General features: G+C 59.9%; 52 protein-coding genes and 3 tRNA genes (1 of these 55 only partly in view). 41 read left to right on the forward strand and 14 right to left on the reverse strand.

Annotation, left to right across the window (positions count from 1 at the left end):
* Positions 1–125: 125 nt before the first annotated feature.
* Positions 126–1,415: a citrate synthase gene (gene gltA, locus ACO6VD_RS18030; protein ID WP_038613122.1), complete on the reverse strand. Its 1,290-nt coding sequence runs from the start codon at positions 1,413–1,415 to the stop codon at positions 126–128.
* Positions 1,416–1,765: 350 nt separating this feature from the next.
* Here gltA and sdhC point away from each other — a divergent pair, with 350 nt between their 5' ends.
* The 11 genes from sdhC to ACO6VD_RS18085 all read left to right on the forward strand — a co-directional run bounded on the left by sdhC (position 1,766) and on the right by ACO6VD_RS18085 (position 15,659).
* Positions 1,766–2,152, forward strand: a complete 387-nt coding sequence (sdhC, locus tag ACO6VD_RS18035; RefSeq protein WP_174446946.1) for a succinate dehydrogenase, cytochrome b556 subunit — start codon at positions 1,766–1,768, stop codon at positions 2,150–2,152.
* Positions 2,146–2,514: a succinate dehydrogenase, hydrophobic membrane anchor protein gene (gene sdhD / locus ACO6VD_RS18040; RefSeq protein WP_028945358.1), complete on the forward strand. Its 369-nt coding sequence runs from the start codon at positions 2,146–2,148 to the stop codon at positions 2,512–2,514. The genes sdhC and sdhD overlap by 7 nt, the downstream gene beginning before the upstream one ends.
* Positions 2,515–2,517: 3 nt before the next feature.
* Positions 2,518–4,290 carry a succinate dehydrogenase flavoprotein subunit gene (sdhA, locus tag ACO6VD_RS18045; protein ID WP_422421017.1) on the forward strand — a complete coding sequence of 591 codons (1,773 nt, stop codon included), beginning with the start codon at positions 2,518–2,520 and terminating at the stop codon, positions 4,288–4,290.
* A gap of 12 nt (positions 4,291–4,302) precedes the next feature.
* A complete protein-coding gene (locus ACO6VD_RS18050) occupies positions 4,303–5,007 on the forward strand; it encodes a succinate dehydrogenase iron-sulfur subunit (RefSeq protein ID WP_045188779.1) in 705 nt (234 codons plus the stop codon).
* Between the two features lie 246 nt (positions 5,008–5,253).
* Positions 5,254–8,085: a 2-oxoglutarate dehydrogenase E1 component gene (locus ACO6VD_RS18055; RefSeq protein WP_422421019.1), complete on the forward strand. Its 2,832-nt coding sequence runs from the start codon at positions 5,254–5,256 to the stop codon at positions 8,083–8,085.
* Between the two features lie 42 nt (positions 8,086–8,127).
* Positions 8,128–9,348, forward strand: coding sequence for a 2-oxoglutarate dehydrogenase complex dihydrolipoyllysine-residue succinyltransferase (odhB, locus tag ACO6VD_RS18060; protein WP_157193386.1), 1,221 nt, complete (start codon positions 8,128–8,130; stop codon positions 9,346–9,348).
* Positions 9,349–9,442: 94 nt separating this feature from the next.
* Positions 9,443–10,879, forward strand: coding sequence for a dihydrolipoyl dehydrogenase (lpdA, locus tag ACO6VD_RS18065; protein WP_400173516.1), 1,437 nt, complete (start codon positions 9,443–9,445; stop codon positions 10,877–10,879).
* A gap of 175 nt (positions 10,880–11,054) precedes the next feature.
* Complete coding sequence (gene sucC / locus ACO6VD_RS18070; RefSeq protein WP_038613110.1) at positions 11,055–12,221, forward strand: ADP-forming succinate--CoA ligase subunit beta; 1,167 nt, start codon at positions 11,055–11,057, stop codon at positions 12,219–12,221.
* Entirely contained in the window at positions 12,221–13,105 is an 885-nt protein-coding gene (gene sucD / locus ACO6VD_RS18075; RefSeq protein ID WP_038613108.1) for a succinate--CoA ligase subunit alpha, read from the forward strand. Before sucC ends, sucD begins: the two co-directional genes overlap by 1 nt.
* 307 nt (positions 13,106–13,412) lie before the next feature.
* Positions 13,413–14,726, forward strand: coding sequence for a branched-chain amino acid transport system II carrier protein (gene brnQ, locus ACO6VD_RS18080; RefSeq protein ID WP_422421022.1), 1,314 nt, complete (start codon positions 13,413–13,415; stop codon positions 14,724–14,726).
* 189 nt (positions 14,727–14,915) lie between these two features.
* Positions 14,916–15,659 carry a DUF599 domain-containing protein gene (locus ACO6VD_RS18085; protein WP_422421024.1) on the forward strand — a complete coding sequence of 248 codons (744 nt, stop codon included), beginning with the start codon at positions 14,916–14,918 and terminating at the stop codon, positions 15,657–15,659.
* A gap of 68 nt (positions 15,660–15,727) precedes the next feature.
* Here the strand turns inward: ACO6VD_RS18085 and ACO6VD_RS18090 are convergent, their stop codons facing one another.
* Entirely contained in the window at positions 15,728–16,003 is a 276-nt protein-coding gene (locus ACO6VD_RS18090; RefSeq protein WP_422421026.1) for a hypothetical protein, read from the reverse strand.
* Between the two features lie 155 nt (positions 16,004–16,158).
* Between ACO6VD_RS18090 and ACO6VD_RS18095 the strand changes: the two genes are divergently transcribed.
* From ACO6VD_RS18095 to ACO6VD_RS18110, 4 genes are all read left to right on the forward strand, one after another.
* Complete coding sequence (locus ACO6VD_RS18095; protein WP_422421027.1) at positions 16,159–16,635, forward strand: PaaI family thioesterase; 477 nt, start codon at positions 16,159–16,161, stop codon at positions 16,633–16,635.
* A complete protein-coding gene (locus tag ACO6VD_RS18100) occupies positions 16,632–17,093 on the forward strand; it encodes a PaaI family thioesterase (protein WP_422421028.1) in 462 nt (153 codons plus the stop codon). The genes ACO6VD_RS18095 and ACO6VD_RS18100 overlap by 4 nt, the downstream gene beginning before the upstream one ends.
* A 105-nt stretch (positions 17,094–17,198) precedes the next feature.
* A complete protein-coding gene (htpG, locus tag ACO6VD_RS18105) occupies positions 17,199–19,103 on the forward strand; it encodes a molecular chaperone HtpG (RefSeq protein WP_422421030.1) in 1,905 nt (634 codons plus the stop codon).
* A 56-nt stretch (positions 19,104–19,159) separates the two neighbouring features.
* Positions 19,160–19,885: a dienelactone hydrolase family protein gene (locus ACO6VD_RS18110; RefSeq protein WP_422421032.1), complete on the forward strand. Its 726-nt coding sequence runs from the start codon at positions 19,160–19,162 to the stop codon at positions 19,883–19,885.
* Between the two features lie 87 nt (positions 19,886–19,972).
* On the opposite strand, the gene ACO6VD_RS18115 is transcribed toward ACO6VD_RS18110, so the two are convergent.
* Positions 19,973–20,833 carry a pirin family protein gene (locus ACO6VD_RS18115; protein WP_422421034.1) on the reverse strand — a complete coding sequence of 287 codons (861 nt, stop codon included), beginning with the start codon at positions 20,831–20,833 and terminating at the stop codon, positions 19,973–19,975.
* A gap of 115 nt (positions 20,834–20,948) precedes the next feature.
* Between ACO6VD_RS18115 and ACO6VD_RS18120 the strand changes: the two genes are divergently transcribed.
* The 3 genes from ACO6VD_RS18120 (at position 20,949) to ACO6VD_RS18130 (ending at position 24,268) form a co-directional block, all read left to right on the forward strand.
* Positions 20,949–21,956 (forward strand): amidohydrolase family protein, encoded by a 1,008-nt coding sequence (locus ACO6VD_RS18120; RefSeq protein WP_422421035.1) that lies wholly within the window; start codon positions 20,949–20,951, stop codon positions 21,954–21,956.
* A gap of 82 nt (positions 21,957–22,038) precedes the next feature.
* On the forward strand, positions 22,039–22,503 hold the full coding sequence (locus ACO6VD_RS18125) for a DUF3859 domain-containing protein (protein ID WP_400173506.1): 465 nt from the start codon (positions 22,039–22,041) through the stop codon (positions 22,501–22,503).
* Between the two features lie 139 nt (positions 22,504–22,642).
* On the forward strand, positions 22,643–24,268 hold the full coding sequence (locus tag ACO6VD_RS18130; RefSeq protein ID WP_422421038.1) for a methyl-accepting chemotaxis protein: 1,626 nt from the start codon (positions 22,643–22,645) through the stop codon (positions 24,266–24,268).
* 70 nt (positions 24,269–24,338) lie between these two features.
* Here ACO6VD_RS18130 and fabB read toward each other — a convergent pair whose 3' ends face one another.
* The 5 genes from fabB to ACO6VD_RS18155 form a co-directional block, all read right to left on the reverse strand.
* The gene (fabB, locus tag ACO6VD_RS18135) at positions 24,339–25,559 is read right to left on the reverse strand and encodes a beta-ketoacyl-ACP synthase I (protein ID WP_038613087.1); all 1,221 of its coding nucleotides are present in this window, start codon (positions 25,557–25,559) and stop codon (positions 24,339–24,341) included.
* Between the two features lie 11 nt (positions 25,560–25,570).
* The gene (fabA, locus tag ACO6VD_RS18140; protein WP_045202185.1) at positions 25,571–26,086 is read right to left on the reverse strand and encodes a 3-hydroxyacyl-[acyl-carrier-protein] dehydratase FabA; all 516 of its coding nucleotides are present in this window, start codon (positions 26,084–26,086) and stop codon (positions 25,571–25,573) included.
* A 212-nt stretch (positions 26,087–26,298) separates the two neighbouring features.
* Positions 26,299–28,224 carry an ATP-binding protein gene (locus ACO6VD_RS18145; RefSeq protein ID WP_422421040.1) on the reverse strand — a complete coding sequence of 642 codons (1,926 nt, stop codon included), beginning with the start codon at positions 28,222–28,224 and terminating at the stop codon, positions 26,299–26,301.
* Positions 28,221–29,117: an ABC transporter substrate-binding protein gene (locus tag ACO6VD_RS18150; RefSeq protein WP_422421099.1), complete on the reverse strand. Its 897-nt coding sequence runs from the start codon at positions 29,115–29,117 to the stop codon at positions 28,221–28,223. The genes ACO6VD_RS18145 and ACO6VD_RS18150 overlap by 4 nt, the downstream gene beginning before the upstream one ends.
* On the reverse strand, positions 29,114–31,225 hold the full coding sequence (locus tag ACO6VD_RS18155; protein ID WP_422421042.1) for a TonB-dependent receptor plug domain-containing protein: 2,112 nt from the start codon (positions 31,223–31,225) through the stop codon (positions 29,114–29,116). Before ACO6VD_RS18155 ends, ACO6VD_RS18150 begins: the two co-directional genes overlap by 4 nt.
* A 170-nt stretch (positions 31,226–31,395) precedes the next feature.
* Between ACO6VD_RS18155 and ACO6VD_RS18160 the strand changes: the two genes are divergently transcribed.
* The 8 genes from ACO6VD_RS18160 to ACO6VD_RS18195 all read left to right on the forward strand — a co-directional run bounded on the left by ACO6VD_RS18160 (position 31,396) and on the right by ACO6VD_RS18195 (position 37,413).
* On the forward strand, positions 31,396–32,421 hold the full coding sequence (locus ACO6VD_RS18160; RefSeq protein ID WP_422421043.1) for an NAD(P)H-dependent glycerol-3-phosphate dehydrogenase: 1,026 nt from the start codon (positions 31,396–31,398) through the stop codon (positions 32,419–32,421).
* Between the two features lie 15 nt (positions 32,422–32,436).
* Entirely contained in the window at positions 32,437–32,784 is a 348-nt protein-coding gene (locus tag ACO6VD_RS18165; RefSeq protein WP_422421045.1) for a DUF4389 domain-containing protein, read from the forward strand.
* A complete protein-coding gene (gene sixA / locus ACO6VD_RS18170; RefSeq protein ID WP_422421047.1) occupies positions 32,781–33,233 on the forward strand; it encodes a phosphohistidine phosphatase SixA in 453 nt (150 codons plus the stop codon). Before ACO6VD_RS18165 ends, sixA begins: the two co-directional genes overlap by 4 nt.
* Positions 33,234–33,349: 116 nt before the next feature.
* Positions 33,350–33,697 carry a hypothetical protein gene (locus tag ACO6VD_RS18175; RefSeq protein ID WP_422421049.1) on the forward strand — a complete coding sequence of 116 codons (348 nt, stop codon included), beginning with the start codon at positions 33,350–33,352 and terminating at the stop codon, positions 33,695–33,697.
* Positions 33,698–33,789: 92 nt separating this feature from the next.
* Complete coding sequence (locus ACO6VD_RS18180) at positions 33,790–34,584, forward strand: alpha/beta fold hydrolase (RefSeq protein ID WP_422421051.1); 795 nt, start codon at positions 33,790–33,792, stop codon at positions 34,582–34,584.
* On the forward strand, positions 34,581–35,435 hold the full coding sequence (locus ACO6VD_RS18185) for an alpha/beta hydrolase (protein WP_422421053.1): 855 nt from the start codon (positions 34,581–34,583) through the stop codon (positions 35,433–35,435). The genes ACO6VD_RS18180 and ACO6VD_RS18185 overlap by 4 nt, the downstream gene beginning before the upstream one ends.
* Before the next feature lie 115 nt (positions 35,436–35,550).
* Positions 35,551–36,348, forward strand: a complete 798-nt coding sequence (locus tag ACO6VD_RS18190; protein ID WP_422421055.1) for a DUF4892 domain-containing protein — start codon at positions 35,551–35,553, stop codon at positions 36,346–36,348.
* A 12-nt stretch (positions 36,349–36,360) separates the two neighbouring features.
* The gene (locus ACO6VD_RS18195) at positions 36,361–37,413 is read left to right on the forward strand and encodes an AI-2E family transporter (RefSeq protein WP_422421057.1); all 1,053 of its coding nucleotides are present in this window, start codon (positions 36,361–36,363) and stop codon (positions 37,411–37,413) included.
* 14 nt (positions 37,414–37,427) lie between these two features.
* On the opposite strand, the gene ACO6VD_RS18200 is transcribed toward ACO6VD_RS18195, so the two are convergent.
* From ACO6VD_RS18200 to ACO6VD_RS18210, 3 genes are all read right to left on the reverse strand, one after another.
* The gene (locus tag ACO6VD_RS18200) at positions 37,428–37,922 is read right to left on the reverse strand and encodes an Lrp/AsnC family transcriptional regulator (protein ID WP_400171693.1); all 495 of its coding nucleotides are present in this window, start codon (positions 37,920–37,922) and stop codon (positions 37,428–37,430) included.
* 100 nt (positions 37,923–38,022) lie between these two features.
* Positions 38,023–39,069, reverse strand: coding sequence for an ornithine cyclodeaminase (locus tag ACO6VD_RS18205; protein ID WP_422421058.1), 1,047 nt, complete (start codon positions 39,067–39,069; stop codon positions 38,023–38,025).
* 186 nt (positions 39,070–39,255) lie between these two features.
* A complete protein-coding gene (locus ACO6VD_RS18210; RefSeq protein ID WP_422421059.1) occupies positions 39,256–41,049 on the reverse strand; it encodes a sigma-54-dependent Fis family transcriptional regulator in 1,794 nt (597 codons plus the stop codon).
* Positions 41,050–41,301: 252 nt separating this feature from the next.
* Between ACO6VD_RS18210 and ACO6VD_RS18215 the strand changes: the two genes are divergently transcribed.
* The 6 genes from ACO6VD_RS18215 to ACO6VD_RS18240 are packed head-to-tail and all read left to right on the forward strand — an operon-like array spanning position 41,302 to position 47,238.
* Complete coding sequence (locus ACO6VD_RS18215; RefSeq protein ID WP_422421060.1) at positions 41,302–42,396, forward strand: ABC transporter ATP-binding protein; 1,095 nt, start codon at positions 41,302–41,304, stop codon at positions 42,394–42,396.
* Positions 42,396–43,493, forward strand: a complete 1,098-nt coding sequence (locus tag ACO6VD_RS18220) for an ABC transporter ATP-binding protein (RefSeq protein WP_422421062.1) — start codon at positions 42,396–42,398, stop codon at positions 43,491–43,493. Before ACO6VD_RS18215 ends, ACO6VD_RS18220 begins: the two co-directional genes overlap by 1 nt.
* The gene (locus ACO6VD_RS18225; protein ID WP_400171688.1) at positions 43,490–44,353 is read left to right on the forward strand and encodes a carbohydrate ABC transporter permease; all 864 of its coding nucleotides are present in this window, start codon (positions 43,490–43,492) and stop codon (positions 44,351–44,353) included. The genes ACO6VD_RS18220 and ACO6VD_RS18225 overlap by 4 nt, the downstream gene beginning before the upstream one ends.
* 10 nt (positions 44,354–44,363) lie before the next feature.
* Entirely contained in the window at positions 44,364–45,164 is an 801-nt protein-coding gene (locus tag ACO6VD_RS18230; RefSeq protein WP_422421063.1) for a carbohydrate ABC transporter permease, read from the forward strand.
* 11 nt (positions 45,165–45,175) lie between these two features.
* Positions 45,176–45,448, forward strand: a complete 273-nt coding sequence (locus tag ACO6VD_RS18235; RefSeq protein ID WP_422421065.1) for a DUF2160 domain-containing protein — start codon at positions 45,176–45,178, stop codon at positions 45,446–45,448.
* Between the two features lie 50 nt (positions 45,449–45,498).
* Positions 45,499–47,238 carry a carbohydrate ABC transporter substrate-binding protein gene (locus ACO6VD_RS18240; protein WP_422421067.1) on the forward strand — a complete coding sequence of 580 codons (1,740 nt, stop codon included), beginning with the start codon at positions 45,499–45,501 and terminating at the stop codon, positions 47,236–47,238.
* A gap of 138 nt (positions 47,239–47,376) precedes the next feature.
* Here ACO6VD_RS18240 and folD read toward each other — a convergent pair whose 3' ends face one another.
* Positions 47,377–48,231 carry a bifunctional methylenetetrahydrofolate dehydrogenase/methenyltetrahydrofolate cyclohydrolase FolD gene (gene folD, locus ACO6VD_RS18245; protein ID WP_400171684.1) on the reverse strand — a complete coding sequence of 285 codons (855 nt, stop codon included), beginning with the start codon at positions 48,229–48,231 and terminating at the stop codon, positions 47,377–47,379.
* 284 nt (positions 48,232–48,515) lie between these two features.
* Between folD and ACO6VD_RS18250 the strand changes: the two genes are divergently transcribed.
* The 7 genes from ACO6VD_RS18250 to ACO6VD_RS18280 all read left to right on the forward strand — a co-directional run bounded on the left by ACO6VD_RS18250 (position 48,516) and on the right by ACO6VD_RS18280 (position 52,860).
* Positions 48,516–48,592 (forward strand) — tRNA-Arg (locus ACO6VD_RS18250).
* Between the two features lie 41 nt (positions 48,593–48,633).
* Positions 48,634–48,709 (forward strand) — tRNA-His (locus tag ACO6VD_RS18255).
* A 53-nt stretch (positions 48,710–48,762) separates the two neighbouring features.
* Positions 48,763–48,847: transfer RNA gene (locus ACO6VD_RS18260), tRNA-Leu, on the forward strand.
* Between the two features lie 276 nt (positions 48,848–49,123).
* Positions 49,124–50,758 carry a TonB-dependent receptor plug domain-containing protein gene (locus tag ACO6VD_RS18265; protein WP_422421069.1) on the forward strand — a complete coding sequence of 545 codons (1,635 nt, stop codon included), beginning with the start codon at positions 49,124–49,126 and terminating at the stop codon, positions 50,756–50,758.
* On the forward strand, positions 50,755–51,087 hold the full coding sequence (locus ACO6VD_RS18270; RefSeq protein WP_422421071.1) for an ABC transporter substrate-binding protein: 333 nt from the start codon (positions 50,755–50,757) through the stop codon (positions 51,085–51,087). The genes ACO6VD_RS18265 and ACO6VD_RS18270 overlap by 4 nt, the downstream gene beginning before the upstream one ends.
* Positions 51,084–52,094, forward strand: coding sequence for a FecCD family ABC transporter permease (locus ACO6VD_RS18275; protein ID WP_422421072.1), 1,011 nt, complete (start codon positions 51,084–51,086; stop codon positions 52,092–52,094). Before ACO6VD_RS18270 ends, ACO6VD_RS18275 begins: the two co-directional genes overlap by 4 nt.
* Before the next feature lies 1 nt (position 52,095).
* Complete coding sequence (locus ACO6VD_RS18280) at positions 52,096–52,860, forward strand: ATP-binding cassette domain-containing protein (RefSeq protein ID WP_422421074.1); 765 nt, start codon at positions 52,096–52,098, stop codon at positions 52,858–52,860.
* A gap of 5 nt (positions 52,861–52,865) precedes the next feature.
* Here the strand turns inward: ACO6VD_RS18280 and ACO6VD_RS18285 are convergent, their stop codons facing one another.
* Positions 52,866–53,828, reverse strand: a complete 963-nt coding sequence (locus ACO6VD_RS18285) for a FecR domain-containing protein (protein WP_422421076.1) — start codon at positions 53,826–53,828, stop codon at positions 52,866–52,868.
* Entirely contained in the window at positions 53,825–54,340 is a 516-nt protein-coding gene (locus ACO6VD_RS18290) for a sigma-70 family RNA polymerase sigma factor (RefSeq protein ID WP_422421077.1), read from the reverse strand. Before ACO6VD_RS18290 ends, ACO6VD_RS18285 begins: the two co-directional genes overlap by 4 nt.
* Before the next feature lie 186 nt (positions 54,341–54,526).
* Between ACO6VD_RS18290 and ACO6VD_RS18295 the strand changes: the two genes are divergently transcribed.
* Together ACO6VD_RS18295 and tig are read left to right on the forward strand one after the other, a co-directional pair.
* Positions 54,527–54,829, forward strand: coding sequence for a DUF6388 family protein (locus ACO6VD_RS18295; RefSeq protein WP_422421078.1), 303 nt, complete (start codon positions 54,527–54,529; stop codon positions 54,827–54,829).
* Between the two features lie 274 nt (positions 54,830–55,103).
* A protein-coding gene (tig, locus tag ACO6VD_RS18300; protein WP_400171674.1) for a trigger factor crosses the window boundary here: on the forward strand, positions 55,104–56,217 show its 5' portion. It continues 197 nt past the right edge of the window; the window shows 1,114 of its 1,311 coding nt (coding positions 1–1,114); the start codon lies at positions 55,104–55,106; its stop codon lies off the right edge, out of view.

Below are 56,217 nucleotides of genomic sequence, written 5' to 3' on the forward strand. Positions count from 1 at the left end.
TCGCCCCCCCCCTTTTCCGTTTCCCCCCCCCCCCCCACCCCCCCCCCCCCCCCCCCCCCCCCCCCCCAAGCCCACAATAAAAAAGGCTGCCCGAGGGCAGCCTTTTTTCGTGTTCAGCGCAGGGCTTACTTGCGGTCTTCCAGCTTGGTGATGTCGCGCGACTCGTAGCCGGTGTACAGCTGGCGCGGACGGCCAATCTTGTACGGGCTGGAGAGCATTTCTTTCCAGTGCGAGATCCAGCCGACGGTACGCGCCAGGGCGAAGATCACGGTGAACATGCTGGTCGGAATGCCGATCGCCTTGAGGATGATCCCCGAGTAGAAGTCGACGTTCGGGTACAGCGAGCGCTCGATGAAGTACGGATCGGTCAGGGCGATCTCTTCCAGGCGCATCGCCAGCTCCAGCTGCGGATCGTTCTTGATGCCCAGCTCGCGCAGGACTTCGTCGCAGGTCTGCTTCATTACGGTGGCGCGTGGGTCACGGTTCTTGTAGACGCGGTGACCAAAGCCCATCAGCTTGAACGGATCGTTCTTGTCCTTGGCCTTGGCGATGAATTTGTCGATGTTCGAGACATCGCCGATTTCATCGAGCATGGTCAGCACTGCTTCGTTGGCGCCGCCGTGAGCCGGGCCCCAGAGTGCAGCGATGCCGGCAGCGATACAGGCGAACGGGTTGGCGCCCGACGAACCGGCCAGACGGACGGTGGAGGTCGAGGCGTTCTGCTCGTGGTCGGCGTGGAGGATGAAAATCCGGTCCATTGCCTTGGCCAGTACCGGGCTGATCGGTTTGATCTCGCACGGGGTGTTGAACATCATGTGCAGGAAGTTTTCCGCGTACGACAGGTCGTTGCGCGGGTACATCATGGGTTGACCCATGGAGTACTTGTACACCATCGCTGCCAGGGTCGGCATCTTGGCGACCAGGCGGACCGCGGAGATTTCGCGGTGCTGCGGGTTATTGATGTCCAGCGAGTCGTGATAGAACGCCGACAGGGCGCCAACCACACCGCACATGACGGCCATCGGGTGGGCGTCGCGGCGGAAGCCGTTGAAGAAGGACTTCAACTGCTCGTGCACCATGGTGTGATTCTTCACGGTGCTGACGAACTGGGCCTTCTGCTCGGCATTCGGCAGTTCGCCGTTGAGCAGCAGGTAGCAAGTCTCGAGGTAATCGGATTTTTCAGCGAGCTGTTCGATCGGATAGCCGCGGTGCAGCAGGATACCCTTGTCGCCGTCGATATAAGTGATCTTCGACTCGCAGGATGCGGTCGCCATGAAACCAGGGTCGAAAGTGAAGTGACCCGTGGCCCCCAACCCTCTAACGTCGATAACATCGGGACCAACGGTGCCGGTTAAAATGGGCAGCTCGACGGGGGCTGCGCCCTCGATGACCAACTGCGCTTTTTTGTCAGCCATGTGGCCTCCTATTAATGCTTGAAATCATCAGACAGACCCCCCACGCAGGGCCCGCACCACTATAGTGAGATAAATTCGAATGTCAATTTGCCTAAAGCATGGTTGTAAAGGGCTTTGGGCGTGGTTTTTCCTCGAAATTGCCGCCCGTTTACGCCTTTTATCCGCTAAAGGCAATGCGCTATTTGGGCTAGGGCTCTGCGTTGTCATTAGTAGCCTAACTGTCTATAATCGGCCCCCGACCGCCAGGGGCTTGCAAGCCCGTGTTGCTGGGGTCGTCACTCCCTGGGTGGTGGGTACCTGACCAGTACACTTACCAACAACTTTGCCCTGCTTGCTAGGGGCTCTTCAGTGTGAAAAAAGCCGTGAAAAGCCAACGACCTGTAAACCTAGACCTAAGGACCATCAAACTCCCCATTACCGGCGTTACGTCATTTCTTCACCGTGTTTCCGGCATCATCCTCTTCCTGGGCCTTGGCATCATGCTTTATGCATTGGGCAAATCCCTGGGTTCGGAGGAAGGTTTCGCCGAGGTGAAGGCATGTTTGACCAGTCCGCTGGCCAAATTCGTGGCATGGGGCCTCCTGTCCGCCTTGCTGTATCACTTGGTAGCCGGTGTGCGCCACTTGATCATGGACATGGGCATCGGTGAAACGCTGGAAGGCGGAAGACTGGGCTCGAAAATTATCATCGCCGTCTCTGTGGTGGTGATCGTGCTGGCAGGAGTTTGGATATGGTAACCAACGTCACGAACCTCTCGCGTTCGGGCCTCTATGACTGGATGGCGCAGCGCGTTTCTGCGGTCGTTCTCGCGGCTTATTTCATTTTCCTGATCGGATACCTGGTCGCGCACCCGGGCATCGAGTTTGCCCAGTGGCACGCTCTGTTCTCCAACAACGCGATGCGTATTTTCAGTCTGCTGGCACTCGTTGCCCTGGGCGCTCACGCCTGGGTCGGCATGTGGACCATTGCTACCGACTACCTGACGCCGATGGCGCTGGGCAAGTCGGCGACTGCCGTACGTTTCCTGTTCCAGGCGGTATGTGGTGTCGCGATGTTCGCGTACTTCGTCTGGGGTGTGCAGATTCTCTGGGGTATCTGATTCATGGCTAACATTCCTACGATTTCATTCGACGCCATCATCGTTGGTGGTGGTGGTGCCGGTATGCGCGCTGCGCTGCAGCTGGCTCAGGGTGGTCACAAGACTGCCGTGATCACCAAGGTCTTCCCGACCCGTTCGCACACCGTATCCGCCCAGGGTGGCATCACCTGCGCCATCGCTTCGGCCGACCCGAACGATGACTGGCGCTGGCACATGTACGATACCGTCAAGGGCTCCGACTACATCGGTGACCAGGATGCTATCGAATATATGTGTCAAGAAGGCCCGGCTGCGGTCTTCGAACTGGATCACATGGGTCTGCCGTTCTCGCGTACCGAAACCGGCCGTATCTATCAGCGTCCGTTCGGCGGTCAGTCCAAGGACTTCGGTAAAGGTGGCCAGGCCGCCCGTACCTGTGCCGCTTCCGACCGTACCGGTCACGCGCTGCTGCACACCCTGTACCAGGGCAACCTGAAAGCAGGCACCACCTTCCTCAACGAGTACTACGCCGTTGATCTGGTGAAGAACAAGGAAGGTGCCTTCGTTGGTGTGATCGCAATCTGCATCGAAACCGGCGAAACCATGTACATCAAAGCCAAGGCCACTGTATTGGCTACTGGCGGTGCTGGCCGTATCTACTCGTCCACCACCAACGCCCTGATCAACACCGGTGACGGTATCGGCATGGCCCTGCGTGCAGGCGTTCCGGTCCAGGACATCGAAATGTGGCAGTTCCACCCGACCGGCATCGCCGGCGCCGGTGTACTGGTTACTGAAGGTTGCCGTGGTGAAGGTGGTTACCTGATCAACAAGCATGGCGAGCGTTTCATGGAGCGTTACGCGCCTAACGCCAAAGACCTCGCCGGTCGCGACGTTGTGGCCCGTTCCATGGTTAAAGAGATCATCGCCGGTAACGGCTGTGGCCCTAACGGCGACCACGTGATGCTCAAGCTTGACCACCTGGGTGAAGAAGTGCTGCACAGCCGCCTGCCAGGCATCTGTGAGCTGTCCAAGACCTTCGCTCACGTTGACCCGGTTGTTGCTCCGGTTCCTGTTGTTCCGACCTGCCACTACATGATGGGCGGCGTTGCCACCAACATTCACGGTCAGGCGATGACTCAAGACGCCGATGGCGTTGACCAGATCATCCCGGGTCTGTTCGCTGTAGGCGAAGTGGCCTGCGTATCGGTTCACGGTGCCAACCGCCTGGGCGGCAACTCGCTGCTCGACCTGGTTGTCTTCGGTCGTGCCGCTGGTCTGCACCTGGAAAAAGCGCTGAGCGACGGTATCGAATACCTCGACGCCAGCGACACCGACATCGATGTTGCCCTGAGCCGTTTGAACAAGCTCAACGAGCGCAACACCGGTGAAGACGTCGCTACCCTGCGCCGCGAGTTGCAAAGCTGCATGCAGAACTACTTCGGTGTATTCCGTACTGGCGAATACATGCAGAAGGGTATCGAGCTGCTGGCTCAACTGCGTGAGCGTATTGCCAACGTCAAGATCAACGACAAGTCCCAGGCCTTCAACACCGCGCGTATCGAAGCGCTGGAGCTGCAGAACCTGCTGGAAGTCGCTGAAGCCACTGCAATCGCTGCAGAAGTTCGCAAAGAGTCGCGCGGTGCTCACGCCCGTGAAGACTTCGAAGACCGTGACGACGAAAACTGGCTGTGCCACACCCTGTACTTCCCGGGCGAAAAACGGGTTGCCAAGCGCGCCGTCAACTTCGCGCCGAAAACCGTACCGGCGTTCGAGCCAAAAGTCCGGACTTACTAAGGGGTGGTCGCTATGTTGCAAGTCGAAGTCTATCGTTACAACCCCGATACCGACTCTGCGCCGAAGATGCAGACGTTCCAGGTCGATACCGGTGGCAAGGACCTGATGGTGCTGGATGTGTTGGCACTGATCAAAGAACAGGATGAAGGTTTCTCGTATCGTCGTTCGTGCCGCGAAGGTGTTTGCGGTTCCGACGGTATGAACATCAACGGCAAGAACGGCCTGGCCTGCATCACGCCGCTGTCGGCAGTGGTCAAGCGTAACAAGCTGATCATCCGTCCGTTGCCTGGGCTGCCGGTCATTCGTGACCTGGTCGTCGATATGAGCATCTTCTACAAGCAGTACGAGAAGGTGAAGCCATTCCTGCAGAACGACACGCCGGCTCCGGCCATCGAGCGTCTGCAGTCGCCGGAAGAGCGTGAGAAGCTGGACGGTCTGTACGAGTGCATCCTGTGCGCTTGCTGCTCGACTTCCTGCCCTTCGTTCTGGTGGAACCCTGACAAGTTCCTCGGTCCAGCTGCACTGCTGCAGGCCTATCGTTTCCTGGCCGACAGCCGTGACACCAAGACCCAGGAGCGTCTGGCTTCGCTGGATGACCCGTTCAGCGTATTCCGCTGCCGCGGGATCATGAACTGCGTAAACGTTTGCCCTAAAGGTCTGAACCCGACCAAGGCAATCGGTCACGTACGTAACATGTTGCTGCAAAGCGGTACCTGATTTTTAAAGTGTTGTACCCGTAGCACGCCGAGGTGCGGGCCCTTGCCCGCACCAAGGTGAAACCCGAGCGAGGGCTCAAAAAGCCCGAGCTTTTACCTATGAAGATATGAGACCAGCAGGGGCTTCCGGGCTGGTACCCGGAAAATCTGTGGGATCCTTGGTGGCTTGGTTCGGTCGCTGCATTGGGACTTTTCCAGGCTTGCTATGGCTCTCGCCGATCCGTCCCCTAACCGAGGGTGACCAAGCATGCAAGAAAGCGTGATGCAGCGCATGTGGGAAAGCGCCCACCTTTCAGGTGGTAACGCTGCATATGTGGAAGAGCTCTACGAGCTCTACCTGCACGACCCTAACGCTGTGCCAGAAGAGTGGCGCACTTACTTCCAGAAGTTGCCCGCCGAAGGCAGCACCGCTACCGATGTATCGCACTCTACAATCCGCGACCATTTCGTACTGCTGGCAAAGAACCAGCGCCGCGCCCAACCGGTTTCCGCCGGGAGCGTGAGCAGTGAACACGAGAAGAAGCAGGTTGAAGTTCTGCGACTGATCCAGGCCTACCGTATGCGCGGCCACCAAGCCGCTAAGCTCGACCCCCTGGGGTTGTGGCAGCGCCCTGCGCCAGTAGACCTGTCGATCAATCACTACGGCTTGACCAATGCCGATCTTGATACGACCTTCCGTGCCGGCGACCTGTTCATCGGCAAAGAGGAAGCGAGCCTACGCGAAATCTTCGACGCTTTGCAGCAGACATATTGCCGCACCATTGGCGCCGAATTTACCCACATCGTCGACTCCGAGCAGCGCAGCTGGTTCCAGCAGCGTCTGGAGAGCGTTCGTGGTCGCCCGGCTTTCTCGGCAGATGTCCAGAGCCACCTGCTCGAGCGCGTTACCGCAGCAGAAGGTCTGGAGAAGTACCTGGGTACCAAATACCCGGGCACCAAGCGTTTCGGTCTGGAAGGTGGCGAGAGCCTCATTCCGATGCTGGACGAGCTGATTCAACGTTCTGGTTCCTACGGCACCAAGGAAGTTGTGATCGGCATGGCCCACCGTGGCCGTCTGAACGTTCTGGTCAACACCTTCGGCAAGAACCCGCGCGACCTGTTCGACGAGTTCGAAGGCAAGAAGAAGGTCGAGCTGGGCTCCGGTGACGTTAAATACCACCAGGGCTTCTCGTCCAACGTGATGACCGCCGGTGGTGAAGTTCACCTGGCCATGGCGTTCAACCCTTCGCACCTGGAGATCGTCTCGCCAGTGGTTGAAGGTTCGGTACGTGCCCGTCAAGACCGTCGTAACGACAGTGTTGGCGACAAGGTGCTGCCGATTTCCATCCACGGTGACGCGGCATTCGCCGGTCAAGGCGTGGTCATGGAAACCTTCCAGATGTCGCAGACCCGCGGTTTCAAGACCGGCGGTACCGTGCACATCGTGATCAACAACCAGGTTGGTTTCACCATCAGCAACCCGCTGGACTCGCGTTCCACCGAGTACGCTACCGACGTCGCCAAGATGATTCAGGCGCCGATCCTGCACGTCAACGGTGATGACCCGGAAGCAGTGTTGTTCGTGACCCAGCTGGCCGTCGATTACCGCATGCAGTTCAAGCGTGACGTGGTCATCGACCTGGTCTGCTACCGTCGTCGCGGCCACAACGAGGCCGACGAGCCGAACGGCACCCAGCCGCTGATGTACCAGCAGATCGCCAAGCAGCGCACCACCCGCGAGCTGTACGCTGACGCCCTGACCCAATCGGGTCGTCTTGACGCCGAGCGCGTCCAGGCCAAGGTCGACGAGTACCGTAACGCGCTGGACAACGGCCTGCACGTAGTGAAGAGCCTGGTCAAAGAGCCGAACAAAGAGCTGTTCGTCGACTGGCGTCCGTATCTGGGCCACGCCTGGACCGCGCGTCACGACACCCGCTTCGATCTGAAGACCCTGCAGGAACTGTCGGCCAAGCTGCTGGAGCTGCCAGAAGGCTTCGTGGTTCAGCGTCAGGTTTCGAAGATCTACGAAGACCGCCAGAAGATGCAGGCCGGTGGCTTGCCGATCAACTGGGGCTACGCCGAAACCATGGCCTACGCCACGCTGGCGTTCGAAGGTCACCCGATTCGCATGACCGGTCAGGATATCGGCCGCGGCACCTTCTCTCACCGCCATGCGGTGTTGCACAACCAGAAGGACGCCAGCACCTATATCCCGCTGCAGAACCTCTACAAAGGCCAGCCACGTTTCGACCTGTACGATTCGTTCCTGTCCGAAGAAGCGGTCCTGGCATTCGAATACGGTTACTCGACCACCCAGCCAAACGCGCTGGTTATCTGGGAAGCCCAGTTCGGCGACTTCGCCAACGGTGCCCAGGTGGTTGTCGACCAGTTCATCACCAGTGGCGAGCACAAGTGGGGCCGTCTGTGCGGTCTGACCATGCTGCTGCCTCACGGTTATGAAGGGCAGGGGCCTGAGCACTCCTCGGCACGTCTGGAGCGTTACCTGCAGCTGTGCGCCGAGCACAACGTCCAGGTTTGCGTACCGACCACGCCGGCTCAGATCTACCACCTGCTGCGTCGTCAGGTCATCCGTCCGCTGCGCAAGCCGCTGATCGTACTGACTCCAAAGTCGCTGCTGCGCCACAAGCTGGCCATCTCGACCCTGGAAGATCTGGCCGAAGGCTCGTTCCAGACCGTGATCCCGGAAATCGATACCCTCGATCCGAAAAAGGTCACTCGCCTGGTCCTGTGCTCGGGCAAGGTCTACTACGATCTGCTGGAAAAACGCCGTGCCGAAGGCCGCGAAGACATCGCTATCGTGCGTATCGAGCAGCTGTATCCATTCCCTGAGGACGATCTGGTCGAGATCCTCGCGCCATACACCAGTCTCACGGACGTGGTGTGGTGCCAGGAAGAGCCGATGAACCAGGGCGCCTGGTACAGCAGCCAGCACCACATGCGTCGTATCCTGAGCCGCCACAATAAAGAGCTGGTTCTGGAGTACGCCGGTCGTGATGCTTCGGCAGCACCTGCTTGTGGTTACGCTTCGATGCACGCCGAGCAGCAGGAAAAACTGCTGCAAGATGCCTTCACCGTTTAATGCCATCGCGCACTAGAAACCGAATTTAAGGAACCACTGATAATGGCTATCGAGATCAAAGCCCCTACTTTCCCGGAATCGGTTGCCGATGGCACCGTTGCCACCTGGCACAAGCAACCGGGCGAAGCGGTCAAGCGTGACGAACTGATCGTCGACATCGAGACCGACAAGGTTGTCCTCGAAGTACTGGCTACCGCCGACGGCGTACTGGGCGCTATCGTCAAGGGCGAGGGCGAAACCGTCCTGTCCGACGAAGTCCTGGGCTCGATCGAAGAAGGTGGCGTTGCCGCCGCTGCTCCTGCCGCTGCCGCCGCTCCTGCTGCCGCTGCTGCACCTGCCGCTGCTGCTGGCGACGAAGACGCCATCGGCGCTCCGGCTGCACGCAAGCTGGCCGAAGAGAACGGTATCGCGCTGAACAGCATCAAGGGCACCGGTAAAGACGGTCGCATCACCAAGGAAGACGTTGTAGCTGCCATCGAAGCGAAGAAATCCGCACCGGCCGCCGCTCCAGCTGCCAAGCCTGCCGCTGCTGCTGCCGCACCGATCGTTGCTACTGGCGATCGTACCGAGAAGCGTGTACCGATGACTCGCGTACGTGCCACCGTTGCCAAGCGTCTGGTCGAAGCACAGTCGAACATGGCCATGCTGACCACCTTCAACGAAGTCGACATGACTGAAGTCATGGCTCTGCGTTCGAAGTACAAGGACCTGTTCGAGAAGACCCACAACGGCGTTCGCCTGGGCTTCATGTCGTTCTTCGTCAAGGCTGCTACCGAAGCGCTGAAACGCTTCCCGGCGGTCAACGCCTCGATCGACGGTTCCGACATCGTCTACCATGGCTATGCGGACATCGGCGTTGCCGTATCCAGCGACCGTGGCCTGGTGGTACCGGTTCTGCGTAACGCCGAGCTGATGAGCCTGGCCGAGATCGAAAACGGCATCGCTACCTTCGGCAAGAAGGCACGTGACGGCAAGCTGTCGATCGACGAAATGACCGGTGGTACTTTCACCATCACCAACGGTGGTACCTTCGGTTCGATGATGTCGACCCCGATCGTCAACCCGCCGCAGGCTGCTATCCTGGGCATGCACAACATCATCCAGCGTCCTATGGCCGTCAACGGTCAGGTCGTTATCCGTCCGATGATGTACCTGGCGCTGTCCTACGATCACCGCCTGATCGACGGTAAAGAAGCCGTGACCTTCCTGGTGACCATCAAGAACCTGCTGGAAGACCCGGCTCGTCTGCTGCTGGACATCTGATAAAACAGCTGCAAGCCGCAAACGTTACGTTTCTGGTAGAAACGTTTCGTTTTGCAGCTTGCAGCTTGTCGCTTGAAGCTAAAAGGAATCTTTTATGACCCAGAAATTCGACGTGGTAGTGATTGGCGCAGGTCCTGGCGGCTACGTAGCTGCTATCAAGGCCGCGCAACTCGGTCTGAGCACTGCCTGTATCGAGAAGTACACTGACGGCGAGGGCAAACTGGCCCTCGGCGGTACCTGCCTGAATGTGGGTTGCATTCCGTCCAAGGCGCTGCTGGACAGCTCCTGGAAGTACAAGGAAGCCAAAGAAAGCTTCAACGTTCACGGTATCTCCACCGGCGAAGTCAAAATGGACGTCGCTGCGATGGTTGGCCGCAAGGCTGGCATCGTCAAGAACCTGACCGGCGGTGTTGCCACCCTGTTCAAGGCCAACGGCGTTACTTCGATCCAGGGCCACGGCAAGCTGCTGGCTGGCAAAAAAGTCGAAGTCACCAAAGCTGACGGCACCACCGAAATCATCGAAGCCGAAAACGTGATCCTGGCTTCCGGTTCGCGTCCGATCGACATTCCACCGGCTCCGGTCGACCAGAATGTCATCGTCGACTCCACCGGCGCCCTGGAATTCCAGGCCGTACCTAAGCGCCTGGGCGTTATCGGTGCTGGCGTTATCGGTCTGGAACTGGGTTCGGTCTGGGCTCGCCTGGGCGCAGAAGTAACCGTCCTGGAAGCGCTGGACACCTTCCTGATGGCTGCCGATGCCGCCGTCTCCAAGGAAGCCCTGAAGACCCTGACCAAGCAAGGTCTGGACATCAAGCTGGGCGCTCGCGTGACCGGCTCCAAGGTCAACGGCGCTGAAGTCGAAGTGACCTACACCGATGCCAACGGCGAACAGAAAATCACCTTCGACAAGCTGATCGTTGCGGTCGGCCGTCGTCCAGTGACCACTGATCTGCTGGCTGCCGATAGCGGCGTGACCATCGACGAGCGTGGTTTCGTCTTCGTCGATGATCATTGCGCGACCAGCGTACCGGGCGTTTACGCCATCGGTGACGTGGTTCGTGGCATGATGCTGGCTCACAAAGCCTCGGAAGAGGGCATCATGGTTGTCGAGCGCATCAAGGGCCACAAAGCCCAGATGAACTACGACCTGATCCCATCGGTTATCTACACTCACCCGGAAATCGCGTGGGTCGGTAAAACCGAACAGACCTTGAAGGCTGAAGGCGTTGAGGTTAACGTGGGCACCTTCCCGTTCGCGGCCAGCGGCCGTGCGATGGCGGCCAACGACACCGGTGGTTTCGTCAAGGTCATCGCCGATGCCAAGACCGACCGCGTTCTGGGTGTACACGTGATTGGCCCATCGGCTGCCGAACTGGTGCAGCAGGGTGCAATCGCAATGGAATTCGGCACCAGCGCTGAAGACCTGGGCATGATGGTTTTCTCCCATCCGACCCTGTCCGAAGCGCTGCATGAAGCCGCGCTGGCTGTGAATGGCGGTGCCATTCACGTAGCCAACCGTAAGAAGCGTTAAACAATAAGAAACCACGGCGGGTGGCCCGTCGTGAGTCTTGCGTGCATGACTCACCGCGGAAAGTCCGCCGGACTCGAACTCCCGGAGCATGCCGGGGGCAAGTGGTCACAGGTGGCGCGGCACTCGACAAGAGCGCAGCGCCGAAGCGCAGTACCTAACGAAGACGGTAAAAAGCATGAATCTTCACGAGTATCAGGGTAAGCAGCTGTTCGCTGAATACGGCCTGCCAGTTTCCAAGGGTTTCGCAGTCGACACCCCTGAAGCTGCCGCAGAAGCCTGCGAAAAAATCGGTGGCACCGAGTGGGTTGTAAAAGCCCAGGTTCACGCCGGTGGTCGCGGTAAAGCGGGCGGCGTCAAGCTGGTTCGCAGCAAAGAAGACGCCAAAGCGTTTGCTGCGCAGTGGTTGGGCAAGCGTCTGGTGACTTACCAGACTGACGCCAACGGTCAGCCAGTGACCAAGATCCTGGTCGAATCCTGCACTGACATCGCCAAAGAGCTGTACCTGGGCGCTGTAGTCGACCGTTCGAGCCGTCGTATCGTGTTCATGGCCTCCACCGAAGGTGGCGTGGACATCGAGAAAGTCGCTCACGACACTCCTGAGAAGATCATCAAGGCTACTATCGATCCTCTGGTTGGCGCTCAGCCATTCCAAGGTCGTGAACTGGCATTCCAGCTGGGTCTGGAAGGCAAGCAAGTTGCACAGTTCGCCAAGATTTTCGTCGGCCTGGCCAAGCTGTTCAAAGAACACGACCTGGCCCTGCTGGAAGTAAACCCGCTGGTCATCAAGGCCGACGGCGACCTGCACTGCCTCGATGCGAAAATCAACATCGACGCTAACGCCATGTACCGTCAGCCTAAGCTGAAAACCTTCCACGACCCGTCGCAAGACGACCCTCGTGAAGCCCACGCTGCCAGCTTCGAGCTGAACTACGTGGCCCTGGAAGGCAACATCGGTTGCATGGTCAACGGTGCTGGCCTGGCCATGGGTACCATGGACATCGTCAACCTGCACGGCGGCAAGCCAGCCAACTTCCTCGACGTAGGTGGTGGTGCTACCAAAGAGCGCGTTACCGAAGCCTTCAAGATCATTCTGTCCGACAGCAATGTTGCGGCCGTTCTGGTCAACATCTTCGGCGGCATCGTTCGCTGCGACATGATTGCCGAAGGCATCATCGGCGCGGTGAAAGAAGTCGGCGTCAAGGTACCGGTTGTTGTTCGCCTGGAAGGTAACAACGCTGAACTGGGTGCTAAAGTACTGGCAGAAAGCGGTTTGAACATCATTGCTGCAACCAGCCTGACCGACGCTGCTCAACAAGTTGTAAAAGCTGCGGAGGGCAAGTAATGAGCGTCCTGATCAATAAAGACACCAAAGTCATCTGCCAGGGCTTCACCGGCTCGCAAGGTACTTTCCACTCCGAGCAAGCCATCGCCTACGGCACCAAGATGGTTGGCGGCGTGACTCCGGGCAAAGGCGGCACCACTCACCTGGGCCTGCCTGTGTTCAACACCGTTAAAGAAGCCGTTGCGGCTACCGGTGCTGACGCTTCGGTTATCTACGTTCCGGCTCCTTTCTGCAAAGACTCGATCCTGGAAGCGGCGTTCGGCGGCATCAAGCTGATCGTCTGCATCACCGAAGGCATTCCTACCCTGGACATGCTGGATGCCAAGGTCAAGTGCGACGAGCTGGGTGTTACCCTGATCGGCCCTAACTGCCCAGGCGTCATCACTCCGGGCGAGTGCAAGATCGGCATCATGCCAGGTCACATCCACTTGCCAGGCAAGGTCGGTATCGTTTCCCGTTCCGGCACCCTGACCTACGAAGCGGTCAAGCAGACCACTGACGCCGGTTTCGGTCAGTCCACCTGCGTTGGTATCGGCGGTGACCCGATCCCGGGCTCGAACTTCATCGACATCCTGAAGCTGTTCCAGGAAGACCCGAAGACCGAAGCGATCGTCATGATCGGTGAGATCGGCGGTTCGGCTGAAGAAGAAGCGGCTGCCTACATCAAGGCTAACGTGACCAAGCCTGTCGTTTCCTACATCGCTGGTGTTACCGCTCCTGCGGGCAAGCGTATGGGCCACGCTGGCGCAATCATCTCCGGCGGCAAAGGCACTGCAGACGAGAAATTCGCTGCTCTGCAAGACGCTGGTGTGAAAACCGTGCGTTCGCTGGCAGACATCGGCAAGGCCCTGGCCGAGCTGACTGGCTGGGAAGTGAAGAAGTAATCACTGCCCGCTGAACAAAAAGGCCACCTTCGGGTGGCCTTTTTGTTTCTACGGGATCAGGTATTACCAAGTGACACCCGGATTGCTGTCATCAAGGCGACAAACATGTGCGCTCATCGGACACCTCGTCTGGCAGCGGTGCGCGCTTGGTGCAACTTGGTTACACTGTGCGCACTTTCGTGTCGGTACCCCAAAAGGGTACGGGCATGCTTTAAAGGGCTTGTCTCATCCGGACGGGCTACATTTTCCCTCACCCAAGGGGAAATCCCTCTCTAAATCCCGATTTCAGAAGTGTGGTATTTCCTTAATGAAAGTGTTGAAAGGCCAGGACATCCTGGCGCTTGGTTTTATGACGTTCGCGTTGTTCGTCGGTGCGGGCAATATCATCTTCCCGCCTATCGTCGGCCTGCAGTCCGGTCCTCATGTCTGGATGGCGGCATTGGGCTTCCTGATCACTGCGGTAGGCCTACCGGTCATCACGGTTATCGCCCTGGCCAAGGTTGGCGGCGGCATGGACGCACTGAGCAGTCCTATCGGTAAAGTTGCCGGTGGCTTGCTTGCGGCGGTCTGCTACCTGTCGGTCGGCCCGCTGTTCGCTACCCCGCGCACCGCGACGGTGTCCTTCGAAGTGGGCGTGGCCCCGCTGACCGGCGAAAGCCCGATGGCACTGTTCATCTACAGCCTGGTGTACTTCCTGGTGGTGCTGGCGGTGTCCATGTATCCCGGCAAGTTGCTCGATACCGTGGGGCGCTTCCTGGCACCGCTGAAGATCATTGCCCTGGCGGCCCTGGGTATTGCTGCGTTCATGCTGCCGGCTGGTACCAGCGGTGACGCATTGCCGGCCTATGAAGCTTCGGCGTTCTCCCAAGGCTTCATCAATGGTTACCTGACCATGGATACCCTGGGTGCGCTGGTGTTCGGTATCGTTATCGTCAACGCCATTCGTTCCCGTGGCGTCGAGTCGCCGCGGCTGATCACCCGTTACGCCATCATTGCCGGCCTGATCGCCGGTGTCGGCCTGGCGCTGGTATACATCAGCCTGTTCCGCCTGGGTGCGAGCAGCCATGAAATTGCCACCGGTGCGACCAATGGCGCAGCAGTCCTGCACGCTTATGTGCAGCACACCTTCGGCTCCCTGGGCAGTGGCTTCCTGGCGGTACTGATTGCGCTGGCCTGTCTGGTGACTGCGGTGGGTCTGACCTGTGCCTGTGCCGAGTACTTCAGCCAGGTGTTGCCGTTGTCCTACCGCACCCTGGTGGTGATCCTCTGCGGCTTCTCGCTGCTGATCTCCAACCTGGGTCTGACCAAGCTGATCATGTTCTCGATCCCGGTGCTGACTGCGATCTATCCGCCGTGCATCGTGGTGGTCGGCCTGAGCTTCTGCAAAGAGCTGTGGAACTCCCAGGTACGCATCCTCGCACCCGTGATGCTGGTATCGCTGCTGTTCGGTATGGTTGATGCCATCAAGGGCACCAGCCTGGCTCACCTGCTGCCAGACGTCTTGGCACATCTGCCATTGAGCGAGCAGGGCCTGGCCTGGCTGGTCCCTTCGGTCGTCACCCTGGGTGTGGCCGTGGTCTGTGACCGCATGCTCGGCAAGCCGCGCGAAGCGCTGGCCTGAGAATAGGCCTCTAGCCTGACGTCGGCCACAAGCCATCGCGCGTCGGGCAGGGCAGATTCCAAGCCCCGCATCTGAAAAGATGCGGGGCTTTTTCGTTTCTTGGTCCAGGGCGTGTCTTTTTCTTCGGCTAAGCGTCGAACGTCGGTCAATGCGTTCTACTGTGCGCGAAACTTTTTACCGGGACCTCGCATGAGCTTCATTCAAAGCAATCTGAATCACCTGCTGGCGGCCTGCTGGTTTGTTGTCTGCTGGGGCGGCTATACCCGCTACGCGACCTGGAAAGGGCGTGATACCGCATGCCTAGCCAGCGTGCTGCATCTGTACCGTGAAGACTGGATGCGCCGCATGCTGATGCGCGACAACCGCATCGCCGATGCCAGTGTGATCGGCAACCTTGAGCGCAATGCGTCGTTTTTTGCTTCCAGTACGCTAATTATTCTCGCCGGTATCCTCACCGTGCTTGGTGCCTCTGACCGCGCTGTGTCACTGCTGGCAGATCTGCCGCTGGTCCAGCAAGCGACTCAAGGCATGTCGGAAATCAAACTGCTGTGCCTGGCCACGGTGTTTGTCTATGCCTTTTTCACTTTCAGCTGGTGCATGCGCCAGTACAACTTCGCTGCTGTGCTGGTGGGCTCGGCGCCAATGATCGGCGAGCGCCATGTCAGTGAAATGGAGCGCAAGGCGTTTGCCCAGCGTGCCGCTCGGGTGATTTCCCTGGCCGCCAACCAGTTCAACTTCGGCTTGCGTTCTTATTATTTCGGCATGGCCATGCTCAGTTGGTTCATCAGTCCCTGGCTGTTCATGCTGATGAGTGCGGGCGTGGTAGTAGTGCTGTATCGGCGCGAGTTTCACTCCGATGTACTGGATGTGATGGTCTATACCCCCACCGAAGCGCCTGCGGCGGAAGGGAATAAAGAGACTGCGGTTAACTGAAGGGTTAACTAAAACGCAGGCATAAAAAAACCCGACAATTGTCGGGTTTTTTATTCCAGCGGGCTTGCTTACTTGGCAGGCTCGGCAGGAGTGACCGGAGCAGCAGGAGCGGCTTCTTTAGCGGCTTCTTCAGCAGCTTTCTGTTGCGCTTCAGCACTGTCTTTGGCGGCTTCAGCGTTTTCTTTTGCGGCCTCGTTCACTTTATCCTGAGCTTCGTCCATCTTTTGCTGGGCGTTCTCGGTGTGTTGCGCAGCATCCTGAGCTTTGTCTTCGCTGGCTTTATCGCAAGCAGCGAGACCCAGGGCGGCGGCCAGCATTACGGCGAAAGCAAAAGGTTTACGCATGGGGTGTTTCTCCTTGTGGAATAAGTTACTTGTTCCTTTGAGCTCAAGTAACTGGAATAAGTTCCACATACATTACAGATATATAACTCTCGGATCTATATAGACTTTTTTTCAGGCATGTGCATAGCTTCAATAACCACAAGGGTCTTAGTGACATGAGCGACACTCCATTGATGGCCATGGCTGAGCGATTTCTTTCTGCGCTGCCTCATTGCCAGGTGTTAAAGATGCGTGTGCAGCATGCAGATACTCAGGGAATGACCCTGTTGTTGCCGTATTCGACGAAAATTGTCGGTAATCCCCAGACCGGCGCTATTCACGGTGGTGCCCTGACTACATTGATGGATACCACCTGTGGCATGGCTACGTTGTGTGCGCTGGCCGAGTTTGAGGTCTGCCCGACCCTCGACCTGCGCATCGACTATATGCATCCGGCCAAGGCCGGGCTGGATATCTACGGTTATGCCCATTGTTACCGGGTCACTCGGGATGTGATTTTCACCCGTGGCATGGCCTACCAGGATGATCCCGAGCAACCGATAGCCCAGGTGGTCGGTACCTTCATGCGCTTGGGCAAAGGTGTGAAGGGTGGTCTGAACTTTGGTAATGCGTTGAAGGAGCCTACGCAATGATTCCTCCAGAGATACACGCGCAACTGCGTCAGGCCCATGCTGAAGGCAACTACCAGCCGCTATTGCAACTAATTCCGTATGCGGGCTTGATCGGCATCCAGTGCAGTCGCCAGGGCGATGACCTGCTGTTCTGCTTGCCAGCCAATCGGGACAACATCGGCAATCCACTGCTGCCGGCTATTCATGGTGGCGTGATCGCCGGTTTCATGGAGTTGTCGGCGGCACTGTACCTGCTGATTTTCACCGAGAGTGCGACGATTCCGAAGATCATCGATTTCTCTATCGACTACCTGCGTGCCGGGCATTTTCGCGATACCTATGCTCGCTGCCAGCTGTGGCGTCAGGGGCGACGGGTGACCAATGTGGCGATCACCGCCTGGCAAGGCAGTCAGGACGAGCCCATTGCTACCGCACGCGCGCATTTCAAGATCGAAGAAATCAATCAGCCCTTGAAATAGTCTCTCGCGCCCCCATCTGTTGCTCATCCCGCCGTGAAAGCAGGCCAGGGCCGATGTGCCCGCCTGCCGAACGACAACTGCCATCAGATTGGAGTGTTGAAGACCATGAGTGTGGAAACTCAAAAAGAAACCCTGGGCTTCCAGACCGAGGTAAAGCAACTGCTGCACCTCATGATCCATTCCCTGTATTCGAACAAGGAAATCTTCCTTCGCGAACTGATTTCCAACGCTTCTGACGCGGTCGACAAACTGCGTTTCGAAGCCCTGGCCAAGCCTGAGCTGTTAGAAGGCGGCGCTGAGCTGAAAATTCGTGTCAGCTTCGATAAAGACGCCAATACCGTCACCCTCGAAGACAACGGCATCGGCATGAGCCGCGAGGACGTGATCACCCACCTGGGTACCATTGCCAAGTCCGGCACTGCCGACTTCATGAAGCACCTTAGTGGTGACCAGAAGAAAGACTCGCACCTGATCGGCCAGTTCGGTGTGGGCTTCTACTCGGCCTTCATCGTCGCCGACAAAGTTGACGTGTTCAGCCGTCGTGCCGGCGCACCGGCTGCCGAAGGCGTGCATTGGTCCTCCAGGGGCGAAGGCGATTTTGATGTCGCCACTGTGGACAAAGCCGATCGCGGCACGCGTATTGTTCTGCACCTGAAAAAAGGTGAAGAAGAGTTCGCCGATGGCTGGCGCCTGCGCAATATCATCAAGAAATACTCCGACCACATTGCCCTGCCGATCGAGCTGCCTAAAGAAGTCGAAGCGGCTGAGGGTGAAGAGAAACCGGCCGTGGAATGGGAAACCGTCAACCGCGCCAGCGCCCTGTGGACCCGTCCGCGTACCGAGATCAAGGACGAGGAATACCAGGAGTTCTACAAGCACATCGGCCACGATTTCGAGAACCCGCTGGCCTGGAGTCACAACAAGGTCGAGGGCAAGCTTGAGTACAACTCGCTGCTGTACGTGCCGGCACGTGCGCCGTTTGACCTGTACCAGCGCGAAGCGCCGCGCGGTCTGAAGCTGTACGTCCAGCGTGTGTTCGTCATGGACCAGGCCGAGTCGTTCCTGCCGCTGTACCTGCGCTTCATCAAAGGCGTGGTCGATTCCAACGACCTGTCGCTGAACGTCTCGCGGGAAATCCTGCAGAAAGACCCGATCATCGACTCGATGAAGTCGGCGCTGACCAAGCGCGTGCTGGACATGCTCGAGAAGCTGGCGAAGAACGAGCCTGAGCAGTACAAGGGCTTCTGGAAGAACTTCGGTCAGGTGATGAAGGAAGGTCCGGCCGAAGACTTCGCCAACAAAGAGAAGATCGCCGGCCTGCTGCGCTTTGCGTCCACCAGCGACGACAGCGGCGAGCAGAGCGTGTCCCTGGCCGACTACCTGGCTCGCGCCAAGGAAGGTCAGGACAAGATTTACTTCCTCACCGGCGAGTCCTACGCGCAGGTCAAGAACAGCCCGCACCTGGAAGTCTTCCGCAAGAAAGGCATCGAAGTGCTGCTGCTGACCGACCGTATCGACGAGTGGCTGATGAGCTACCTGAGCGAGTTCGACGGCAAGAGCTTCGTCGACGTTGCCCGTGGTGACCTGGATCTGGGCAAGCTGGACTCCGACGAGGACAAGAAAGCCCAGGAAGAAGTCGCCAAGGAAAAAGAAGGCCTGGTCGAGCGTCTGAAGGCCGCCTTGGGTGAAAGCGTCAGCGAAGTGCGGGTATCGCACCGTCTGACCGATTCGCCAGCGATTCTGGCTATTGGTGAACAGGACCTGGGTCTGCAGATGCGCCAGATCCTTGAAGCCAGCGGGCAGAAGGTGCCGGACTCCAAGCCGATCTTTGAATTCAACCCAGGCCATCCGCTGATCGAGAAGCTGGATAACGAGCAGAGCGAAGACCGTTTCGCTGACTTCTCGCACATCCTCTTCGATCAGGCCGCGCTGGCGGCAGGTGACAGCCTGAAGGACCCGGCGGCTTACGTTCGTCGCCTGAACAAGCTGCTGGTCGAGTTATCGGCTTAAGTAGTTGCAGGAAAGCCCGCTTCGGCGGGCTTTTTTCATGGTGCAAGGAGGAGTGCATGAGCAAGGTTACCGTTGATTCGCTGGTCTATCATGTTGCCGGCAAAGCCTATGAGAGTCGCTTGTTCTATACCCAGGGTGCCACGGCGCAACCTGGTTTGCTGATGGCGCCAAACTGGATGGGGGTTGGCGAAGGGGCTGAACGGATTGCCCGGGATGTTGCCGCCCAGGGCTACGTGGTGTTGCTCGCCGATATCTACGGGCAGACCCTGCGACCCTCGAACATGGACGAAGCGGGTGCGGCAATGACGCCGTTGAAGGATGATCGGGTTGAGCTGCGCAAGCGCCTGAAGGCAGCGCTGGATCAGTTGTTGGGGCAATCGAAGGCGGTGTTGGAACCGGGCAAACTGGCTACCTTCGGCTTTTGTTTTGGCGGATGTTGTGCGCTGGAACTGGCCCGCGAGGATGCCCGCCTGCAGGCTGCGGTGTCATTCCATGGCACCCTCGACACGCCGTTGCCGGCGCAAGAAGGCAAGGTCAAGGCTTCGATGCTGGTATTGCACGGTGCGGCTGACCCGTTTGTACCCAAGGAGCAATTGCCGGCCTTCGAGGCAGAGATGGACGCGGCCAAGGTTGACTGGCAACTGGTCAGCTATGGCGGCGCAGTGCACTCGTTCACTGATACCGCAGCAAACATCCCTGGCAAGATGAAGTACGACGCGCGTACCTCCAAGCGGGCGTTCCGGGCGATGTACAACTTGCTGGATGAAGTCTTCAAAGTCTGACAGTTTCGCGGGGCAAGCCCGCTCCCACCGAGTTTTCACTCTCCCGGTGGGGGCGGGCTTGCCGGCGGGCTTGCCCCGCGATCAATTTCAAGGCAACTCGATTCGCTCGCTTTCCCCCGGCACCGTCGGCCAATCCCCGGCCGCCCAGCGCGCCCGGGCCTGCTCGATCAACGCCGGATCACTGGCAACGAAGTTCCAGTTCATCCGCCGTGGCCCATCCAGCGGCGCGCCACCGAACAGCACCAGTTTGCTTTCACTCTCGGCGTACAGGCTCATTTCTTCACCTTCGGGCAGCACCACCAGGCTGTGGGGCTCGACGGCTTCGTCATTCAAGAATACTTCGCCTTCGAGCACATAGAGCGCGCGCTCGACGTGCTCGGTCGGGACACTCAAGGTGGTGGCGGACTGCATTTGCACCAAGGCGTAGAGGGTCGGTGAAAGCACCGGCACCGGTGATTGCAGGCAGAAACCGCTGCCGGCAATCAGGCGAATGTTCACCCCCAGGCTGTCGCTGCCTGGTAGGGTCGCGGCCGGGTGATGGCTGTAATGTCCGGGTCCTTGTTCCTTGTCTTTGGGGGAGGCCAACCAGATTTGCAGGCCATGCAGGCGTGAGCCGCTGGCTAACAGATCAGCCGGGGTGCGCTCGACATGGGCAATAGCGCTACCTGCCGTCATCCAGCTGACGTCCCCGGCCTTGACCCGTTGATCCGAGCCTAGGCTGTCCTTGTGCAGGAGCTCGCCTTCGAACAGGTAGGTCAGGGTAGAAAGACCAATATGTGGGTGCTGCCGAATATTCACGCCATGGCCGGACGCATAGTCGGTCTCGAGCATGTGGTCGAAGAACACGAACGGTCCGACACTGCGGCACTGTGCCGAAGGTAGTGGGCGCAGGATCGGTTGGCCCTCGACGGATTCGGCGCGAGGGTGGATGACCAGAGGGTTGCTCACGGTGGGCTCCAGGCCGGGAATGATGAGCTTGAGCATAACCTGTTACACGCGTCGCCTGAACTGCGCGGCGACCAGGCCGGTCTACCCTGTCTGAATCGCCAGGAAGGAGCGTGCAATGTTTGCCAGGCATCTGGGCTGGATGGTATTGATGGGAATGACCCTGCAAAGCGTACAGGCGCGGGAGTATCGCTACAGCGATGCACACTTGCACTACGTGGACTTCTTCCAGGAAAGCGAGGGCATGCAGGCGCTGCTCAAGGCGATGGATGCGGCGCGTATCGATCAATCGATGATCTCGGGTGTCGCGGTAGCGAAAAAATGGCATGAGGACGAACCCAAGCGCCCGCGCTACTACGCCGGTGACGATGCCGATGCCTATTGGTATAGCGCCACCGATATTTACGTGGCGGCAGCGCTGGAAAAACTCGAACCTGAACAACGCCAGCGCTTTCACCCGTTTCTGACCGGCTTCAACCCGGTGGACAAGAATGCTGTGGCGCATATCGAGCGGATGCTCGTACTGTATCCGGGGCTCTGGCAGGGCATTGGCGAGGTCTTCACCCGGCATGATGACCTGACGGCGCTGACCAGTGGCGATACGCCTCGTGCCAACAACGAAGCCATGACCCGTATCTACCACCTGGCGGCCGAGCAGGATCTGCCGGTGCTGATCCATTCAAATATCACTTCCAAGCGCGAGCGCAATCCGTTGTACCTGGCTGAAATTGAAGAGCCGTTGCGCAACCATCCACACACCCGGTTCATCTGGGCCCATGCCGGCACCAGCATGGAGATCCACCGCCATCAAACGCAGTTGGATTTTCTATTGCCAACGCTGTCGCGCATGCTCGAAAGCTATCCCAATCTCTATGTGGACCTGTCCTGGAGCGTGCTGCAGCCTTACTTGCTGGACGAGCAGGGCAAACCCAGGGGGGAGTGGGTAGCGCTGGTCAAGCGCTTCCCCGAGCGCTTCATGCTCGGTTCTGATGTGGTTGGCCGGTTTGATAGCCTGGGAGAACAACTACATAGTTTCGATCCTTTTCTCGATGCCTTGCCCGCCGAGGTGGCGCAAAAGGTCGCGCAGGAGAACTTTCTCGCGGTTTTGCCACGCAAGCGAGAATGATGTGCCTGTCAGTTTTTCAGTTGTCATCAGGCTGTCATGCCAGCGTCATAGCCTGCCGCCATCAATCCTGATGGAGTGCATCATGTTTTCCAGTCGTTTCAGTGCTGTGTGCGGGCTTTTGCTGGTCAGTGGCCTGGCCAGTGCCGAGGTCCGGGTAGAAGGGCCGGTCGAGTATGGCCTGTTCGAAACCCGTCACCAGAACTTCCAGCCGGGCGAGCGGGTACTGACCCAGAGCAATCAGACGATCCAGCACACTGACGAGATTCCGGCGCGGCTGGGCAGCAAGTTCGGCATGCGCTACCGCCTGGAAGGCAAGGTCGCGGAAGACACACCGCTGACCTTGCTGTACCTCACGCCAGGGGTGCGTACCCCCGATGGCAAGCGCCACGACAAATTCGAAGTGGTACAGAAACTGGTGCCTGGTGCCGCACAGGATGTCATGGCCTACGAGTTCACCGAAACTCATGAAGTGGTGCCGGGGCAGTGGCATTTCATGGTTTTCCAGGGTGATCGCCTGCTCGCCGAACAGCGGTTTACCGTGCGCTGAAGCGGACCGCGCCTGTCGTCGAGATGAGCGGGCGTTTTGATATCATGTTTTCGTCTAACGCAAATCTTCCAAGGGCCGATATCTTCTAGAAGAAGGGACAGCTGCATCGCTTTGCAGCGCTTTTGGAAGGAGCCGGAAGATGAACTTGAGAAGCATGAATATCGCGCCCAGGGCCGGTTTGGGATTCGGTCTGGTGGCACTGTTGGTGGTTGCTCTCGGTGCTTTTGCGCTGATGCAGATGGGCAGCATGCGCCAACAGTCGCAGCAGGTCGACAGCAACTGGCTGCCCAGCGTCATCGCGGTAGGCAAGATGTCCCAGGACACTTTGCGTATTCGTGCCCTGAACTTGCGCTTACTGATCAATCGCGACCCGCAGTCGCTGCAGCAGAACAAGACGCGCATCGAGGAAATCAAGGCCGGCCTGAGCAAGGCGCAGCAGCAGTACCAGGCGCTGATTGTCCTGCCTGAAGAGCAGACGCTGTTTGATCGCTACCTGAAACTTGAACAACAGTACCTGGGCTTGCAAGCCCAGGTAACCGAGCTGTCGGTGCAAGGGCAGGTCGATGCCGCCATTGCCCTGGTCAATGGCGAGATGAACCAGATGGCCGATCAGCTTACCGCCACGCTCAACGAGCTGATCGCGCTGAATAACCATCATGCCAACACCGCTACCGACCTGGCCGAGGCGGTGTACAAGAATGCCCAGGTCTGGGTCGTTGCGCTGTTGCTGGCCGCGCTGGTGATTACCATCGTTCTGGCGCTGACCTTGACCCGCAGTATCGTCCGTCCCTTGGCGCAATCACTGCAGGTGGCCGAGGTGGTAGCCACCGGCGACCTGACTCCGCAGATTGCGGTACACGGCAATGACGAGCCGGCGCGGCTGTTGACGGCGCTCAAGCAGATGCAGCACAGCTTGCGCGATACGATTTCGCGCATCTCCGACTCATCCAGCCAGTTGGCTTCGGCGTCAGAAGAGTTGAGTGCAGTGACTGAAGATGCCACGCGCGGCCTGATGCAGCAGAGCCAGGAAATCGAGCAGGCGGCGACGGCGGTCAATCAGATGACGACGGCAGTGGAGGAGGTCGCCAGCAACGCGGTGGCCACTTCAGAAGCGTCTCGCGAGTCGAACCGGATCGCCCACCAGGGCCGTGAGCAAGTGCGTCTGACGGTGGCCTCGATCGAGTCGCTGGCGGCAGGTGTGACGTCCAACGCCGAAGAGGTGGGTCAGCTGGCGCAGCAGGTGCATGGCATTACCAAGGTACTGGATGTGATTGGGGCCATTGCCGAGCAGACCAACCTGCTGGCCCTCAATGCTGCAATCGAAGCAGCCCGGGCCGGGGATGCAGGGCGCGGTTTTGCGGTAGTGGCCGATGAGGTACGGGCCCTGGCGCATCGCACCCAGCAGTCGACTCAGGAAATCGAACAGATGATTCATGGTATTCAGCAGGGTACTGATCGCGCGGTCTCGGGCATGCAGCAGAGCAACGACCGTGCCCGCAGCACGCTGGAAGGGGCTCATGCGGCAGGGGCTGCGCTGGAGGAGATTGCCGCCGCTATCAGCCTGATCAACGAGCGCAACCTGGTGATTGCTAGCGCCTCTGAGCAGCAGGCGCAGGTGGCGCGGGAGGTGGATCGCAACCTGACCAACATTCGCGATCTGGCGATGCAGACGTCGGCGGGGGCCAATCAGACCAATGCGGCGAGTCAGGCGTTGTCGCAGTTGGCGATTGATCTGAATGGGTTGGTAGGGCGGTTTTCGGTTTAGGTGGGAATGCCAGGCACAAACAAAAACGCCCCGAACCAGTCGGGGCGTTTTCAGTGCAAGAGACTAGCCCTTACTTGCCTTCCCAGCGCTTGAGCACCAGGGTGGCGTTGGTGCCGCCGAAGCCGAAGCTGTTGCTCATCACAGTATCGATCTTGGCGTTTTCGCGGGTTTCACGCAGAACCGGGAGGTCAGCCACTTCTGGATCCAGCTCGTCGATGTTGGCGGAACCGGCAATGAAGTTGCCTTCCATCATCAGCATGCAGTAGATCGCTTCATGAACGCCGGCGGCGCCCAGGGAGTGACCGGACAGGCTCTTGGTCGAGCTGATGGCCGGTGCCTTGTCGCCGAACACTTCACGCACACCTTTCATCTCGGCAACGTCGCCAACCGGGGTCGAGGTGCCGTGGGTGTTCAGGTAGTCGATCGGGGTGTCGACGGTGGACAGCGCCTGCTGCATGCAGCGAATTGCGCCTTCGCCACTCGGGGCGACCATGTCGTAGCCATCGGAAGTGGCACCGTAGCCGACGATTTCGGCATAGATTTTCGCGCCACGGGCCAGAGCGTGCTCCAGCTCCTCGACCACGACCATACCGCCGCCACCGGCGATAACGAAGCCGTCACGGTCGGCGTCGTAGGCACGGGAGGCTTTTTCCGGGGTGTCGTTGCGCTTGCTGGACAGGGCGCCCATGGCGTCGAACAGGAACGACTGGCTCCAGTGCTCTTCTTCACCGCCACCGGCGAAGACGATGTCCTGCTTGCCCATCTGGATCTGCTCCATCGCGGTGCCGATGCAGTGCGCACTGGTGGCGCAAGCAGAGGCGATGGAGTAGTTCAGGCCCTTGATCTTGAACGGGGTGGCCAGGCACGCCGAGACGGTGCTGCTCATGGTCCGGGTGACGCGGTACGGGCCAACGCGCTTGACGCCTTTTTCGCGCAGGATGTCCAGCGCTTCCATCTGGTTCAGGGTCGACGCGCCGCCGCTGCCGGCGATCAGGCCGGTACGCGGGTTGGACACCTGTTCTTCGGTCAGGCCCGAATCTTTGATCGCGTCGGCCATCGCCAGGTAGGCGTAGGCAGCAGCGTGACCGACGAAACGGAAGATCTTGCGGTCGATCAGTTCTTCGAGGTTGAGGTCAATGGAGCCGGAAACCTGGCTACGCAGACCCATTTCGGCATATTCCGGGTTGAATCGGATGCCAGGGCGGCTTGCACGCAGGTTGGCGGAGACGGTCTCTTTGTCATTGCCCAGGCACGAAACAATGCCCAGACCAGTGATAACGACGCGGCGCATGCGGATAACCCTTAGAAGTTGTCAGTGGAGGTGAATACGCCGACCCGAAGGCCTTCGGCGGTGTAGATCTCGCGACCGTCGACACTGACCGAGCCATCAGCGATGGCCATGTTCAGCTTGCCCTTCAGGACGCGCTTGATGTGAATGTTGTACGTGACTTTTTTTGCCGTTGGCAGCACCTGGCCGAAGAATTTGACTTCACCGGAACCCAGGGCGCGACCGCGACCTGGCAGGCCTTGCCAGCCGAGGTAGAAGCCGACCAGCTGCCACATGGCATCAAGGCCCAGGCAGCCTGGCATGACCGGATCACCTTCGAAGTGGCAAGCGAAGAACCACAGATCCGGGGTGATATCCAGCTCGGCGACCAATTCACCTTTGCCGTACTTGCCACCCTCGGCGCTGATATGGGTGATGCGATCCACCATCAGCATGTTCGGGGCGGGCAGTTGCGCGTTACCTGGGCCGAACAGCTCACCGCGACTGCAGCGCAGCAGGTCTTCCCGAGTAAAGGCGTTTTGTTTGGTCATGCGAGCTCCTCAATAGTCCCCGTGCGGCAGGGGGGCAAATCTTCCCGGCCGACCCAAAACGCTTGTGCTTGGGGCGGCAGCCTACACATAGACTATTGCGTTGTAGTGAAAGTCACAGCGCACGGGGCAAAGAAGTACACTTGTGCACTGAAATTTTATTTTCAGGCCTTTTCAGTGGCCTGTCCAGTTCCTAAGACTGCCGCAATTTCACATTAATCGCCAGTCGCAGCTGACTGACCGGGTAACCAACGCTGCAGAATTTGCTGTAAATCAGTTCGTTTGAACGGCTTGGCCAGGTAATCATTCATTCCTGCACTCAGGCAGCGCTCGCGATCACCCTGCAAGGCGTTTGCGGTCAAGGCGATGATCGGCATGGAGGCAGCCTGGGGGAGCTGGCGGATGCGCCGGGTTGCTTCATAGCCGTCGATGATTGGCAGCCGGCAGTCCATCAGCGTCGCGGCAAAGCGCTGGCGAGCAACTTGCGCCACGGCCTGGGCGCCGTCCACAGCAATGTACACCTCAAACCCCAGGCTGCGCAGCATGGCTTCGATCACCGTCTGGTTCACCGGGTTGTCTTCGACCAGCAGGATGCGCTGACCCTGGCCTTCCTCTTCGGCACCGATATGCTGGCTTGGCAGACATGGCGTCTGTTGCACCGCCAGTGCCAGGGGCATCTCCAGGGTAAAGGTCGAGCCATGGCCTTCACGGCTTTCGCCGCGCAAGGTGCCACCCATGCGTTCAGCCAGGGTGCGGGCGATCGACAGGCCCAGGCCGGTGCCGCCATAGCGCCGGGAAATCGAGCTGTCGGCTTGCTGGAAGGCAACGAACATCATCTCCAGGCGCTGGTTGTCGATACCGATACCCGTGTCATGCACGGCGCAGTTGAACCAGATCAGCTGGCGGTCCAGCACTTGCCAGCGGGGCTCGATGCGCACGCTGCCCTGTTCGGTGAATTTCAGCGCATTGCCCACCAGATTGAGCAGAATCTGACGGATCCGTGTGGGGTCCCCGACGACGTGCAGTTGCTCCATCCCCGGCGGCAGATGTAGTTGCAGGCTCAGGCCCCGCTGGTTGGCCAGGTGCTGGAACGATTGCACGCAACTGCCGATCAGTTCGCCAAGGTTGAAGTCGATATGTTCCAGTTCCAGGCTGGTGCGCTCGATTCGCGAGAAGTCGAGAATGTCGTTGATCACCTTGAGCAAATGGCCGGTCGACTCACTGGCCACGGCGGTGTATTCCACCTGCTCCTCACTCAGCGCCGTGGTTTCCAGTAGCTGCAGCATGCCCAAAACACCGTTCATGGGCGTGCGCAGTTCATGGCTCATCATGGCCAGAAAGTCGGATTTGGCCCGGTTTGCCTGTTCGGCTTCCTCGCGCGCCTGAATCAGTTGCGACATGGCCTGCTGCTGTTCATGACTGGCCTGAGCCAGGGCGCGGGCCAGATTGTTGATATGCCGGGCCAGGTGGCCGAGTTCACTGTCATCGACCACCGGCAAGGGTGCATTGAAGTCGCCTTGCTGGATGGCTTTGACCGCATGGCCCATATCGCTGATCGGTTTGGCCAGGCTCAGCGCCAGGCGGCGGGCCAATAGAAAGGTGAAGAGCAGGGCGAACAGGGCGAGGATCCCTGCCTTGATCACGATTTCCTTCTGGCGCTCGCTGAAGGCGTCATTGGACATGCCGACAATGACCCTGCCCAGGTAGTCATCACCGACGTTCTTCAGGGGTTGCCGGCCGCTGTGCAGGAAGTCGTTATCCAGGCGGATCTGCTGCAGGCGGATAGGGGCCTGGAACACTTCTACCTGCTGCGCGCGATTGTCGTGTTCATCGGGCTGCTCGACATACACCAGGATGTGGTTGCTGCTGTCCTGGACCTCGAGAAAACGCACATGAGGAATGCTCAAGGTGGCCCGCATCAGGCTTTCGAGTACTTCGTCGTTGCCGGCGATGACACCGTACTCCGACGCCGGCGCCAACTGGTTGGCGATCAGCTGGCCGGTGTGATTGAGTTCCTGGCGCAGGTCCTGGATCCGTACGAAGGTGAAGAAGCTGATCAGCAACAGTGTCAGCAGCAGCGCCGGCCCCAAGCTGATGATCTGCGTGCGGGTATGAATGTCCCAGCTCAGACGACGCCTCATGGTCTGCGTTCTCCTTCGGCCAGCACCAGGGCGGCGCCTTCGAGGTCGATGGTTTCGATTCCCAGGGCGCGGGCGACCTGCTGATTGCCGACGACACTGAAATGATCGGGGTAAAGCGCTCGCGGCCACCGGCCTGGCGGTTGATCGAGTAGCCGGTCGACGACCGCCAGCCAATCGTCCTGATTACTCAGGGTGCTGGCCAGGGCGCCGGCGCGAACAAACCCCGCGTTCGGGCCGATTACCGGCATCTGCCGGGCGTAACTGCTCAATAGCAAGTTCTTCGCCGTCTTGGAGTTGTACAGCTGAGGATCGTCGATGCCCAGCAGAACATCGCTGTTTTGCAGCAGGGTTTGCAAGGGGCGGCTGTCACGCAAGTCCGGCCAGGCTTGAGCAACGATCTCAAGGCCCATGGGTTTCGCTGCGCGGCGCAGTTCTTCCAGCAGAAAGTGGCTGTGCTGGGCGTAGAGTACGCCGACACGCTGGGCCTCGGGCAGCAGGTAGCGGGTCAAGCGCAACTGACGGTCCAGGGGCGGATCGCTCCATAGCAAACTCAGGTAAGCCGGGCGCAAGTTGCCCAGACGCTGCTCTGCCTGGACCCGGCTGACACGCAGGGCCAGCGCCGGTGGACCCGCGGTCTCACTCAATCGCCATTCCAGGCTGGCGCTGTCGAGCAGGATCAGGCGGATCGCAGCATTGAGCCGGGAAGGTCGGGCAAGTTCGGTCACCGGTACGAAGTGCACCGTGTCGGCAGGGCGACGTTCACGCAGGGCCTGGACGAATTGTTCGACGCCGGGGCTGTCCTGGATGCCGGTGAGCAGGATTTCACTGGCCGATAACCCGCCCAGTGGCCACAGGCAGATCAATAGCAGCCAATGCCGCAACACGCGCATCAGAATTCCAGCTCCGCACTGAAATACACAACATGGCGGCTGTCAAAGCGGTTATCAGCAAAGGTGGTGGGTTCATCATCCAGGCGCTGCTGCACAGTGCCCGCCAATTCAAGCTGTGTGCGCTCCCAGCGCAGGCGCTTGGCCACGCGCAGATCGACGCGCTCGAAGCGGTACTGGTTCAGCTCGTCGTCACCATAATAGAAGAGGGCGCTGGACCAGCCTTGCCCCCAGTCGCGCAGCCAGCCGGCCGAGCCACTGTTATGCGCGCTCAGGCGCCGATCATCGGGGTTGCTGGCCCAGGCATCGACATAGGCGTAGGTCAGGCGCAGTCGGTCAGCCGGACTCAGACGCCAGTCCAGTTGGGTCTCGGTACCGCTGAATCGAGCCTTGTTGCTATTGCTGGCGATGTACTGGTTGTTGCGCAGCGGCTCGCTGATCATGCCGGTGATTTCGTCGTAGAACAGCTTGAGGTCAACGCTCAGGTCGGCGTCGGCGAAGTAACCGTTATAGCCCAGTTCCCGCGAACGCATGCGTTCCTGTTCGAGGTCGCCTGGTCCACGGGTCTTGACGAAATACCGGGCGCTGCGTTGACCGAAGGCACCAGGTCTCAGGTTGTTGACGCGATAGCTCCAGTTGACATTGTTTTCGAACATGTCCGGTGAGCGCACGGCCTCAGAGTACACCGCCCGCAGACCGTGGCGTGGGGTGATCAGGTAGTTTACGGCCAGGCGCGGGGTGAGTGAGCTGCCGGAGAGCTTGGTATCTTCGAACATCGCCCCGCCCTGGACGATCCAGTGCTCGTCAGCGCGCCATTCCAGGTGGCCGAACAGGCGCCAGGTGGTGTCGTTGAGGCTGCCATTGAAGAAGGTCTGCGAGTCGGCGCGGTCATAGCGGTAGTTGGCGCCGCTGACCAGGCGCAGGCTGTCGGACAGGCTCAGGGTGTCCTGCAGTTCCAGGTCGTAGCGGGTTTCACGGGTGCTCTGGTCGATGTCGCCGCACACCTGGCTGGAGCCGCCGTTGCGCCATTGTTGCTGCACTTGACGGCCCAAGGCTTGCTCTGTCGCACCGCCAGCGGGCAATGGCGAACGAATATTGCGTGCCACTTGCTCGGCGTAGTTCGGATTGAGCTGCCACAAACGGGTCAGTTCCGGGCTGAACGACAGGGCCGCATCACAGGCGCGCCACACTTGCTGGCGGTCCCAGTGCTGGGCCGTGCCTTGCAGGTAAAGGCTGTGCTCGGGGTTGAAGTCGATGTTCCAGCGTACAGAGCCGGCATAGTCCTTGGCCTTGGTGTCGGAGCCGTCGCCGTTGGCGGTGACGCCATAGAACACTGGCTTGTAGGTGTAGGGCCGTTGGTTGCTGCCTTCCTTGGCGGCGAACTGCCAATCCAGGCTCTGGTTATTGGTAAGGGCGTGGCTGACACTCAGGTTCAGGCGGTCGAGGCGGCGACTGTCGTGGTAATCCTGGCCGTTGCGGGTTTCATCGAAGCCATCATCCTGTTTGCCCGAGAGCGACAGGCGCAGGTCGCCGCCGTCCCAACCGCTGCCCTGACTGGCATACCAGTCATTGATGCCGCGCTGGCCACGGGTAACCTTCAAGCGCGTGCCGTGGCTGTCGGCCGGTTTGCGCGTGAGGATGTTGACTACCGCCATCAGTGCGTTGGCGCCATAGCTGACAGTATTGGGGCCGCGAAACACCTCGATGCGCTCGATATCCTCCATGGCCAGCGGAATGTCGCTCCAGTCCACCGTTGCCAGCCCAGGGCGGTATACCGAACGGCCATCGATCAACACCTGCATGCGCCGGGCGTCGTTGACGTTGCTGCCGTGGTAGTTGACCGTGGGCTGATTGCCGGCGCCGTAGCCGATCATCATCCCGGGTACCAGTCGCAGCAATTCGGGAATATCCCGGGCGCCGCTGGCGCTGATCAAGGCACTGTCGAGCACGGTCATGCTGCCAGGCACCGCTGCGGGCGACTGTTTGAGCCGGGTAGCGGTGAGTACCTGAGGTAGCGCCTGGCTGTCGACGAACAGGTCGTCCGCTGCCGTGGGGCCAGCCAATACGGCAGTCAACAACAAGAGGGGGCGCGAAGCTGGGGGGCCAAATGACACGGTGCGGCCTTGGTATCGAATTCAAACCGGGCATGTTAACCGAGTGGCCAGCATTTTTCAGTGACGTAGGGCGCGATTTCGTGGTCAATTCACACAACTGGCGCTGGCTCTGGCTCGGGCGCTCCGTATAATGCGGGAGTTGCCACTTAATTGGTTTTAACGGATTGGATATGACTGAACAGCAGCCTGTTGCAGTTCTGGGAGGCGGGAGTTTCGGTACCGCCGTGGCGAATCTGCTGGCGGAAAACGGCATCGGCGTACGGCAATGGATGCGTGATCCGGAGCAGGCCGAGGCAATGCGCACAAATCGGGAAAATCCACGTTACCTCAAGGGCGTGAAGATCCACCCGGGCGTTGATCCGGTCAACGACCTGCTGGCGACCCTAGAGGCGTGCGAGCTGATCTTCGTCGCCCTGCCATCCAGCGCGCTGCGCAGTGTGCTGGCGCCACATGCGCAACTGCTGCGTGGCAAGATGCTGGTCAGTCTGACCAAGGGGATCGAGGCGCAAAGCTTCAAGTTGATGAGCCAGATCCTTGAAGAGATCGCCCCCGAGGCCCGCATCGGTGTGCTTTCAGGGCCGAACCTGGCCCGTGAAGTCGCTGAGCATGCGCTGACCGCCACCGTGGTCGCCAGTGAAGACGAAGCGCTCTGCCAGCGTGTGCAGGCAGTGCTGCACGGGCGTACCTTCCGTGTCTATGCCAGTAGCGACCGTTTCGGTGTCGAGCTGGGTGGGGCGCTAAAGAACGTTTATGCCATTATCGCCGGTATGGCGGTGGCCCTGGGCATGGGCGAGAACACCAAAAGCATGCTGATTACCCGGGCCCTGGCGGAAATGACGCGCTTTGCCGTGAGCCAGGGTGCCAACCCGATGACCTTTCTCGGCCTGGCCGGGGTCGGCGACCTGATCGTTACCTGTTCTTCGCCCAAGAGCCGCAATTACCAGGTGGGTCACGCCCTGGGGCAAGGGTTGAGCCTGGAAGAGGCGGTCAGCCGCCTGGGTGAGGTTGCCGAAGGGGTAAATACGCTCAAGGTGCTCAAGGTCAAAGCCCAGGAAGTTCAAGTGTATATGCCGCTGGTTGCAGGCCTGCATGCGATTCTTTTCGAAGGGCGGACCTTGAACCAGGTGATCGAGTTGCTGATGCGCGCCGAACCGAAAACCGATGTCGACTTTATTTCCACCAGCGGTTTCAACTGAGTACAGGAGCAAGGCATGAACGAATCCCCGAACCAGGCCCCGCGTGAGTCCATCATTCTGCGCGTGCTGTGGATGCTGGTATTCCTGGTGGTGTGGCAGCTGGCCGAACTGTTACTTGGCGGCCTGGTGCTGGTGCAACTGATCTATCGCCTGATCTACGGCGCGCCGAGTGCGAGCATGATGAACTTCGGCGACAGCCTCAGCCAGTTTCTGGCCCAGATCGGTCGCTTCGGCAGCTTTCATAGCGACCAGAAGCCCTGGCCGTTTGCCGATTGGCCAGCGCCGCGCGCCCCGGAAGGTGAAGCCGCGCATAGTGTACCGCCAGCGCCGCATCCAGTCCGTGACGAGGAGCCCAAGCTGTGAAGCTCTGGGTGTTGCGTCACGGTGAGGCCGAACCTCGGGCCAATAGCGACTCGGAACGTCGGCTGACCGCTCATGGTCGCGAGCAGGTATTGCGCAGCGCTGCACACCTGCTCGGCCAGGATCTGCAAGTCATCCTCGCCAGCCCCTACGTACGCGCTCAACAGACTGCAGCGTTGGTTCACCAAGCCCTTGGTTTCATCAAGCCGGTGCAGACAGTCACCTGGCTAACGCCGGATACCGATCCCCAGAAGGTTATCGCCGAGCTGGACAAGCTCGGCCTGGAAAACGTGCTGCTGGTCAGCCATCAGCCGCTGGTGAGTTGTCTGGTAGGGATGCTGGAGCAAGGCCACCAGCAGGGACCCTCAATGTCCACCGCGAGCCTGGCCGAGCTCGAAGGTGACTGGCCGCTGGCCGGATTGATGACCTTGCGCGGTCTTTCCCACCCCTGAGCCTTGGGCGCGCCGTAGGCCACTGATCGACCTGACATATTTATCAGTTGTCGATCAGTGGTCGGCTTGTTAGCGTTCGCCAAAGACACGGGCAGGGTAGCCCAGGGGATCAGGTAATGAGCAGTAGATATCCACATCTGGTCTATTCGGCAGACCTGAGACCAACGCTGGATAAAGTGCAAGATGATCAGGTGCTGGGTTTTGCCGAGTACCGCCTGTTGCAGGACAGTGCCGACGCCAAACTCGATAATCTGCTGCGCAAATTCGAAGGTCAGTACGAACTCGGACAATTGCGCCAGGCCAGCATTCGTATGGCCCACCTGCTGCAATCCAGTTGCCTGGCCTTGGGCAAACTCGATCTCGATCCCGAAGACAAACGCCGCGCCCGTGAGGCCCTGGAGTTGCAACTGGCGTCTATGCAGGCGTGCCTGCGCCGCTCGATGGCCAGTTTTGGCGAGTATTGACCTGATTGCCCTTGGCGATGGCTTTTCCAGACATTGCTGATTGCCAGGCACTTGCAGACAATGGCCCATCACTCTCCCAGGGACAGGCGGCCATGTCGCAGCAGATCTTCTTCGCCCATGCCAACGGCTTCCCTTCGGCGACCTACGGTAAGCTCTTCGCTGCGCTTGCACCCGACTATCAGGTGTTTCACTTGCCGCAACATGCTCATGACCCGCGTTTCCCGGTCGATGAAAACTGGCAGAACCTGGTTGACGAGCTGATTCATCACCTGGAACAGCAGCCGGGCCCGGTCTGGGGTGTCGGGCATTCGCTCGGCGGAGTGTTGCACTTGCATGCGGCATTGCGTTGTCCGCAGTTTTATCGCGGCGTGGTCATGCTCGATTCGCCGGTGCTGACCCGCATTGATCAGTGGGTGCTACAGGCGGCCAAACGCATGGGTTTCATTGATCGCATCACCCCGGCTGGGCGCACCTTGGGCCGGCGTGAGGCGTTTACCGACCGTGAAAGTGCCCGGGCTTATTTCGCCGGTAAATCACTGTTCCGCCATTTCGACCCGGACTGTCTCGACGCTTACCTGGAACACGGCCTGCAAACGTCCGACGAAGGCTTGCGCCTGCGCTTCGATCCGGCTACCGAAATCAGCATATACCGCAATATTCCGCACACCCGACCGGCACCGGCCAAGCGCCTGGAGCTGCCGCTGGCCATGGTGCGCGGCAGCAGCAGCCGGATTGTCCGGCATCATCATGCTTTGGCTGTGCGCAGCCTGCCGCGGGGCGAATACCACAGCTTGCCAGGGGGGCACATGTTTCCGCTGGAGCGGCCCACGGACACCGCGAGCCTGATAAAAGGTCTGTTTGATCGCTGGCAGCAGGAGCCTGTATGAGCACGAATATGCAAGAGATTCGCCTGAACCTCGGGCATATTGAACTGGCCGGGCACCTGTTTGGCCCGGCCGACGGCGTGCCGGTGATTGCCCTGCATGGCTGGCTGGACAATGCCAACAGCTTTGCCCGGTTGGCGCCGAAACTTCACGGGCTGCGCATCCTGGCCCTGGACCTGGCCGGCCATGGTCACTCCGAGCATCGTCCGGCGGGTGCGGGCTATGCCCTGTGGGACTATGCCCATGATGTGTTGCGGGTTGCCGAACAGATGGGCTGGGAACGATTTGCCCTGATCGGCCACTCACTGGGCGCGATCATCTCGGTGGTGCTGGCTGGATCGCTGCCTGAGCGCGTTACCCGTCTGGCCCTGATCGACGGGGTGATCCCGCCCACCAGTGGCCCTCAAGATGCCGCCGAGCGCATGGGCATGGCCTTACAGGCGCAACTGCGCCTGGACAGCAAGCGCAAGGCCGTGCACCCAAGCCTTGATCAAGCGATCCAGGCGCGTATGAAGGGCCTGGTCGCGGTCAGTCGTGAGGCCGCCGAACTGCTTGCTCAGCGTGGGCTGATGCCGGTACCGGGTGGTTACAGCTGGCGCAGCGACAGCCGCCTGACCCTGCCATCGCCCACGCGTCTGAGTGAAGCGCAGGCCTTGAGCTTCGTTCAGCGCGTCGCCTGTCCGGCTACGCTGGTAGTGGCTGCCGACGGTATGCTCGCCCGCCACAACGAGCTGCTCGAGCAGCTACCCTTTGCCCGGACAGTGTTGCCGGGCGGCCATCATTTGCACGTGAATGACGAAGATGGCGCAACCCTTGTTGCAGACTGTTTCAATCGCTTCTTTGGCATTTCTTGACTTGCGGCGGTCAACTGTCGAGGCTTGGCGGGTTGAACAGGGAGACAACCATGAACGAGCAAGACAATGTCACATCCTGTGGCCACCTTGACGCCCCGTGCTGCGTGGCGTGCCTATGAGTCTCACGTATTGCATCCGTGCTGCGATTGCCGGGTTGGGCCTGCTTGCCAGTGCGCCATTGTTGGCCGAAGGGCTGCCGGTACCGGTCGATGCCAAAGTCGTCGATCAGCGCCCGGCACTGGTGCAGGAGCGTATCTATCCCTTGGGTGGTCTGCGCAAGATCAGTAATCAGCTGCGCGTCGAAGGCAAGATTGAAAGCCGTGGTGAGGTCAGCTCGGTAACCTATGAGTTACCGCGTGAGCGCAGCGCCAACGAAGCCTTCACGGCCGCGCGTGAAGCCTTGCAGAAAGACGGTGGGTACCCGCTGTTCTGGTGCCAGGCACGTGACTGTGGTGAAAACAGCCTGTGGGCCAATGAGGTGTTCAAGAGTCGGCAGTTGTCTGGCTCGGACGAACAGCAGGCGTTCATTCTGTTGCGCCGTTCCGCCGAGCAGAGCAACACCTTGATCGCGCTGTACAGCATTACGCGTGGCAATAAACGCGCTTACTTGCATGTCGAGCAGTTTGTCGCCGAGGCGCCTCTGGGTGAGCTGCTGCCAACACCGGCCACGGTCATGCGCGAACTGCTCGACACCGGCAAGCTCGACTACCCTGATCTGAGCGGCGAGCCGCCGCAAACTTGGGTAACCTTGATCGGGCGCAGCTTGAACAACAACAGCACGTTGCGTGTGAGCCTCAGTGGCAGCCAGGCCGAAGCCTGGCGTGAGCAACTGATCAAGGCCGGCGTGCTTGCGGCCCGGCTGGAAGTGGGCGACGCCAAAACCGACGGTTTTCACGTCGAACTGATACGTTGATCGAGATACGTGATGCCCAATAATGACCGTCTGCTGGTGCAGATTATCCTCCTGGGCCTGCTCGGTGCAGGCCTGTGGGTGATGGCCCCGTTCATGTCGGCGCTGCTCTGGGGGGCCATTCTGGCGTTTGCCAGCTGGCCGCTGATGCGCCTGTTGACCCGCCTGCTGGGTGGGCGCGAAACCCTCGCTGCAGGTTTGTTGACCACGCTGTGGATCTTGCTGGTGGCGTTGCCGCTGGTCTGGCTGGGTTTCAATCTGGCGGATCATATTCGTGATGCCACCGCGTTCGTGCGGGATGTCCAGGTCGATGGTTTGCCGGATGCGCCGGACTGGCTCGCGGGTGTGCCCCTGGTAGGGGAGCGCCTGGTGCGCATGTGGAACACCCTCGATCAGCAGGGTGCGGCATTGCTGACGACGATCAAGCCCTACCTGGGGCAGGTCGGAAACTGGTTGCTGGCACGCAGTGCGCAGATTGGCAGCGGGATGCTCGAGCTGACCTTGAGCCTGGTGTTCGTGTTCTTTTTCTATCGTGATGGCCCGCGTTTGGCGGCATTCGTCCTGCGCTTGCTGGATCGGCTGATTGGCGAGCGCGCCGAGTACTACCTGGAACTGGTTGCCGGTACGGTGCAGCGGGTGGTCAACGGTGTGATCGGTACCGCGGCGGCCCAGGCCGTGCTGGCGGTGATCGGTTTCCTGATCGCCGGCGTACCGGGTGCGTTGGTACTGGGTATCGTCACTTTCATGCTCAGCCTGATCCCCATGGGCCCGCCACTCGCCTGGGTGCCGGCCACGGCGTGGCTGGCCTGGCAGGGTGAATACGGCATGGCGGTATTTCTCGGGATCTGGGGCACGTTCATCATCAGTGGCGTCGACAACGTGCTCAAGCCTTACCTGATCAGTCGCGGTGGCAACCTGCCGTTGGTGATTGTGTTGCTGGGGGTGTTTGGCGGCTTGCTGGCCTTCGGCTTCATCGGCCTGTTCATCGGTCCTACTCTACTGGCCGTCGCCTACAGTCTGCTGCTCGACTGGTCGCGCAGCACGCCAGTGGCGCCGCCGCGCACCTGATTGGCAGCCTTGGGTCAGTGTTGCGGGGCGGAATGCTTGACCACCGCAAGCTCCGGGTGGGCGACAAGTTTGTCGATGTGCAACTCGTCGTTGTTCATCCAGGTTTCGGTCAGCACCCGGTAGTGCTCCATGTCGCGGCAACGCATGCGCAGGCTGTAGTCGAAATGGCCGCTGATCAACTGACAATCGAAGACCTGCGGGCAGGCGCGTACACAAGCTTCGAAGGCCTTTTGCGCTGAACGCCCGCTTTGATTGGACAGGGCCACCAGCACCAGCAATGACAGTCCGGGCGACACCCGTTGCTCGTCGATGATTGCGCTGTAGCCGCGAATCACCCCGCGGCGTTCCAGCTTGCGTACCCGTTCAAGGCAGGGGCGGGGAGTAAGGTGCACCAGCGAGGACAGTTTCTCGTAGGTGATGCGCCCATCATGGCGCAACACGTCGATGATCGCTTCGTCGATCCGGTCCAGCGCAGGTGTGGCGTGTGGGCTGTTAACCTTGGTATCCATACAGGTTCGGCTTCACTTCAAACGGTGGGTGACCATGAATATGGTACGACCTTCCTTGGTCGGCGTCTGTATCACATTGAGCGGCCGAACCTGACAGGGGTCAGGCCGTTTTCTTCGCGGCGTTGGCCAGCGGCTGGCGCAGCAGGGCGAACAGGTTCTTGGGATCGGCAAGCTCCGGTACCAGGGCAATGTCGTGGCCAATGTCCAGTGCTTTGGCGGTATCGAGCACATAGCGCAGGGCCGAATAGTCTTCCAGGGCAAAGCCGACCGAGTCGAACAGGGTCACCTGATCGGCGCTTTCGCGGCCGGGCGCCTGGCCGTTGACCACTTGCCAGAACTCTGTGGCCGGCGAGTCGGCAGGCATCTGCTGGATCTCACCTTCGATACGACTTTGCGGCTCATATTCGACGATCACCCGGGCGCGCTCGACGATGTCCCGGTGCAATTCGGTCTTGCCTGGGCAGTCGCCGCCCACGGCATTGAGGTGCATGCCTGGCTCGATCATCTCCGGGGTGAGGATGGTGGCGAAGGCTTTGTCGGCCGTCACGGTGGTGACGATATCGGCGCCGCGTACTGCTTCGGCGACAGAGCCGGCGATGCTTACCCGCAACTGCGGGAAGGCGCTGAGGTTGGCGACCAGTTTGGCGCTGGCCTTGGGGTCCAGGTCGTACAGGCGGATTTCTTCGATGCCCAGCAAGGCATGGAAGGCCAGGGCCTGGAACTCACTTTGCGAGCCGTTGCCGATCAGTGCCATACGCCGGCTGTTTGGGCGTGCCAGGTAGCGGGCTGCCAGGGCCGAGGTGGCGGCGGTGCGAATGGCAGTGGTCAGGGTCATTTCGCTGAGCAGTACCGGGGCGCCGCTATCGACATCGCCCAACGCGCCGAAAGCCATGACCGTGAGCATGCCGCGCTGGGTGTTTTTTGGGTGGCCGTTGACGTACTTGAAGGCATACAGGTTGGCATCGGACACTGGCATCAACTCGATCACGCCATCGGGCGAATGGTTGGCCAGGCGTGGGCATTTCTCAAAGTCGTGCCAGCGCAGGTAGTCCTCACGGATGTACTCGGCCATTTCGCTGATGCAGGTACTCAGGCCTTTGCGGGCAACCAGATGGCTGAGGTCGGTCACATCGATATAGCGGGTCATGATGAACTCCTTTGTTATTGGCACCGAGGCACGCAGCTTGGGGCGATACGGCTATTGTCGATGCGCCAAGGGAAACATCTCGGCTGAAGCAAGGCGGACACTCAGCAGGTTCAGCTGAAATGTGCGGTTTAACAGCGGAATCGGCTGTTGAGCGTCAAGCCTGTACTTGAGGCATTCAGGCGCGGATCAGTCGTCGGCCTGGCCCTGGGCATGCAAGCGTTTATAGAGAGTGGTGCGGCTGATGCCCAGATCACGAGCCAGGGCTGAGACGTTGCCCTTGAGTGCTTGCAGTCTCAGGTTCAGGTTACGCTCATCCGCGGCAAAGGGCGGGGTGGGTTCGGCTCTTCTGGCTGCAGGCAGTTCGCTGAAAAAGCTGTCCGGCAAGTGTTCCAGAGCGATGGGCTGCTGGCCTGCCAGTGCCAGGGCAACCTGCAGGGTACTGGCCAGCTGGCGCACATTACCTGGCCACGGATGCTGCAACAGATACTCCAGTACTTTGCTGTCCAGCTGTCGCGGTGCATCGATGTCACGGTAGTGCTGGTGGAGCTGCTCGATCAGCGCCAGGCGATCGCTGCGTTCGCGCAATGGTGGCAGGCTCAGGCTAAGCCCGGCGATCCGGTAGTACAGGTCCTGGCGAAAGAGCCCCTGGCGTACCCGTTCGACCAGATCCTGGTGGGTGGCCGAGATCACCCGAATGTCCACCGGCACCGGCTCGCCGCTGCCCAGGGGCTGGATACAGCGGGTCTGCAGGAAGCGCAGCAAGCGCGCCTGGGTGGGCAGCGGCATGTCGCCGATCTCGTCGAGAAATACGATGCCATGTTCGGCTTTGCGGATCAGGCCCGGGTTACCTTTGTGGTGAGCGCCAGTGAATGCACCTTTCTCATAACCGAACAGTTCCGATTCCACCAGCTCGGCCGGGATCGCGGCGCAGTTCACCGCAATCAACGGTTGCTTGCGACGGCTGCTGGCTTCGTGCAGAGCCTGGACGAAGACCTCCTTGCCCACCCCGGTTTCACCCTGGATCAATACTGGAATGTCTTTTTCCAGCAGCAGCCCGGCCTGACGCAGGGCCTTGCTGATACGGGGGTCGCAATCGACCGGCGGTTGACGGCTGGCAGGTGTCGAGGGCTTTGCCAAGGGCGCATGTAACAGGCAATGAAAGCGATTGCGTCCGGCTACCTGTACGGCAAAGGGCTGGCCTTCGGCACGATCCAGCAATGTCGACAGTGGGGTCTGGAACAGGTGTTCCAGGCTGTGCTGCAAGGCGGGCTGACCGAGCAAGCTGTCAGCCCGGCGATTGGCGGCAAGAATGCGCCCGCGCTCATCGAACACCAGCAGGCCGGCCCATTGGCTGTCGAGGTTGTTCGAGCCGGTGTTGAAACTCAGCTGGCGATAGTGGCCGGCGTAGCGCGCGAGAATCAGGCGGTTCTCCAGGCTCTGGCTCATCATCCGCACCAGACCCAGGGTTTGTGAGGCCGGCAGGTAGCTGTCGCTGGACACATCCAGTACGCCGATCAGCCGGCGCTCGGCGTCGAACAACGGCGCGGCGGCGCTGGCCATGTAGCGATTGAGTTTGAGGAAGTGTTCATCCTGGCCCACATGCACCGCCTCGGCGCAGGCCAGGGCGGTACCGATGGCGTTGGTGCCAACCCCTTGTTCGAGCCAGCGTGCCCCGGCGACAAAACCGTGTTGCTGGCGCGGGTCGATGAAGCGCCGGGTACCCCAGGTTTCCAGTAACTGGCCCTGATCATCGCTGAGCATGATCAGATAACTGGAGTTGCCTAACAGGTGATTGAACTGCGGCATCACCTCGTCGCAGGTGGTGCGCAACAGGACATGATGGCGTTCGAGCAGTTCACTGAGGCTGGCAGCGCAACATTCACCGTAATCGGGTAGCGACTGGTGCTCCAGGCCGTAGTTGCGGCAGCGTGCCCAGGAGGCCTGAATCAGTTGGGCGTGGGAGGCACTGGATACGGCCATGGGCCTTTCCTCTACGGGCGCTGAGTTGTTGTTTTTGTGTGATCCAGTGTTGTTCAGTCCTGTTCATTGTCAATGTCAGCGCTGTTCAGGTGTTCAGCACTCGCTGTTCAGTTTTGTTCAGTCGCGAATCTGCTGCTTCTGTCGATCAATAAAAAACAACGCCACGACAATGACTTATCGATGACGGTGGGGCTGGCACGAATCTGGCTCTACAGCGAATGCCTGTCCGAGAACAATAATCAGGGCCGCCCTATGTCGCTTACGCTGGAGCACGTCAGCCGCACCGTCGACAACCAGCGCTGGATAATCGATGCCAGCCTCAGTTTCGAGCCGGGTTCGTTCAATGTCCTGCTCGGTCGCACCTTGTCCGGCAAGACCAGCCTGATGCGCTTGATGGCAGGGCTGGACCGTCCAGACCAGGGGCGCGTGCTGATGAACGGTGTGGATGTCACTGGCAGGCCGGTGCGCCAGCGCAACGTATCGATGGTGTATCAGCAGTTCATCAATTACCCGACCCTCAGTGTCTTCGAAAACATCGCATCTCCGCTGCGTCAGGCACGGGTGAGCGAGGAAGAAATTCGCCACAAGGTGCATCAGACCGCGCAGATGCTGCGCATCGAGCCCTTTTTGCAGCGACTGCCACTGGAGCTGTCCGGTGGCCAGCAGCAGCGCACGGCCATGGCCCGGGCGCTGGTCAAGGATGCCGAGCTGATCCTGTTCGATGAGCCGCTGGTGAACCTCGATTACAAACTGCGTGAAGAGCTGCGCCAGGAAATGCGCGAACTGTTCGCTTCGCGCCACTGCATTGCCGTTTATGCCACTACCGAGCCTAACGAAGCGCTGGCCCTGGGGGGCACCACCACCATCCTTCATGAAGGCAATATCGTGCAGAGCGGCCCCACCGCTCAGGTCTACCACCAGCCGCGTTCGGTGCTGGCGGCCGAGCTGTTTTCCGAACCGCCGATCAACCTGATTGACGGGCGCATCAGCGGCAATGAAGTGAGCTTCGCCGGCGCTGTGCACTTTGCCATGAATGCCGACCTGCGCCGGATCGGTGACGGTGAGTATCGCTTTGGCGTGCGTCCCAGCCATATCAGCCTGGTGCCCTCCAATGACGACGATCTGGAACTGGCGGTGCTGGTGGAGCTGGCGGAAATCAGCGGCTCGGAAACCTTCCTGCATGTGCGCAGCGAATACTTCCGCATCATCCTGCACCTGTCCGGTGTGCACGAGTACCACGTCGATGCACCGATCCGGGTGTTTATCCCGACCCACAAGCTGTTTGTTTTCGACAGCGCCGGACAGTTGGTACAGGCACCGGGTGCCCGCGAAGCGAGGGTTGCCTGATGGCCGAGATTCGCCTGCAGCAATTGGCTCACAGCTACAGCCGCAACCCTGCTGGTGCGGATGACTATGCCTTGCGCGAACTGGAGCATGTCTGGGCGCAGGGCGGTGCCTACGCCTTGCTCGGGCCTTCGGGGTGCGGCAAGTCGACATTGCTCAACATCATTTCCGGATTGCTCAGCCCCTCCCACGGCCAGGTCTTGTTCGATGGCAAGGTGGTCAATGAGCTGTCGCCCCAGGCGCGCAATATTGCCCAGGTTTTTCAGTTTCCAGTGGTGTACGACACCATGACGGTGTTTGACAACCTCGCGTTTCCCTTGCGCAACCAGGGCCTCAATGAGGCACGGGTGCGCAGCAAAGTGGAGGAAATTGCCGAGGTGCTCGAACTCGGCCCGGTGTTGAAAAAGAAGGCCCGTAACCTCAGCGCTGACGAAAAGCAGAAAGTCTCCATGGGGCGCGGACTGGTGCGTGATGACGTCTCGGCGATCCTCTTCGATGAGCCGTTGACAGTGATCGACCCGCACCTGAAGTGGAAGCTGCGGCGCAAGCTCAAGCAGATTCACGAGCAGTTCAACATCACCATGATCTACGTAACCCACGATCAGCTGGAGGCCTCGACCTTCGCCGACAAGATTGCGGTGATGTACGGCGGACAGATCGTTCAATTCGGTACGCCGCGGGAGTTGTTCGAGCGGCCGCGGCATACCTTTGTCGGCTATTTCATCGGCAGTCCCGGGATGAACCTGATCGATGTGCAGCCACAGCCCGGCGGGGTCGGCTTCGCCAGTGTCCATCTGCCGTTGCCAGGGGCATTGCAGGCGCGCTTGGCCAGTACGCCGGTGGCGCGCTTGCAGGTCGGTATCCGTCCGGAGTTCGTGCAGGTGCGCGAGGCACCCTTTGATGATGCCTTCAGCGCCAGCGTAGTGGATATCGAAGACCTCGGTACGTACCGGATCCTGACCCTGGAGCTGGACGGTGTGGCCCTCAAGGTGCGCCTTGGCGAAGACCGTGTGGTGCCGCAAGGGCAGGCCTGGATCAGCTTTCCGGCGCAGTGGTTGATGCTCTACGCCGACGACGTGCTGCTGGAGGTCGGGCCATGAACAAGATCCCCAACAACAAGGCCTGGTGGCTGGTGTTGCCGGTGTTTCTGCTGGTGGCCTTCAGTGCGGTGATACCGATGATGACCGTGGTCAATTACTCGGTGCAGGATATTTTCGACCAGTCCAGCCGCTACTTCGTCGGTGCCGACTGGTATCGCCAGGTGCTGCAGGACCCACGTCTGCACGACTCCCTGTTGCGCCAGTTCGTTTATTCGGGGTGCGTGTTGCTGATCGAGATTCCACTAGGGATCGCCATTGCCCTGACCATGCCGACCAAAGGGCGCTGGTCGTCGCTGTGCCTGATCGTCATGGCCATCCCGCTGCTGATTCCGTGGAACGTGGTCGGCACCATCTGGCAGATCTTCGGCCGCGCCGACATCGGCCTGCTCGGGGCCTCGCTGAATCAGCTGGGCATCAACTACAACTATGCCGCCAACACCATGGATGCCTGGGTCACGGTGCTGGTGATGGATGTCTGGCACTGGACCTCACTGGTAGCGCTGCTGTGTTACTCAGGGCTTCGGGCGATTCCGGATGTCTATTACCAGGCCGCGCGCATCGATCGTGCGTCGGCCTGGGCAGTGTTTCGGCATATCCAGTTGCCGAAGATGAAAAACGTGCTGTTGATCGCGGTGATGCTGCGCTTCATGGACAGCTTCATGATTTACACCGAGCCTTTTGTGCTGACCGGCGGCGGGCCGGGCAATGCCACCACCTTCCTCAGCCAGACCCTGACGCAGATGGCGGTAGGGCAGTTTGACCTGGGGCCGGCGGCGGCATTTTCGCTGGTGTACTTCCTGATCATCCTCCTGGTGTCCTGGCTGTTCTACACCGCCATGACTCATGCCGACAAAGACTAGGAGGGCGACCATGAACCTGCGCAAAACGCTGCCCCTGCTGCTCTACATCCTGTTTTTGCTGGTGCCGATCTACTGGCTGCTGAACATGTCGTTCAAGAGCAACACCGAAATCCTCGGCGGCCTGACCTTGTGGCCGCAGGATTTCACCTTTGACAACTACCGGGTCATTTTCACTGACCCCAGTTGGTACACCGGTTACCTCAACTCGCTGTATTACGTGTGCCTGAACACCGTGATCTCGCTGAGTGTGGCCTTGCCCGCGGCCTATGCGTTTTCGCGCTACCGATTTCTCGGCGACAAGCACCTGTTCTTCTGGTTGCTGACCAACCGCATGGCACCACCTGCGGTGTTCCTGTTGCCGTTTTTTCAGCTGTACTCGTCCATCGGCCTGTTCGACACCCATATCGCCGTGGCCCTGGCGCACTGCCTGTTCAACGTGCCGCTGGCGGTGTGGATCCTCGAAGGCTTCATGTCCGGAGTGCCGAAGGAAATCGACGAAACCGCCTACATCGATGGCTACAGTTTTCCGCGCTTCTTCGTGAAGATCTTCGTGCCGCTGATTGGCTCGGGTATCGGCGTGACGGCATTTTTCTGCTTCATGTTCTCCTGGGTCGAGCTGCTGCTGGCGCGCACCCTGACCTCGGTGAATGCCAAGCCCATTGCTGCGGTGATGACCCGCACCGTGTCGGCTTCGGGGATCGATTGGGGCGTGCTGGCGGCAGCCGGCGTGCTGACCATCCTGCCGGGCATGCTGGTGATCTGGTTTGTCCGTAACCATGTGGCCAAGGGCTTTGCCCTGGGCCGGGTCTGAGGAGGCGCGCGATGGACTGGATGGCCTGGACCTTGCCGACGGCAGTGTTCTTCACTGCGATTGGCCTGCTGCTCGTGGGCATGACCCTGTTTGAACTGCGTCGGCCGTGCGTCGAGCGTCGTGGTTTTCTGCCGATTGCCACCACCCGTGGCGACCGGCTGTTCATCGGGCTTCTGGTCAGCGCTTACCTGCACCTGCTGGTGATCGGGGTCAGCGACTGGAATCTATGGGTAGCCTCGCTGCTGTCGGCGGTGTGGCTGTTGGTGGTGATGCGCTGGGGTTAACCGAGCAGGTTCGGTCAGGCTCCATGGGAATACTCAATCGGGAGATCACGATGTTCGACAACAACAAGAACCGGCGACATTTGACCCTGGCCGCCTTGCTCGTGCTCGGCAGTTTCCACGCCAGCGCCTGGGCCGATGCCTATGAAGACGCGGCAAAGAAATGGATCGGCAGCGAGTTCAAGCCGTCGACCCTGACTCCGGAGCAGCAGCTTGAGGAATTGAAGTGGTTCATCAAAGCCTCCGAGCCATTCCGTGGCATGAAGATCAACGTGGTGTCGGAAACCATCGCCACCCACGAATATGAGTCCAAGGTGCTGGCCAAGGCTTTCAGTGAAATCACCGGGATCAAGCTGACCCACGACTTGCTGCAGGAAGGCGATGTGGTGGAGAAGCTGCAAACTCAGATGCAGTCGGACAAGAACATCTACGACGGTTGGGTCAATGACTCGGATCTGATCGGTACGCACTTTCGCTATGGCAAGACGGAGTCCATCACCGACCTCATGGCCAACGAGGGCAAGGACTACACCTCGCCGACCCTGGATATCAAAGACTTTATTGGTATCTCCTTCACCACTGCTCCTGACGGCAAGATCTACCAGCTGCCCGACCAGCAATTTGCCAACCTGTACTGGTTCCGTGCCGACTGGTTCGACAGGCCCGACCTGAAAGCCAAATTCAAGGAAAAGTACGGCTATGAGCTGGGTGTGCCGGTCAACTGGTCGGCCTACGAAGACATCGCCAAATTCTTCAGCGAAGACGTCAAGGAAATCGACGGCAAGCGCGTCTATGGCCATATGGATTACGGCAAGAAAGACCCGTCACTGGGCTGGCGCTTCACCGATGCCTGGTTCTCCATGGCCGGTGGCGGTGACAAGGGCTTGCCCAATGGCTTGCCGGTGGATGAGTGGGGGATTCGTGTCGAGGACTGCCATCCAGTGGGTTCCAGCGTCACCCGCGGTGGCGACACCAATGGCCCGGCTGCGGTCTACGCGACGCAGAAGTACGTCGACTGGATGCGTGCTTATGCGCCACCGGAAGCGCAGGGCATGACCTTCTCCGAGTCGGGCCCGGTGCCGTCGCAGGGCAACATCGCCCAGCAGATCTTCTGGTACACCGCCTTCACCGCCGACATGACCAAGCCGGGCTTGCCGGTGATGAATGCCGACGGTACGCCGAAATGGCGTATGGCACCGTCACCCAAAGGTCCGTATTGGGAAGAGGGTATGAAACTGGGTTACCAGGATGCCGGGTCCTGGACTTTCCTCAAGTCGACGCCGGAGAAACAGCGCCTGGCGGCCTGGCTGTATGCCCAGTTCGTCACCTCCAAGACAGTTTCGCTGAAGAAGACCATCGTTGGCCTGACGCCGATCCGCGAGTCGGACATCAACTCCCAGGCCATGACCGACCTGGCGCCCAAGCTCGGCGGCCTGGTGGAGTTCTACCGCAGCCCGGCGCGGGTGCAATGGACCCCGACCGGCACCAACGTACCGGACTACCCGCGCTTGGCGCAGTTGTGGTGGAGCCACATTGCTGAAGCGGCTAGCGGTGAAAAGACTCCGCAGGAAGCGCTGGATGGCTTGGCGCGTGACCAGGACAAGATTCTGGAACGCCTGGAACGTTCCAAAGCCCAGGCGACCTGCGCGCCGAAGCTCAATCCGGAGCGTGACGCCCAGTACTGGTACGACCAGCCGGGTGCGCCGAAGCCGAAACTGGCCAACGAGAAGCCCAAAGGCGAAACGGTCAGCTACAGCGAACTGCTCAAATCCTGGGAGGCGGCGCGCAAGTGAAACATCGCGGGGCAAGCCCGCTCCCACTCTCCCAGTGACACCCCGGTGGGAGCGGGCTTGCCCCGCGAAGAGGCCCTGCAGCCAGGCACAAAAAAACGGCACCTTCACAGGTGCCGTTTTTCATGTCTGCTTGAACCCTTACTTATGCAGCTCTTCCGCCGCATACAAGGTGTTCTCCAGCAAGCAGGCGCGGGTCATCGGCCCGACGCCACCAGGCACCGGGGTGATCCAGCCGGCGCGGGGCAGGGCGGTCTCGTAGACCACATCACCGACCAGCTTGCCATCTTCCTGACGGTTGATACCGACGTCGATGACAATGGCGCCTTCCTTGATCCACTCACCCTTGACCAGGCCCGGCTTGCCGGCGGCAACCACGACCAGGTCGGCGCGGCCGACGTGGCCAGCCAGGTCCTTGGTGAAGCGGTGGGTGACGGTAACGGTGCAGCCGGCCAGCAGCAGCTCCATGGCCATCGGCCGACCAACGATGTTGGAGGCGCCGACGACTACCGCGTTCATGCCGTACAGATCCTGACCGGTGCTTTCCAGCAAAGTCATGATGCCTTTCGGCGTGCACGGGCGCAGCAGCGGGATACGCTGGGCCAGGCGACCGACGTTATAAGGATGGAAACCATCGACATCCTTGTCCGGGCGAATACGTTCGAGCAGCAGCGACGCATCCAGGTGAGCCGGCAGCGGCAGCTGCAGCAGGATGCCGTCGATGTTCGCATCATCATTGAGGCGATCGATCAGGTCAGTCAGGGCCTGCTGGGTGGTCTCGCTGGGCAGGTCGAATGCCTGGGAGATAAAGCCGACCTCTTCACAGTCCTTGCGCTTGTGCGAAACATAGACCTGAGAAGCCGGATCGGTGCCGACCAGGATCACCGCCAGGCCTGGAGTACGCAGGCCTTGCTGGCGACGCTCGACAACACGTTGGGCGATCTGCTGGCGCAGGCTGGCGGCGATCGCCTTGCCGTCTATAAGGTGTGCAGTCATGACGCGTGATTAACCATCGAGAGGGAAAAAATGAGCGCGCATTCTCGCATGAAGGGGGCCGAGGGCAAAGGCGCTTGGTCCGGCTATTCCCCTAACCCCTTAAATAAAATGAATTTTTTTCAAAAAAGAGTTGACGACCTAACCACTCGTCTATAACATTCGTCGCACTTGTCGGGCAGAGCCTAGCACTGGTTAGCAAGGTCAGGCAGAATGAGCGGATTTGGTAGCTTGTTCGGTACGGCTAAAAGTTAATTTGTAATCGTAACAGAAAGCAGATTAAATATGCGCCCGTAGCTCAGCTGGATAGAGCATCCGCCTTCTAAGCGGATGGTCGCAGGTTCGAGTCCTGCCGGGTGCGCCAATAGGCAGCTTAGGCACAAGTAAAGCGGTAAATGCAATATGGTGGGCGTAGCTCAGTTGGTAGAGCACAGGATTGTGACTCCTGTTGTCGTGGGTTCGATCCCCATCGTCCACCCCATATTCCAAAAGGCGCCCGATGAAAATCTGGCGCCTTTGCTTTAAAAGCTTCACGCGGACGTGGTGAAATTGGTAGACACACTGGATTTAGGTTCCAGCGGCGCAAGCTGTAAGAGTTCGAGTCTCTTCGTCCGCACCATCCAAGCTTTCACCGCCCTTCGCTGAAGTGTGAGAAAGCCTCGAAAAAGCCGCCTAGTGCGGCTTTTTTCGTTTCTGCGGTTGGCCAAACACGCAGGCTTCCTGCTCCCGAGCACCCTTTCCTGTTCAGTTTCGGACTCTTCCTCTGCATTCAGTCGGTGGGAAATTCGTCGTTCCTTCAAAATATATGTAAAAGATTCTGATTTAGATTTCCCTTTTTCCTCGGTTCACGTGACCTCTCTAGTAACACCGACATTCATCGTCCAGGGAGCTTCAAGTGAACCGCACGCAGTTGGCCACCGTTCGGGGTGTGCATCACAACAACAAGAACGTCGCCAACGGATTGGCTCGCAGTGCATTGGCGGCGGCCCTGCTGGCCGGTGGCTGTGCGAACTGGTCGATGGCCCAGGCTGCCGAAACCAGTACCCAGCAGACGCCTGTGCGCCAGGCCTACAGCATTCCGGCAGGTCCGTTGGGCCCGGCGTTGAATCAGTTGGCCACACGCACCGGCATCATCCTGACCTACGCGCCGGAACTCACCTTGAACCGCAGTACCCAGGGGCTGGAGGGCGAGTATTCGCTGAAAGAGGCGTTCGACTTGTTGCTTAACGGCACGGGGCTGTGGATCGAACGCATGAAGGACCGCAGCTATGTGTTGCGAGTCAATGCGCGCAACAGTACGGCGATGGAAGTCGGGGCGACCATGGTCAATGCCCAGGCGGATCGCCCGGGGGCCATTCAAAGCAGTCGCGATGCGCATGTCGAGCGCCAGGACTTGAACAGTCTGGTGCGCTCGATGCCGGGTACCTACACCTTGCATTCGCGTAGCCAGCCGGGAATCTCGGTGAATATTCGCGGGTTGGCCGGCTATGGCCGGGTCAATACCATGATCGATGGGGTTACCCAGACCTTCCGCAACAACGCCGGTCACGGGTCTGGCGGGCCGATGGCCTTTGTCGACCCCAATCTGGTGGCAGGGGTCGACATCCAGCGTGGTTCGGTGGATGGCGCCGAGGGCGCCAACACCTTGGGTGGCAGCGCCAACTTCCGCACTTTCGAAATCGATGACATCGTCAAGCCGGATCACCGTGTCGGTCTGCGCACTACATACCGCACTGGCAACAACGGCTATGGCAATACGCGGATGCTGGCGGCGGGTGCTCGCACCCTGCCCGAGGACAGTGAAGGCGTTTATGGTGTGGTCGCCGCAGCGAGCAGTACCCAGACCGGTGAGTACAAGACCAGCAACGGCCAGAGCAACGAGTACGACACCACCAAGCAGAATCCACGCTCGGGCTTGCTCAAGGTGCGCCTGCAGCCCAACGATATGCATCGCCTGGACCTGACCGGCGTGCACTATCGCAACGAGTTCTACCACAACTACCCGTGGGAACTGCGCAACGAAACCTATCGCGCCAAGTACGCGTTCACGCCCTACAGCGAGTGGTTGAACCTGACGGTCAATGCCTATCAGAACAAGACCGAGCTGGAATACCCGCCGGTAGAGGATTCCACCTACATTGGCCGCAAGACCCGAGACGATGCCCATGGGTTCGACTTGACCAACGTCAGCCGCTTCAACCTTGGGCCGGTGGAGGCAAACTGGAGTAACGGCGCACGCTATTACACCGATGACTTCGTCGCCCAGACCCCGGAAAAGCGCGGTGCCAACCCAGAGGGCAAGCAGCAGACCCACAGCCTGTTCAGTACCCTGGATTTCACCTACGACATCTATGCCCTGACCCTGGCGGCGCACTATGACGGCTACAAGGTCAGCGGCCATGTGCCCAAGTGTTCAATCATCGGCCACACGCCTTGGTTGCCGAGCAGCGGGCGCTTGCCGCTCAATTGGCGGCGCTGCCACCGCTTGAGGGGCCCAAAGCACTGTTTATCTTCAATCGCACCGGCATGACACCGTTAGTAATGGGGCGCGACACTGAGGCCAGTGCTGCGCTGGAGCAGGCCGGGATCAGCAACTGTGCCAGCTTCAAGGCTTACAAGCAGGTGGCAGGGGAGTCGATGGTGGCTCTGGCGCCAGATTTTGTGGTCATCAGCAAGGCCGGCCTGGAAGCGCTGGGCGGTGAAGACAACCTGTGGAAGCTGGGTGGATTGGCACTGACTCCCGCCGGGCGTGCTCGGCGAGTCGTGCAGGTGGATGATCAGGCGCTGCTCAATCTGGGGCCACGCACTGTAGCGGCGATGTTGCAGTTGCGCCAGGATGCTGGAGCGCTGTTCCCATGAGCACTGTGCGCAGTACATCGTTACCGACCTTGCTGCTGATGCTGGCAGGGCTGTGTGGTTTGCTGACCCTGTGTTCGCTGGTGGGAAGCATTGGTCTGTCGCCGAGAATCTTCCTCGGCGTGTTGCCAGGGCCCTTGGAGTGGCAGGTGTGGACCGAGGTACGTCTGCCCCGTCTGGTGCTGGCGGTGCTGGTCGGTTCGACCCTGGCGGCCGGCGGTACAGCTATGCAGGGCCTGTTTCGCAATCCGCTGGCTGACCCGACGCTGCTCGGTCAGGCCAGTGGTGCGGGGCTGGCGGTGTCGATCTGGATTGTGCTGTTCAACGGCCGGTTCGCTGGCCTGGAGTTGTACGGGCAGTTCTTCGCCGGGTTTGTCGGGGCCTTGCTGGTGACCCTGGTGATCTTTCACATCGGGCGTGGTTATCAGGGGCGTGAGTCGACCATCACTCTGTTGTTGGCAGGCTTGGTGATCAACACGCTGACCGGGGCCGTGGGCGGCATCCTCACTTACCTGGCCAGTGAAGAGCAGCTTCGCCAGTTGAGCCTGTGGGGCATGGGCAGTCTGAGCAGCGCCGAATGGTCAACCTTGAGCGTGGCTTGCCTGGTGCTGCCCCTGGCCCTCTGGGTGCTTGCGCGTAGCGCCGCCGACCTGGACCTCTTCCAGCTCGGCGAAATCAGCGCGCACGCTGCAGGGCTGGATAGCGAGCGTCTGAAAAATCGCGTGGTGCTGGCCTCATCGCTGGGTGTCGGCTTGTGCGTGGCGCTAACCGGGATCATCGGTTTTATCGGCCTGCTGGTGCCCCATTGCCTGCGCCTGTATTTCGGTCCGGGGCATCGCCTGTTGATCCCGGCCTCAATGCTCTGCGGTGCGATCCTCTTACTGCTTGCCGACACCCTGGCGCGCAGCCTGACCAGTCCGGCGGAGATTCCGGTCGGCCTGGTGACCAGTGTGATTGGCGGGCCGTACTTCCTCTGGTTGTTGTTGGGTCGCAAGACTCGGGAGTTCTGACATGCTTGAACTGATCGATATCAGTCTGGAGCAGCCTTTTGCCCTGGCGCCGTTGAGCGAGCAGATAAAAGCCGGGCAGTTCCTTGGTCTGATTGGGCCCAATGGCGCGGGCAAGAGCACTTTGTTATCGCTTATCTCCGGCTACCTGACGCCTTCGCGGGGCGAAGTTCACTTGCTCGGTCAGCCCCTGCGAGCCTATGGCCCGCAGCAACTGGCGCGGCGTCGGGCGTTGGTGACCCAGCAGGCGGAGAGTGCCTTCGACTGGCCGGTGGATGAATTTATCCGGTTAGGGCAGGGGCATGTCGGCGAGCCACTGGCCGGGATCGTCGATGCTCTGGATATCCGCCATTTGCTCGGGCGTGGGGTGTTGTCGTTGTCCGGTGGCGAAATGCAGCGGGTAACGATTGCCCGGGCAATCAACCAGCTGGCGATTGATCCATCCCGTCCGGGCGATGAGCAGTCGCCGTGTTTGCTGTTGCTTGATGAGCCCACCAGTGCCCTGGACATCGGCCAGCAACAGAACTTGATGCGCCTGTTGCGGCGCCTGGCGCGCTCCTCGCGTGTTGCCGTGGTTTGCGTGTTGCATGACCTGAACCTGGCTGCGCAGTACTGTGATCGGTTGTGGTTGCTGGAGCGCGGCTGTTTGCGCGCCAGCGGGGCGCCGGCCGAGGTGCTCAGTGCCAAGTGTATCGGTGAGGTATTCGGTGCGCAGGTTACGGTGGTGCCGGACTGTGCACAGGGAGTGCGCATCGAACTGGCCTTGTAACGCGCTTAGCGGGCAGCGACCGTGACCCAATAGTTGCTGCGCCGACGAATCTGCACCGGTAGCGAGTGCGCCAGGGCGTCGAGTACGGCATCGCTGTCAGCCAGCGGGTAGACCCCGGATATATGCAGGCTCGCGACCTCTTCGCTGCAGCGCAGCAGGCCCGGGCGGTAGCGGCTCAACTGGGCGAGGAAGGCATCCAGGCGCATGGCGTCGGCGATCAGTACGCCCTGGCTCCAGGCCGGCTCTTGCGCGGCGTGGCCATGGCTTTCAATACGTGTGCTGGAAAAGCGTGCATGTTGACCCGGGCTCAGGCGCAAGGGGGGGATTTGCGCTTGCAGGGGCTGCAGCTCGACGGCGCCTTCGAACAACGCGACTTGGGTTGCGCCTGGCTGCAGTTCGACCACAAAGCGGGTGCCAAGTGCACGCACGCTACCCTGAGGGGTTTGTATGCGCAGCGGACGGTGCGCCGTGCCCGGGCCGTGGCCGCTGCTCATCAGCACGCGGCCACTGCGCAGTTGCACGAGCCGTTGCTGTGCATCGAATTGCACGCTGATCTCGCTATCGGCGTCGAGCGTCAGTTGGCTACCATCATTCAAGCTGATCGTACGTGGGGCGTGGGCGCCATTGCTGTAGGCGACTTCTTCAGCGGTGTAGCGGCTGTCACGATAGGCCAGATGCCCGGCGCCACCGGCCAGTCCTAGCACCAGCAGTGTTTTGAGTACGCGTCTGCGTGTCTGAAGTGGTTGCTGGGAAAGGCTGCGGTAACCAGCTTGAGGTTCCAGGCCGGCCATGCGTCGGCGCATGGCTTCAATATGCAGCCAGGCGCGCTCATGCTCCGGGTGAGCATCTCGCCAGTGCCGTAGCGCCTGTTCCTGGCCTGGGCTGAGATCGCCCTCCATGCTCAACGTCAGCCAGTGGGCGGCCTCACGGGCAGTACGTGGGCTGAAGGGGGCTTTGGCGTTGCTCATGACAGCTCGGCGAAAAAACAGTGCTGGTTGGCGCGCACCAGATAGAGCTTTACCGAGCGCGTGCTGACGCCGAGGCGTTCGGCGATCTCGGCAATTTTCAGCCCTTGCAGGTGGGACAGCAGGAACGCCTCGCGGACCTTGCCGGGCAGATCATCCAGCATGCGGTCGAGCAGGGTCAGGGCTTCAAGGGCCAGGACGCGAACTTCAGGAGAGGGCTCGACGGCTTCAGGCAGCAGCGCCAACGCTTCAAGGTAGGCCTGCTCTATCAGGCGCCGGCGATAGACATTCGCCATCAGACGTCGAGCCACGGTGGACAGGAACGAGCGCGGTTCGCGAATGTTGAACAGGTCCTTGGCGCTGAGAATGCTCAGGAAGGTGTCCTGGGCAATGTCTGCGGCGTGCTCCGGACAGCCGATGCGCTGGCGCAACCACCGGTGCAGCCAGTGATGGTGCTCCTGATAAAGTGTGTGCAGGCAGGTGTTGGCCGAAGCAGGGGTAGGGCTGGATTCCATCGGATGCTATGCCGGGGTGAAGCGGGATGATGGCGCAGTATAACGATACTCATTATCAAATGATAATTGTTTGTGTTCGCCTGTCTGCAGTGCTGTGCTGTTGCCCACTGGTGACAAGGGGGCAAAAGCTGATAGATTTCAGCCGGTTGAGGCCGTGGCCCGCAGCAAGGTAGTGAGGACAGCTCCATGATTTCAAAAGAACGCCAGGCCAGCGCGTTACAGCGTTTCGCCGCAGCCAATCCGCAACTACTCGAAGAAATTGCCGGGCTCAGCGCCCACGAGCAGCAACAGCAAATCGAGTGGGCTTTCGAAGATGCCGCACAGGAGCAGGGGCTTGAACCCTGGGAACTGACCCTGCAACTGATCGCTGGCTCCGAAGCAGAGCTTCAGGCCATGCGTCTGGAAGTGCATCGGGAGGTAGCCGAGGCGCTGGGCATGGAATGGGAAGAGTATTGCAGTGTCAACGAGATCGACGATGCGGCGCCCTGAGCACCGAGTCTCGATTCTGTAGTGTTTTGACAAGTATTTCTGGCTGTTCCAGGCCGTGCACGCCACCCTGTTCAAAGGAGGCGTGCAGGCCTTGAACAGCGGGTCTTGAGCGCCCCTGGACAAGGATTTTGCCGGGGGCTGTAAATGAAATGGACCGGCGTACTTTCCCGTCGTCTTGAACGGGGTGACTTCTGGCCTTTGAGCCACTAGAATGCTTGCCCTTGATTCTGGAGTCGGGTATCGCCGGCTAACGTCTGTGCAACGAGGAATATCCATGCAAGTTTCTGTTGAAAATACTTCTGCTCTCGAGCGTCGCATGACCATCGCCGTTCCGGCAGAGCGCGTCGAGAACGAAGTCAACAAGCGTCTGCAACAGACTGCCCGTCGCGCCAAGGTTCCAGGCTTCCGTCCTGGCAAAGTGCCGATGAGCGTGATCCGTCAGCGTTATGAAGATGCTGCCCGTCAGGAAGCCTTCGGCGACCTGGTCCAGGCTTCTTTCTACGAAGCTGTGGTCGAGCAGAAGCTGAACCCGGCTGGCGCCCCTGCCGTTGAGCCGAAATCCTTCGAAAAAGGCGGTGACCTGGAATACGTCGCCACCTTCGAAGTGTTCCCTGAGTTCACCGTCGCCGGTTTCGACTCGATCGCTGTCGAGCGCCTGAGCGCCGAAGTGGCTGACGCCGACCTGGACAACATGCTGGAAGTGCTGCGCAAGCAGAACGTTCGTTTCGAAGCCGCTGATCGCGCTGCCCAGAACGAAGACCAGCTGAACATCGATTTCGTCGGCAAGGTCGACGGTGAAGTGTTTGCCGGTGGTTCGGCCAAAGGCACCCAGCTGGTACTGGGTTCCGGCCGCATGATCCCAGGCTTCGAAGAAGGTCTGGTTGGCGCCAAAGCGGGTGAAGAGCGCGTTCTGAACCTGTCCTTCCCTGAGGACTACCAGAACCTGGACCTGGCTGGCAAAGCCGCCGAGTTCACTGTTACCGTCAACAGCGTTTCCGAGCCTAAGCTGCCTGAGCTGAACGAAGAGTTCTTCGCCCAGTTCGGCATCAAAGAAGCTTCACTGGAAGGTTTCCGCACCGAAGTTCGCAAGAACATGGAGCGTGAACTGCGTCAGGCCATCAAGACCAAGGTCAAGAACCAGGTAATGGACGGCCTGCTGGCTGCCAACCCGATCGAAGTGCCAAAAGCACTGCTGGAAAACGAAGTGAACCGCCTGCGCGTTCAAGCCGTTCAGCAATTCGGTGGCAACATCAAGCCTGAGCAACTGCCGGCCGAGCTGTTCGAAGAGCAAGCCAAGCGCCGCGTCGTGCTGGGTCTGATCGTTGCTGAAGTGGTCAAGCAGAATGAGCTGAAGCCAGACGAAGACCGCGTTCGCGAAATGATCCAGG

The sequence above is a fragment of the Pseudomonas sp. GZD-222 genome (assembly GCF_049310525.1).
Taxonomy (GTDB): Bacteria; Pseudomonadota; Gammaproteobacteria; order Pseudomonadales; family Pseudomonadaceae; genus Aquipseudomonas.

Coding starts and splice junctions, on each gene's coding strand:
- gltA (WP_038613122.1), bottom strand. CDS start 1,415: ATGGCTGACAAAAAAGCGCAGTTGGTCATCGAGGGCGCAGCCCCCGTC.
- sdhD (WP_028945358.1), top strand. CDS start 2,146: ATGGTAACCAACGTCACGAACCTCTCGCGTTCGGGCCTCTATGACTGG.
- sdhA (WP_422421017.1), top strand. CDS start 2,518: ATGGCTAACATTCCTACGATTTCATTCGACGCCATCATCGTTGGTGGT.
- ACO6VD_RS18050 (WP_045188779.1), top strand. CDS start 4,303: ATGTTGCAAGTCGAAGTCTATCGTTACAACCCCGATACCGACTCTGCG.
- ACO6VD_RS18055 (WP_422421019.1), top strand. CDS start 5,254: ATGCAAGAAAGCGTGATGCAGCGCATGTGGGAAAGCGCCCACCTTTCA.
- odhB (WP_157193386.1), top strand. CDS start 8,128: ATGGCTATCGAGATCAAAGCCCCTACTTTCCCGGAATCGGTTGCCGAT.
- lpdA (WP_400173516.1), top strand. CDS start 9,443: ATGACCCAGAAATTCGACGTGGTAGTGATTGGCGCAGGTCCTGGCGGC.
- sucC (WP_038613110.1), top strand. CDS start 11,055: ATGAATCTTCACGAGTATCAGGGTAAGCAGCTGTTCGCTGAATACGGC.
- sucD (WP_038613108.1), top strand. CDS start 12,221: ATGAGCGTCCTGATCAATAAAGACACCAAAGTCATCTGCCAGGGCTTC.
- brnQ (WP_422421022.1), top strand. CDS start 13,413: ATGAAAGTGTTGAAAGGCCAGGACATCCTGGCGCTTGGTTTTATGACG.
- ACO6VD_RS18085 (WP_422421024.1), top strand. CDS start 14,916: ATGAGCTTCATTCAAAGCAATCTGAATCACCTGCTGGCGGCCTGCTGG.
- ACO6VD_RS18090 (WP_422421026.1), bottom strand. CDS start 16,003: ATGCGTAAACCTTTTGCTTTCGCCGTAATGCTGGCCGCCGCCCTGGGT.
- ACO6VD_RS18095 (WP_422421027.1), top strand. CDS start 16,159: ATGAGCGACACTCCATTGATGGCCATGGCTGAGCGATTTCTTTCTGCG.
- ACO6VD_RS18100 (WP_422421028.1), top strand. CDS start 16,632: ATGATTCCTCCAGAGATACACGCGCAACTGCGTCAGGCCCATGCTGAA.
- htpG (WP_422421030.1), top strand. CDS start 17,199: ATGAGTGTGGAAACTCAAAAAGAAACCCTGGGCTTCCAGACCGAGGTA.
- ACO6VD_RS18110 (WP_422421032.1), top strand. CDS start 19,160: ATGAGCAAGGTTACCGTTGATTCGCTGGTCTATCATGTTGCCGGCAAA.
- ACO6VD_RS18120 (WP_422421035.1), top strand. CDS start 20,949: ATGTTTGCCAGGCATCTGGGCTGGATGGTATTGATGGGAATGACCCTG.
- ACO6VD_RS18125 (WP_400173506.1), top strand. CDS start 22,039: ATGTTTTCCAGTCGTTTCAGTGCTGTGTGCGGGCTTTTGCTGGTCAGT.
- ACO6VD_RS18130 (WP_422421038.1), top strand. CDS start 22,643: ATGAACTTGAGAAGCATGAATATCGCGCCCAGGGCCGGTTTGGGATTC.
- fabB (WP_038613087.1), bottom strand. CDS start 25,559: ATGCGCCGCGTCGTTATCACTGGTCTGGGCATTGTTTCGTGCCTGGGC.
- fabA (WP_045202185.1), bottom strand. CDS start 26,086: ATGACCAAACAAAACGCCTTTACTCGGGAAGACCTGCTGCGCTGCAGT.
- ACO6VD_RS18145 (WP_422421040.1), bottom strand. CDS start 28,224: ATGAGGCGTCGTCTGAGCTGGGACATTCATACCCGCACGCAGATCATC.
- ACO6VD_RS18160 (WP_422421043.1), top strand. CDS start 31,396: ATGACTGAACAGCAGCCTGTTGCAGTTCTGGGAGGCGGGAGTTTCGGT.
- ACO6VD_RS18165 (WP_422421045.1), top strand. CDS start 32,437: ATGAACGAATCCCCGAACCAGGCCCCGCGTGAGTCCATCATTCTGCGC.
- ACO6VD_RS18175 (WP_422421049.1), top strand. CDS start 33,350: ATGAGCAGTAGATATCCACATCTGGTCTATTCGGCAGACCTGAGACCA.
- ACO6VD_RS18180 (WP_422421051.1), top strand. CDS start 33,790: ATGTCGCAGCAGATCTTCTTCGCCCATGCCAACGGCTTCCCTTCGGCG.
- ACO6VD_RS18185 (WP_422421053.1), top strand. CDS start 34,581: ATGAGCACGAATATGCAAGAGATTCGCCTGAACCTCGGGCATATTGAA.
- ACO6VD_RS18190 (WP_422421055.1), top strand. CDS start 35,551: ATGAGTCTCACGTATTGCATCCGTGCTGCGATTGCCGGGTTGGGCCTG.
- ACO6VD_RS18195 (WP_422421057.1), top strand. CDS start 36,361: ATGCCCAATAATGACCGTCTGCTGGTGCAGATTATCCTCCTGGGCCTG.
- ACO6VD_RS18200 (WP_400171693.1), bottom strand. CDS start 37,922: ATGGATACCAAGGTTAACAGCCCACACGCCACACCTGCGCTGGACCGG.
- ACO6VD_RS18205 (WP_422421058.1), bottom strand. CDS start 39,069: ATGACCCGCTATATCGATGTGACCGACCTCAGCCATCTGGTTGCCCGC.
- ACO6VD_RS18210 (WP_422421059.1), bottom strand. CDS start 41,049: ATGGCCGTATCCAGTGCCTCCCACGCCCAACTGATTCAGGCCTCCTGG.
- ACO6VD_RS18215 (WP_422421060.1), top strand. CDS start 41,302: ATGTCGCTTACGCTGGAGCACGTCAGCCGCACCGTCGACAACCAGCGC.
- ACO6VD_RS18220 (WP_422421062.1), top strand. CDS start 42,396: ATGGCCGAGATTCGCCTGCAGCAATTGGCTCACAGCTACAGCCGCAAC.
- ACO6VD_RS18225 (WP_400171688.1), top strand. CDS start 43,490: ATGAACAAGATCCCCAACAACAAGGCCTGGTGGCTGGTGTTGCCGGTG.
- ACO6VD_RS18230 (WP_422421063.1), top strand. CDS start 44,364: ATGAACCTGCGCAAAACGCTGCCCCTGCTGCTCTACATCCTGTTTTTG.
- ACO6VD_RS18235 (WP_422421065.1), top strand. CDS start 45,176: ATGGACTGGATGGCCTGGACCTTGCCGACGGCAGTGTTCTTCACTGCG.
- ACO6VD_RS18240 (WP_422421067.1), top strand. CDS start 45,499: ATGTTCGACAACAACAAGAACCGGCGACATTTGACCCTGGCCGCCTTG.
- folD (WP_400171684.1), bottom strand. CDS start 48,231: ATGACTGCACACCTTATAGACGGCAAGGCGATCGCCGCCAGCCTGCGC.
- ACO6VD_RS18270 (WP_422421071.1), top strand. CDS start 50,755: ATGACACCGTTAGTAATGGGGCGCGACACTGAGGCCAGTGCTGCGCTG.
- ACO6VD_RS18275 (WP_422421072.1), top strand. CDS start 51,084: ATGAGCACTGTGCGCAGTACATCGTTACCGACCTTGCTGCTGATGCTG.
- ACO6VD_RS18280 (WP_422421074.1), top strand. CDS start 52,096: ATGCTTGAACTGATCGATATCAGTCTGGAGCAGCCTTTTGCCCTGGCG.
- ACO6VD_RS18285 (WP_422421076.1), bottom strand. CDS start 53,828: ATGAGCAACGCCAAAGCCCCCTTCAGCCCACGTACTGCCCGTGAGGCC.
- ACO6VD_RS18290 (WP_422421077.1), bottom strand. CDS start 54,340: ATGGAATCCAGCCCTACCCCTGCTTCGGCCAACACCTGCCTGCACACA.
- ACO6VD_RS18295 (WP_422421078.1), top strand. CDS start 54,527: ATGATTTCAAAAGAACGCCAGGCCAGCGCGTTACAGCGTTTCGCCGCA.